This is a genomic window from Streptomyces sp. NPDC046203, assembly GCF_040646255.1.
In the GTDB taxonomy this organism is placed as follows: domain Bacteria; phylum Actinomycetota; class Actinomycetes; order Streptomycetales; family Streptomycetaceae; genus Streptomyces.
Map to the genome: position 1 here is coordinate 229,263 of NZ_JBEYZX010000003.1, position 48,734 is coordinate 277,996.

Annotated in this window: 41 protein-coding genes, 1 pseudogene and 1 riboswitch (1 of these 43 only partly in view); of the genes and pseudogenes, 14 read left to right on the forward strand and 28 right to left on the reverse strand. The window is 71.4% G+C overall.

Annotation, left to right across the window (positions count from 1 at the left end):
• The 10 genes from ABZ990_RS04285 to ABZ990_RS04330 form a co-directional block, all read right to left on the reverse strand.
• Nucleotides 1–69: the 5' end (the start) of a thioesterase family protein gene (locus ABZ990_RS04285; RefSeq protein ID WP_361224956.1), read on the reverse strand. Its footprint begins 819 nt before the window's first position; the window shows 69 of its 888 coding nt (coding positions 1–69); its start codon is at nucleotides 67–69; its stop codon lies off the left edge, out of view.
• Nucleotides 70–93: 24 nt separating this feature from the next.
• A complete protein-coding gene (locus ABZ990_RS04290; RefSeq protein ID WP_361224959.1) occupies nucleotides 94–768 on the reverse strand; it encodes a trimeric intracellular cation channel family protein in 675 nt (224 codons plus the stop codon).
• Nucleotides 769–862: 94 nt separating this feature from the next.
• Entirely contained in the window at nucleotides 863–2,092 is a 1,230-nt protein-coding gene (locus ABZ990_RS04295) for a dipeptide ABC transporter ATP-binding protein (RefSeq protein WP_361225106.1), read from the reverse strand.
• Nucleotides 2,093–2,154: 62 nt separating this feature from the next.
• Nucleotides 2,155–3,267 (reverse strand): ABC transporter ATP-binding protein, encoded by a 1,113-nt coding sequence (locus ABZ990_RS04300; protein ID WP_361224962.1) that lies wholly within the window; start codon nucleotides 3,265–3,267, stop codon nucleotides 2,155–2,157.
• Entirely contained in the window at nucleotides 3,264–4,262 is a 999-nt protein-coding gene (locus ABZ990_RS04305) for an ABC transporter permease (RefSeq protein WP_361224965.1), read from the reverse strand. The genes ABZ990_RS04300 and ABZ990_RS04305 overlap by 4 nt, the downstream gene beginning before the upstream one ends.
• Before the next feature lie 114 nt (nucleotides 4,263–4,376).
• A complete protein-coding gene (locus ABZ990_RS04310; RefSeq protein WP_361225108.1) occupies nucleotides 4,377–6,140 on the reverse strand; it encodes an ABC transporter substrate-binding protein in 1,764 nt (587 codons plus the stop codon).
• A gap of 121 nt (nucleotides 6,141–6,261) precedes the next feature.
• Nucleotides 6,262–7,263 carry an ABC transporter permease gene (locus ABZ990_RS04315; protein WP_361224968.1) on the reverse strand — a complete coding sequence of 334 codons (1,002 nt, stop codon included), beginning with the start codon at nucleotides 7,261–7,263 and terminating at the stop codon, nucleotides 6,262–6,264.
• A gap of 367 nt (nucleotides 7,264–7,630) precedes the next feature.
• A complete protein-coding gene (locus ABZ990_RS04320; protein ID WP_361224971.1) occupies nucleotides 7,631–8,446 on the reverse strand; it encodes an enhanced serine sensitivity protein SseB C-terminal domain-containing protein in 816 nt (271 codons plus the stop codon).
• A gap of 259 nt (nucleotides 8,447–8,705) precedes the next feature.
• Entirely contained in the window at nucleotides 8,706–9,446 is a 741-nt protein-coding gene (locus ABZ990_RS04325) for an enhanced serine sensitivity protein SseB (RefSeq protein WP_361224974.1), read from the reverse strand.
• 309 nt (nucleotides 9,447–9,755) lie between these two features.
• On the reverse strand, nucleotides 9,756–10,385 hold the full coding sequence (locus ABZ990_RS04330; RefSeq protein ID WP_361225110.1) for an AAA family ATPase: 630 nt from the start codon (nucleotides 10,383–10,385) through the stop codon (nucleotides 9,756–9,758).
• Between the two features lie 420 nt (nucleotides 10,386–10,805).
• Nucleotides 10,806–10,912: riboswitch (glycine riboswitch) on the forward strand.
• Nucleotides 10,913–11,069: 157 nt separating this feature from the next.
• On the opposite strand from ABZ990_RS04330, the gene gcvT reads away from it, so the two are divergent.
• From gcvT to ABZ990_RS04370, 8 genes are all read left to right on the forward strand, one after another.
• Nucleotides 11,070–12,203, forward strand: coding sequence for a glycine cleavage system aminomethyltransferase GcvT (gene gcvT / locus ABZ990_RS04335; protein ID WP_361224977.1), 1,134 nt, complete (start codon nucleotides 11,070–11,072; stop codon nucleotides 12,201–12,203).
• Nucleotides 12,204–12,348: 145 nt separating this feature from the next.
• A complete protein-coding gene (gene gcvH, locus ABZ990_RS04340) occupies nucleotides 12,349–12,726 on the forward strand; it encodes a glycine cleavage system protein GcvH (RefSeq protein ID WP_361224979.1) in 378 nt (125 codons plus the stop codon).
• A 10-nt stretch (nucleotides 12,727–12,736) separates the two neighbouring features.
• Nucleotides 12,737–13,993 (forward strand): serine hydroxymethyltransferase, encoded by a 1,257-nt coding sequence (gene glyA, locus ABZ990_RS04345; RefSeq protein ID WP_361224982.1) that lies wholly within the window; start codon nucleotides 12,737–12,739, stop codon nucleotides 13,991–13,993.
• A 396-nt stretch (nucleotides 13,994–14,389) separates the two neighbouring features.
• Nucleotides 14,390–15,775, forward strand: a complete 1,386-nt coding sequence (locus tag ABZ990_RS04350; RefSeq protein ID WP_361224985.1) for an L-serine ammonia-lyase — start codon at nucleotides 14,390–14,392, stop codon at nucleotides 15,773–15,775.
• Nucleotides 15,776–15,932: 157 nt separating this feature from the next.
• On the forward strand, nucleotides 15,933–16,172 hold the full coding sequence (locus tag ABZ990_RS04355) for a hypothetical protein (protein WP_361224988.1): 240 nt from the start codon (nucleotides 15,933–15,935) through the stop codon (nucleotides 16,170–16,172).
• Between the two features lie 116 nt (nucleotides 16,173–16,288).
• A complete protein-coding gene (locus ABZ990_RS04360; RefSeq protein WP_361224991.1) occupies nucleotides 16,289–16,954 on the forward strand; it encodes a TetR/AcrR family transcriptional regulator in 666 nt (221 codons plus the stop codon).
• A gap of 181 nt (nucleotides 16,955–17,135) precedes the next feature.
• On the forward strand, nucleotides 17,136–18,365 hold the full coding sequence (locus ABZ990_RS04365; RefSeq protein WP_361225113.1) for an aromatic ring-hydroxylating dioxygenase subunit alpha: 1,230 nt from the start codon (nucleotides 17,136–17,138) through the stop codon (nucleotides 18,363–18,365).
• Nucleotides 18,362–18,787 (forward strand): PaaI family thioesterase, encoded by a 426-nt coding sequence (locus ABZ990_RS04370; RefSeq protein WP_361224994.1) that lies wholly within the window; start codon nucleotides 18,362–18,364, stop codon nucleotides 18,785–18,787. Before ABZ990_RS04365 ends, ABZ990_RS04370 begins: the two co-directional genes overlap by 4 nt.
• 242 nt (nucleotides 18,788–19,029) lie before the next feature.
• Here ABZ990_RS04370 and ABZ990_RS04375 read toward each other — a convergent pair whose 3' ends face one another.
• The 5 genes from ABZ990_RS04375 to ABZ990_RS04395 form a co-directional block, all read right to left on the reverse strand.
• Nucleotides 19,030–19,791 carry a hypothetical protein gene (locus ABZ990_RS04375; RefSeq protein WP_361224996.1) on the reverse strand — a complete coding sequence of 254 codons (762 nt, stop codon included), beginning with the start codon at nucleotides 19,789–19,791 and terminating at the stop codon, nucleotides 19,030–19,032.
• Nucleotides 19,792–19,982: 191 nt separating this feature from the next.
• Nucleotides 19,983–21,491, reverse strand: a complete 1,509-nt coding sequence (locus tag ABZ990_RS04380) for an AMP-binding protein (protein ID WP_361225115.1) — start codon at nucleotides 21,489–21,491, stop codon at nucleotides 19,983–19,985.
• Between the two features lie 213 nt (nucleotides 21,492–21,704).
• A complete protein-coding gene (locus tag ABZ990_RS04385) occupies nucleotides 21,705–22,487 on the reverse strand; it encodes an SAM-dependent methyltransferase (RefSeq protein ID WP_361224999.1) in 783 nt (260 codons plus the stop codon).
• Between the two features lie 207 nt (nucleotides 22,488–22,694).
• On the reverse strand, nucleotides 22,695–23,627 hold the full coding sequence (locus tag ABZ990_RS04390) for a CopD family protein (RefSeq protein ID WP_361225001.1): 933 nt from the start codon (nucleotides 23,625–23,627) through the stop codon (nucleotides 22,695–22,697).
• 109 nt (nucleotides 23,628–23,736) lie between these two features.
• A complete protein-coding gene (locus ABZ990_RS04395; RefSeq protein ID WP_361225003.1) occupies nucleotides 23,737–23,952 on the reverse strand; it encodes an EF-hand domain-containing protein in 216 nt (71 codons plus the stop codon).
• 73 nt (nucleotides 23,953–24,025) lie between these two features.
• Here ABZ990_RS04395 and ABZ990_RS04400 point away from each other — a divergent pair, with 73 nt between their 5' ends.
• On the forward strand, nucleotides 24,026–24,664 hold the full coding sequence (locus ABZ990_RS04400; protein ID WP_361225005.1) for a GNAT family N-acetyltransferase: 639 nt from the start codon (nucleotides 24,026–24,028) through the stop codon (nucleotides 24,662–24,664).
• Between the two features lie 121 nt (nucleotides 24,665–24,785).
• Here ABZ990_RS04400 and ABZ990_RS04405 read toward each other — a convergent pair whose 3' ends face one another.
• The 13 genes from ABZ990_RS04405 to ABZ990_RS04465 all read right to left on the reverse strand — a co-directional run bounded on the left by ABZ990_RS04405 (nucleotide 24,786) and on the right by ABZ990_RS04465 (nucleotide 38,693).
• Nucleotides 24,786–26,042: a YncE family protein gene (locus tag ABZ990_RS04405; RefSeq protein ID WP_361225008.1), complete on the reverse strand. Its 1,257-nt coding sequence runs from the start codon at nucleotides 26,040–26,042 to the stop codon at nucleotides 24,786–24,788.
• A complete protein-coding gene (locus ABZ990_RS04410; RefSeq protein ID WP_361225011.1) occupies nucleotides 26,042–26,818 on the reverse strand; it encodes a polysaccharide deacetylase family protein in 777 nt (258 codons plus the stop codon). The genes ABZ990_RS04405 and ABZ990_RS04410 overlap by 1 nt, the downstream gene beginning before the upstream one ends.
• Nucleotides 26,819–27,264: 446 nt before the next feature.
• Nucleotides 27,265–27,789, reverse strand: a complete 525-nt coding sequence (locus tag ABZ990_RS04415; protein WP_361225014.1) for an ATP-binding protein — start codon at nucleotides 27,787–27,789, stop codon at nucleotides 27,265–27,267.
• Nucleotides 27,790–28,117: 328 nt separating this feature from the next.
• The gene (locus tag ABZ990_RS04420) at nucleotides 28,118–28,885 is read right to left on the reverse strand and encodes an enoyl-CoA hydratase-related protein (RefSeq protein WP_361225016.1); all 768 of its coding nucleotides are present in this window, start codon (nucleotides 28,883–28,885) and stop codon (nucleotides 28,118–28,120) included.
• Between the two features lie 118 nt (nucleotides 28,886–29,003).
• Nucleotides 29,004–30,242 (reverse strand): Ig-like domain-containing protein, encoded by a 1,239-nt coding sequence (locus ABZ990_RS04425; RefSeq protein ID WP_361225019.1) that lies wholly within the window; start codon nucleotides 30,240–30,242, stop codon nucleotides 29,004–29,006.
• Nucleotides 30,243–30,697: 455 nt separating this feature from the next.
• On the reverse strand, nucleotides 30,698–31,933 hold the full coding sequence (locus ABZ990_RS04430) for an Ig-like domain-containing protein (RefSeq protein WP_361225021.1): 1,236 nt from the start codon (nucleotides 31,931–31,933) through the stop codon (nucleotides 30,698–30,700).
• 137 nt (nucleotides 31,934–32,070) lie between these two features.
• Nucleotides 32,071–33,336 (reverse strand): hypothetical protein, encoded by a 1,266-nt coding sequence (locus ABZ990_RS04435; protein ID WP_361225024.1) that lies wholly within the window; start codon nucleotides 33,334–33,336, stop codon nucleotides 32,071–32,073.
• Between the two features lie 101 nt (nucleotides 33,337–33,437).
• A complete protein-coding gene (locus ABZ990_RS04440) occupies nucleotides 33,438–33,650 on the reverse strand; it encodes a DUF397 domain-containing protein (protein WP_361225026.1) in 213 nt (70 codons plus the stop codon).
• Complete coding sequence (locus ABZ990_RS04445; protein ID WP_361225029.1) at nucleotides 33,632–34,477, reverse strand: helix-turn-helix transcriptional regulator; 846 nt, start codon at nucleotides 34,475–34,477, stop codon at nucleotides 33,632–33,634. The genes ABZ990_RS04440 and ABZ990_RS04445 overlap by 19 nt, the downstream gene beginning before the upstream one ends.
• A gap of 126 nt (nucleotides 34,478–34,603) precedes the next feature.
• Complete coding sequence (locus tag ABZ990_RS04450; protein WP_361225031.1) at nucleotides 34,604–35,275, reverse strand: response regulator transcription factor; 672 nt, start codon at nucleotides 35,273–35,275, stop codon at nucleotides 34,604–34,606.
• Nucleotides 35,265–36,899, reverse strand: coding sequence for a sensor histidine kinase (locus tag ABZ990_RS04455; protein WP_361225034.1), 1,635 nt, complete (start codon nucleotides 36,897–36,899; stop codon nucleotides 35,265–35,267). The genes ABZ990_RS04450 and ABZ990_RS04455 overlap by 11 nt, the downstream gene beginning before the upstream one ends.
• A gap of 64 nt (nucleotides 36,900–36,963) precedes the next feature.
• Nucleotides 36,964–37,683: an ABC transporter permease gene (locus tag ABZ990_RS04460; RefSeq protein ID WP_361225118.1), complete on the reverse strand. Its 720-nt coding sequence runs from the start codon at nucleotides 37,681–37,683 to the stop codon at nucleotides 36,964–36,966.
• A gap of 107 nt (nucleotides 37,684–37,790) precedes the next feature.
• A complete protein-coding gene (locus ABZ990_RS04465) occupies nucleotides 37,791–38,693 on the reverse strand; it encodes an ABC transporter ATP-binding protein (RefSeq protein ID WP_361225037.1) in 903 nt (300 codons plus the stop codon).
• Nucleotides 38,694–39,036: 343 nt separating this feature from the next.
• Here ABZ990_RS04465 and ABZ990_RS04470 point away from each other — a divergent pair.
• From ABZ990_RS04470 to ABZ990_RS04490, 5 genes and pseudogenes are all read left to right on the forward strand, one after another.
• Nucleotides 39,037–42,788, forward strand: a pseudogene (locus ABZ990_RS04470) (ABC transporter ATP-binding protein); the annotation flags it as partial.
• 252 nt (nucleotides 42,789–43,040) lie between these two features.
• Nucleotides 43,041–43,190 (forward strand): hypothetical protein, encoded by a 150-nt coding sequence (locus tag ABZ990_RS04475; protein WP_361225040.1) that lies wholly within the window; start codon nucleotides 43,041–43,043, stop codon nucleotides 43,188–43,190.
• A gap of 109 nt (nucleotides 43,191–43,299) precedes the next feature.
• Nucleotides 43,300–45,810, forward strand: coding sequence for a radical SAM protein (locus tag ABZ990_RS04480; protein ID WP_361225043.1), 2,511 nt, complete (start codon nucleotides 43,300–43,302; stop codon nucleotides 45,808–45,810).
• Between the two features lie 72 nt (nucleotides 45,811–45,882).
• Nucleotides 45,883–47,301, forward strand: coding sequence for a hypothetical protein (locus ABZ990_RS04485; protein WP_361225046.1), 1,419 nt, complete (start codon nucleotides 45,883–45,885; stop codon nucleotides 47,299–47,301).
• Nucleotides 47,298–48,734: MFS transporter (locus ABZ990_RS04490; protein WP_361225049.1), on the forward strand; the 1,437-nt coding region annotated here is incomplete at its 3' end. The genes ABZ990_RS04485 and ABZ990_RS04490, both read left to right, overlap by 4 nt.

Consider the following 48,734-nt stretch of genomic DNA (forward strand, 5'->3'; position numbering starts at 1 on the left):
CACCCCACCGGAGGGCGTGGCCTGGGCCGGGTCCGGGGTCGGGGTCGTCTCGGTGCTGCTCATGCTCATGGGCGCGACGGTACAGGGCCGACCCTACTGAGCGGTAGCTTTTTCGGACTCACGTGTGGACGAACGCCTGTTCCAGGCGCGCGGCGCCCGCCAGTGGTAGCGCATCGCGAGCAGCCGCAGCAGGAAGGCGGCGAGCACGGCGGCGGTGCTGGTGTACGCGTTGAGCACGTCGAACCGGATGGACAGCACCACGATCGTCGCGCCCACGATGGCCGGCACGGCGTACAGGTCCCGGTCCCAGCGCAGCAGCGACGGCGCCTCGATCGCCAGTATGTCGCGCAGCACACCGCCGCCGACGCCGGTGGCCATGCCGAGCACGGCCGAGGACGTCAGGCCGAGTCCGTAGTCGTACGCCTTCGTCGTACCGGTCACACAGAACAGACCGAGTCCGGCCGCGTCGAAGACGTTGACGGCCGTCTGGGTCCGTTCGACCTCCGGATGCAGGAAGAAGACGAGGACGGTCGCGACCAGCGGCATCAGGAAGTAGCCGAGATCGGTGAAGGCGGCCGGGGGGACGGCGCCGATGACGAGGTCCCGGAAGAGTCCGCCGCCCAGCGCCGTGACCTCGGCGAGTACGGCCATGCCGAAGACGTCGAAGTTCTTGCGGACGGCGAGCAGCGCGCCCGAGATCGCGAAGACGAAGATGCCGACGAGATCGAGCGCGTGTTGGACGGACGGATTGAACAAATCGTGGAGCACCGCCCAATTGTGCAGTCTCCGACCCGGTCCCCCGACGTCATGAGGCTCCCGCCACAAGAGTGACGGGAGCCTCACACGCGTACCGCTCGCGAACTCAGTCCTCCGAAGGCTTGTCCGCCGACTTCTCAGCCGACTTCTCAGCCGCCTTCTCGGCCGACTTCCCGGCAGCCTTCTCAGCGGATTCCTCAGCGGACCCCTCGGCAGCCTCAGCCTCGGCCTCCGGCTTCCCAGCCTCCGCCTCCGCCTTCGCCTCGGCGTCCTTCTCCGCCTTCGCCGGCTCCGCCGGTCCCCCCGCCGTCACCTCCACCGTCACCGTCTCCCGCGCCGACGGGATCGTGATCCCCTCCGCGTTCTCCGGGTGGTGGCAGGCGACCCGCTGGCCGGGCCGCAGCTCAAGAAGCGGCGGCTCCTGCGTCTTGCAGACCTCGGTCGCCTTCCAGCAGCGGGTGTGGAAGCGGCAGCCGGGCGGCGGCGCGATCGGCGACGGGACGTCGCCGGTGAGCAGGATGCGCTCGCTCTTCTGGCCCCGGCGGCGCGGGTCCGGGATCGGCACGGCCGACATCAGCGCGCGCGTGTACGGGTGCATCGGCGCCTGGTACAGGGACGTGCGGTCGGCGAGTTCGACGACCTTGCCCAGGTACATGACGGCGATGCGGTCGGACACGTGCCGGATGACCGACAGGTCGTGCGCGATGATCACGTACGTGAGGCCGAGCTCGTCCTGGAGGTCGTCGAGGAGGTTGACGACCTGGGCCTGGATGGAGACGTCCAGGGCGGAGACGGGCTCGTCCGCGATCACGAGCTTCGGCTTGAGCGCGAGCGCGCGGGCGATGCCGATGCGCTGGCGCTGGCCGCCGGAGAACTCGTGCGGGTAGCGGTTGTAGTGCTCGGGGTTGAGGCCGACGAGTCCGAGCAGCCGCTGGACCTCCTTCTTCAGGCCGCCCTCGGGCTCGACGCCCTGGAGCTTGAAGGGGGCCGAGATGATCGCGCCGACCGTGTGGCGCGGGTTCAGGGAGCCGTACGGGTCCTGGAAGATCATCTGGATGTCGCGGCGCAGCGGCCGCATCTTCGCCACCCCGAGGTGGGAGATGTCGGTGCCCTCGAACTCGATGGTGCCGCCGGTCGGTTCGAGGAGCCGGGTGATGAGCCGGCCCATCGTCGACTTGCCGCAGCCGGACTCGCCGACGACGCCGAGGGTTTCGCCGGGGTAGACCTCGAAGTCGATCCCGTCGACGGCCTTGACCGCACCGCTCTGGCGCTGCAGCAGCCCCTTGCGGATGGGGAAGTGCTTCTGCAGGCCCGTGACCTTGAGCAAGGGCTCCATGGTGTCACTCACCGCCTTGGGATGGCTCGCGGCCTTGGTGTCGCCCACGGCCTTGGTGTCGCTCACAGCTTCGGCGCAATCTCTTCGGTCCAGATCCGGTTCCGCTCGCCCTGCGGGAGGTGGCAGGCCGCGAAGTGGCGGTCACCGGCCTCCGTCAGCTTCAGCTCGGGGCGATCGGTCCGGCATATGCCGCCCTTGGGTACGTCCGCGTACGGGCAGCGCGGGTTGAAGGCGCAGCCGCTCGGGACGTTGATGAGGCTGGGCGGGTTGCCCTTGACCGGGATGAGACGCTCGGTCTGCTCGCGGTCGATGCGGGGCATGGAGCCGAGCAGACCCCAGGTGTACGGGTGCTGGGGCTGGTAGAAGAGCTCCTCGGCCGTGCCGCGCTCCACGCACCGCCCGCCGTACATCACGAGGATGTCGTCGGCGATCTCGGCGACGACGCCGAGGTCGTGGGTGATGATGACGACCGCGGAGCCGAACTCCTTCTGCAGGTCCCGGATCAGGTCGAGGATCTGGGCCTGGACGGTCACGTCGAGCGCGGTGGTCGGCTCGTCCGCGATGAGCAGTTCGGGGTTGTTGACCAGCGCCATCGCGATCATCGCGCGCTGGCGCATACCGCCGGAGAACTCGTGCGGGTAGTTGTCGAACCGCTTCGCGGGCTCGGGGATGCCGACCCGGTCGAGGAGTTCGACGGCGCGGGCGCGGGCGGTCTTCTTGTCGACCTTGTGGTGGACGCGGTACGCCTCCACGATCTGGTGCCCGACCGTGTAGTACGGGTGCATCGCGGACAGCGGGTCCTGGAAGATCATCGCCATCTCGCGGCCGCGCATCCGGCGCACCCGGTCGGGGTCGGCGGAGAGGATCTCCTCGCCGTTCAGCCAGATCTCGCCGGAGATCCGGGCCTTCTGCCGGCCGTACTGGCCGACGGTGTGCAGGCCCATGATGCCGAGCGAGGTGACCGACTTGCCGGAGCCGGACTCGCCCACGATGCCGAGGGTCTTGCCCTTCTCCAGCTGGAAGGTGAGGCCGTCGACGGACTTGACCAGGCCGTCGTCGGTCGGGAAGTGGATCTTGAGGTCGCGTACGTCGAGGAAGGCGTCCGACGGTGCGTCCTTGGACGCGGCGACCGGTTCGCCGAGCGCGGCGCCGGTCTTGGCGAGCTTGTCGGTCATGCGAGCCTCACTCGGGGGTCGATCACCGCGTACAGCAGGTCCACCAGGAGGTTGGCGAAGACCACGCACCCGGCGGTGATGAGGGTGACCGCCATGATGATCGGCAGGTCGCGCTCGCTGACCGCCGAGAAGGCGGCGTTGCCGAGACCCGGGAGGTTGAACGCGGTCTCCGTCAGGACCGCGCCGCCGACGAGGGCGCCGAAGTCCATGCCGAAGATGGTCAGGATGGGGGTCATCGTGGAGCGCATGGCGTGCTTGCCGAGCACGACGGGCTCCGTGAGGCCCTTGGCGCGGGCGGTACGGATGTAGTCCTCGCCCAGCACTTCCAGCATGGTGGCGCGGGTGAGCCGCGCGTACATCGCCGCGTAGAGGAAGGCGAGGGTCACCCAGGGCAGCAGCAGACCCATGAACCAGCTGCCCGGGTTCTCGGTGATCGGCACGTACCGGGCGTCGAGCCAGCCCAGCTGGGTGCGGAAGACGAGCATCGCCAGCATGGCGGTGAAGTAGATGGGGAGCGAGACGCCGGCGAGGGCGGTGACCATCGCGGCGCGGTCGATCACGGTGCCCCGCTTGAGCGCGGAGAGCACGCCGGTGGAGACACCCAGGATCAGCCAGATGATCGCCGCGCCGACGACCATGGAGAGGGTGACCGGGACCCGGTCGACCAGGATGCTCCAGACGTCCTGCTCGGTCTTGAACGAGTAGCCGAAGCACGGGGCCGCGCAGTGGATGGACGAGCCGCCGCCCACGTAGTCGCGGCCGACGAAGATGCCCGAGACGAAGTGCCAGAACTGCACGAGGAGCGGATCGCCGAGGCCGAGCTTCTGCCGGATGCCCTCGATGGTGGCCGGATCCGCCTGCTTGCCGACGAACATCGCGGCAGGGTCGCTGCCGGTCAGCTTGGGTATGAGGAAGAAGATGCTGAGCGTCACGAGCGTGACGACCATCAGCATCAGCGCGACGGCGATCAGCCGTCGGATGATGTATGCAAGCATGCGGTCGGCCGGACGGCGGCCGGGCCCCCTTCACGGGGTGCCCGGCCGCCGCGCGCGGCCATCACCTGCCCTTCGGACCTGGCGGCGGGTGGTGCGCCGTTGAAGCGGGTCGGTTTACTTGACGACGCCGAGCGACGCGTAGTCGTAGCGGCCGTTGTAGGCGTCGGCCGTGTAGACGTTGGTCAGTCGAGAGCTGCGCCAGATGATGTTCTTCTCGTGGGTGAACGGCAGGTAGATCGCCTTCTCGGAGACCTTGGTGTTGATCTCCTTGTAGATCTCGCCGGCCTTGACCGGGTCGGTCTCCTTCAGCGCCTTGTCGAACAGCGCGTCGATGGCCGGGTCCTTGGTCTCGGAGTAGTTGTTGTTACCCGAGTCGAGGAGGAAGCGGCTGTCGACCAGCGGCTGCAGGAAGCCCTGACCGGTCGGGAAGTCGGCGCCCCAGCCCATGATGACGATGCCGTAGCCCTTGTCCTTGACCACCTTCGGCGAACCGATGATGCCGGAGGTCTGGGCGCCGTCGTACTGGTCGATCTGGGCGTCGATGTTGACGGCCTTCAGCGACTGCTGGAGCGACTCGGCGGTCGCGACCTCGATCGGCTTGTTGTTGCGGACCGCGATCGTGGTCTTGAAGCCGTTCGGCTTGCCGCACTTCTTGAGCGCGTCCTTGGCCTTGGCGATGTCCGGCTTGCCGCTGAGCTTGCCGTACGGGTCGGCCTTCACGTCCGAGCCCTTGACGATGGGCGGCAGCATGTTGGACGCGATGTCGCCACCGGCCTGCGGGCCACCGCGGGCGGTCTGCAGGGACTTGCTGTCGGCCGCGTAGATGATGGCCTTGCGGCACTCGAGGTTCGGGATGACCGACTGCGGGAAGACCGCGTACCGGATGAAGCCGGTCTGCGGGTTGTCCGCGTTCTCCTTGTGCTGCTGGAGCACCTTCTGGCGGGCCGCGGCGCCGACACCGGTCGCGTTGATGTCGATGTCGTACTCGCCCTCGACCAGACGGTTGTCCATGTCGTCGGCGTTCGTGCTGAACGTGACGCTGATCGAGTCCGGGAGCGCCTTGCGGATGGTGTCCGTCTTGGCGTCCCACTTGTCGTTGCGGACCAGCTTGATGGACTTCTTCGGCGTGTACGAGTCCCACTTGTACGGGCCGGAGGAGAACGGCTTCAGGCCGTACTTGGAGGCCGTGTCCTTGTCCTGGCGGACCGGGGAGGCGGCGGGCATCGCCAGCATCTGGAGGAAGTCGCCGTTGGCCTTCGGGAGCTTGAAGACGATGGTCTTCTCGTCCGGCGTCTCGATCGACTTCAGGCCGAGCTTGTCGGCGGACTTGTCCTTGTACGGCCCCTTGTACTCCTTCTTGGGGTCGAGGACGCCCTGGAGGTAGATCGGGCCGCCGGAGATGACGTCCTGCGCCCAGGTGCGCTCGATGCCGTACTTGATGTCCTTGGAGGTGATCGGCTTGCCGTCCTCCCAGGTGACCCCGTCCTTCAGGGTGAAGGTGTAGGTCAGACCGTCGGCCGAGATCTTGCCGGTGTCGGTGGCGAGGTCCGGGACCAGCTCGGTCGACTCGGCGCCGGGGGCGGCCTTGAAGGAGATCAGCTGACGCGTGTAGAAGCGGGCGAAGTCCCACACGAAGCCGTAGTAACCGCGCTGCGGGTCCCACGAGTCGGCCTCCTGCGTGCCGATGAACTTCAGCTCGCCGCCCTTCTTGTCCGAGGCGTTGAGGACCTTGTTCACGGCGCCGTTGAAGGCGAGGCCGGAGGTGCCCTTGCCCTTGTCGTCCGAGCCGTTGCCGCCGCCGCAGGCGGTGGTGGCGACCATCGTGGCCGCGGCGAGCAGCGCGCCCGCGGCGATCCTGCGCCTGGAAGAGGTGTTCATCATGGTTCCGGCAACCTCCGGGTTAGGGGCGGGGCCTTTTTCGGGTCGGTCCGCCGAGGAAGAATTTCCCTGTCGCAACGGCAGGGGCAGGGCTTTTCGTGGTGTCGCGTCGGCGAACGGGTCAGCGCGAACCCTTCGGGTCGAGCGCGTCGCGCACGCCGTCGCCGAAGAGGTTGAACGCCAGGACGGTGATGAAGATCGCGAGGCCGGGGATCACCATGAACAGCGGGTCCGACTCGTAGGTGTTGACGGCCTTGGACAGCATCTGTCCCCAGGAGGCGGTGGGCGGCTTCACGCCCGCGCCGAGGAAGCTCAGCGCCGCTTCGGTGAGGATGTTGGTGGGGATCATCAGCGTCGCGTAGACGGTGATCGGGGCGATCAGGTTGGGCAGCAGCTCGCGGCGCAGGATGTAGAGCCGGCCGGCGCCCAGGCTCTGGGCGGCCTCCACGTACTCACGGTTGCGCAGCGAGAGCGTCTGACCTCGGACGATACGGCCTACGTACGGCCAGCCGAAGAAGCCGATGACCACGACCAGGGCGGCGATGCGGACGCCCGAACCGGTCAGGCCGAGCAGCTCGTTGGGGAGCACGGAGACCAGGGCGATGGTGAACAGCAGCTGCGGGAAGGCCAGCATGACGTCCATGACCCGGCTGAGCGCGGCGTCGATCCAGCCGCCGAAGTAGCCGGCGACGATGCCGAGGATGGTGCCGAGGAAGACCGCGAACACCGCCGCCAGGAAGGCGACGAGCAGCGAGATCTGGGCGCCGTAGACGATGCGGCTGAACACGTCGCGGCCGTTGACCGGCTCGACTCCCAGCAGGAAGTCGGAACTGATGCCGCCCCAGCTGCCGACCGGGGTGCCGAACAGGGCGTCGATCTGGTCCTCGTGGAACTCGTTCGGCGGGTGGCCGAACGCCGCCACGATCCACGGCGCCAGGACCGCGACCAGGATCAGGAAGACGACGACGCAGCCGCCCGCGAGCGCGAGCTTGTCCTTCTTCAGCCGCGTCCACGCGATCTGCCAGAGGGAACGGCCTTCGATGGCCTTGGCCGCCGCGCCGGGGACGGCGTCGACGGCGCCGGCCTGTTCGGCCGCACTCGTCTCCTGCTGTGGTGCCGTCATCTGGTGAGGACCCCTCTCGGCCGCCGGGTCGCCGGCCCTTGACCGCCGCGGGTAGCGGCTTGGTGGAACAACTGCTGGACACCGGCTCGGAAGAAACCGAATGCCAGGTGTTCCGGGGAGTCTTCAATGGCCCGCGATCACCCGCCAGACCTGGTGGGGAATGGTTGCGCAACCGTGATGCGGTTCGTTGTCTTCCGTTATCCGAACGTTCCGGCTGGTTCAGCGGACCATCTCGGACACTATTCGGCCAGAACGGACAACCGCCCCAACCGCGCCGTGACGGGCGCGAATTGGGGCGGCAGGAAGGGTGGAAACGGACGATTCGGCGGACTGGTGACGGACCTATGGCGGACCGACCGACTACTCGTCAGTAGGCGTGCGGGGCGACGGAGGCTCCGAGTCCCGGCGCGGCAGGCGGATAGCCGTAACCGGGCGTGAGGGGCGCGACGGGCGCGACGTGCGCGGCACGGTCGTAGAACGGCCGGGCGTGCGCGTACAGCCACAGGGCGACCGGGTCGTACGGATCGGACATGGCGACCGTGGACACCGGCAGGCCGTCGGGGACGGCGCCGACCGTCTGGCGCATCATCGCGCGCACCGACTCGACCGCGGCGGGCGAGGAGTCGTAGAGGTCCAGACCGATGGCGAGGTACGGGGAGCCGAGCGCGGGCTGCACCCAGGCGCGGCGCAACGAGCGGACGGCCGGGGTGCGATGGGCGTTCTGCGACAAAAGCGCGTAGAAGTGCGGCATCTCCAGCGACGGTTCGGAAAGCCGCAGCGGTCCGGCGGGCATCCGGTCCAGACCGGTGGCGACGCGGCGCAGGTCGGCCCAGGGGATGCCGACGCCGCCGCCGGGGGCGTGCGGGTTGAGCCAGATGCCCCAGCGGTCGGGGAACAGGGCACGGGCGATCTCCAGGCCGCCGATGCGCTCGTGGGCGCGGGTCCAGCCGGAGGCGGCGAGTTCCTGGGCGGAGGTGACGCAGGGGGCGTAGCCGAAGCCGTCGACCTCCATGTTCCCGTACTGGGCGTCGGGGGCGCCGGGTGTGCCCTGCCAGAGCAGCATCCAGACCTCGGAGCCGGCCAGGGAGTACAACAGCCGCTCGTAGGCGTCGTGACGCCCCGGCGTCACCTCGCGCAGCATGTGCTCGACCTGTCCGGCGGCAGCGGTGCCTGACGCGCTCACCCTCGGTCCCGCCCCTCTTGTCCGTGTCGCCGCGGTTGTCGCGGATGTCGTTGTGTCGCTGTATCGCTTCGCTGTCGTACGGCCGGTGGCCCGGCCGCTTGGCCGCTTGGCCGTACGTACGGCTGGTCGCCCGGTCGTACGGATGCGTCCGGGCGAAGCCGGACCGGCCCCTACCGGACCGGGCCCCACCGGGCCGGATCCGCCGCGCCCGGGCCGGATCCGTGCGTCTTGAATGAGTTCAGCTTAAAGCGGGGGTCCGTCACACGGCGGCGCGCTGGAAGAAGGGGCGCACCTTCTCCAGCATCCAGTCGCCGACCGGGTCCTGGGCCACGTCGAGCAGGACGAGGTTGACGGGCCAGGCGACTTCGACCCGGCCGAGGGCGCGGCCGAGGGCGTCCAGCGGGACCGTCAGGTCCGGCTCGGTCCCCTCCACGAGCTGGACGCCGACGAAGAGGGCGGGTTCGGTGCCCTCGACGCTGGCGAGGGCCCGCCGGGCGGTGGCGACGACTCCGGTGGCCTCGAACTCGGCCGACGCGGCGGACAGGAAGTCGACCGGGTCGTCCTGCCAGTCGGGCTCGAACAGACGGACCCGGCCGCCGGCGGCCGGTCCGTCCAACTCGCTGCGGCCGACCCGGCACAGTTCGACGACGGCGGGCGGCGGCAGCGGGACGCCGATGGTGCCGCCGGGGTTCACGGCGATGCCGAGCTGCGGGGGCAGACCCCGGGCGAACTCGCGGGCGGGGGCGACGGTGTACGACATGTGGTCGCCGACGCAGGCGCGGAACTCCCGCTCGGAGCTGAAGACGGGCACATAGGCGGCGCCGTCCAGTTCCAGGGTGGGCAGATCGAGGTCGGGGCTGTCGGGGCCGCCGCCATTGGGCAGCGGGATCCAGACGTTGCTGCGGCCGAGCACCTCGACCAGCCGGCCACCCGCCGCGGGGTTGCCGAGCGAGGCGGCCAGTATCTCCTCGAGTTCATTGCCCGGCCACGTCACGTCCACGCTGCTCTTCGTCCCCTTCGCGCCTTCACGGCTCCACGGCTCCCGGACCTCACGGCCCGGCTTCCCGACTTTCCGGCTGACCCGGTTTCCCGGTCCTCCGGCTTCCCGGTTCTCCGGTGTTCCGGCTTCCCCGGCTTCTCGACCCGCCCGGCGTCCGCCCGGCGCGGCTTCCCGCCCGCCACGGCGTCGGCCCGGCCCCTCGGCCCCGCCGGCCCCTGCCCGCCGGGCCACACGGGTGCGATCAGCACCTTAACGGCGCGCCCCGGCCACGGGGAGCGGGAGGGGGTCGGGTTTCGTCACGCGCGCGCGTCATACGAGCTCCCGGAAGTCGATCCTCCGCAGCGCGTCGGCCGCCTCCCGGTCGAGCAGGGTGACCGAGGCACAGCCGTGCGGCAGGGCGCCGGACGCGGCGGTACGGATCAGCCGGCCGACGGCGCGCCGGTGCCGGGCGAAGGCGTAGCCGGACACCGTACGGCCGCGGGCCCGCTGGCCGTCCAGGGCGGTCGCCGGGTCGACGTCGAGCAGGATCAGATGCAGGGCGCCGCCGCGCCGCCGGACCGCCCGGGCGAGCCAGCCGCGCACCCAGGACTGGGTGCCGCAGTCGTGGACGACCACCCCGGCGCCGGCCGCGAGCGCGCGGCGCAGTCCCGCGTAGTGCGCGATGCGGGCGAGCGGACGGTAGAGGGCGTACGGCAGGAAGCGGGGCAGCCGGGCCTCCCAGCGCTCGCGGGTGTCCTGGGAGTCGACGGCCCGGCCGCCGGCGACCCGGCCCATGAGCGTGGACTTCCCGGCCCCGGGCAGCCCGGAGACCACCACGACGTCCCCGGCGGCGAAGGTGAGGACGCGGGGGCTCTGCCCGCCGCGCTCGCGCAGGTCGCGCAGGAACCGGCCGCGGCGCCGGGTGCGGGCCCGGGCTCTGTCCCGTACCGCCTCGCGCACCCCGTCGCGCGTCCCCTCGCGCCCCACCCCGCGAGCCCGCCGCCCACGGGCGGGGGCGGGGGCGGTGTCGGGGGCGGTGTCCGGGGCGGGCGCGGGGGCGGGGACTCGGCCCGGGGCACGGCCTGGGAGGCGGCCTGGAGTGCGGGCCGGGAGGCGGGGCCCCGCGACCGCTCGCCGCAGCGGTAAGCCGGAGTCCGCCGTATACGCACCGGTGTGCCGGATCGCCATCGCCATCTCCCCCTGTCGGACATGCCGGAACCCCGATCGGGCCCGCCAGGACCCTGCCCACAAAGTGTAAAGAAACGGTAATGGGACACAAGCGATTTGCCGGGCGGACCCGCCGTGCAATGATGAGCGCGCCACTCGCTCGCACGAGCGCGTACCCGCGCCACCAGCGCGTACAACCGCATACCGGCCGCTCGAATCCGCGCGGGAGAGTTCCGGGGCACAGGCATACGCCGTGCGCCGGGCGCCGAAGGAGCAAGTACCTCCCTTGAATCTCTCAGGCCCCGTACCGCGCGGACGAGGCAGATCTGAAAAGCGGGGCGCGCCGTCGCGCCCCCACCCAAGGTGCAAGCCGGGGAACTCCTCGGTGAACCTCTCAGGTTCCATGACAGATGGGGAGGATGTCCTCACCGTCATGCATGTCGTGCCCCCGCACGCCTGGGACCCGGGAGTCACCCCATGAGCACTGCCCCCCGCCTGACCGCCCTCGACGCGCTCCACCGCTCGCTCGGCGCGACCATGACCGACTTCGCCGGCTGGGACATGCCGCTGCGCTACGGCAGCGAGCGCGAGGAGCACACGGCGGTCCGCACCAAGGCCGGTCTGTTCGACCTCTCGCACATGGGCGAGATCACCGTCACCGGTCCGCAGGCGGTCGCGTTCCTGGACTACGCGCTGGTCGGCAACATCTCCACGGTGGGCAACGGCCGCGCCCGCTACACGATGATCTGCCAGGAGGACGGCGGGATCCTCGACGACCTGATCGTCTACCGCCTCGGTGAGACCGAGGCCCCCGAGTACATGGTCGTGGCCAACGCCTCCAACGCGCAGATCGTCCTCGACGCGCTGACCGAGCGCGTCGCCGGCTTCGACGCCGAGGTCCGCGACGACCGTGACGCGTACGCCCTGCTCGCCGTCCAGGGCCCCGAGTCCGCCGGCATCCTGGCCAAGCTCACCAACGCCGACCTGGCCGGTCTGAAGTACTACGCGGGTCTGCCCGGCACCGTCGCGGGCGTGCCCGCGCTGATCGCCCGCACGGGCTACACCGGCGAGGACGGCTTCGAGCTGTTCCTGAAGCCGCAGGACGCCGAGGGCGTGTGGCAGGCGCTGACCGAGGCGGGCGCCGGCGCCGGTCTGGTCCCGTGCGGTCTGTCCTGCCGCGACACGCTGCGCCTGGAGGCGGGCATGCCGCTGTACGGCCACGAGCTGACCACCGCCCTCACCCCCTTCGACGCCGGTCTCGGCCGGGTCGTCAAGTTCGAGAAGACCACGAACGAGGGCCGTTTCGTCGGCCGCGAGGCGCTGGAGAAGGCCGCCGCGGCGGCCGAGACCGCCCCGCCGCGCAAGCTGGTCGGCCTGATCGCCGAGGGCCGCCGGGTGCCCCGCGCGGGCATGTCCGTGGTCGTGGCGGGCGAGGTCGTCGGCGAGGTCACCTCCGGCGCGCCGTCCCCGACGCTCGGCAAGCCGATCGCCATGGCCTACGTGGACGCCGCGTTCGCCGAGGCCGGCACGGCGGGCGTGGGCATCGACGTGCGCGGCACCCACGAGCCGTACGAGGTCGTGGCGCTGCCCTTCTACAAGCGCGAGAAGTAGACCGCGGTCGTACGCCCAGGGGCGCCCGAGTCCGGGCCGGACCGCGCGCCCTGGCGTACGCCGCTGAGGTGATTCGTCTCACCTTCCGTCTCATCCCGTAAGACCCCCGTTCATCCGCACTCCCCCGATCCAGGAGAATCACGCCATGAGCAACCCCCAGGGACTTCGCTACAGCAAGGAGCACGAGTGGCTGTCGGCCGTCGAGGACGGCGTCGCCACGATCGGCATCACGGAGTTCGCGGCGAACGCCCTCGGCGACGTCGTGTACGCGCAGCTGCCGGCGGTGGGTGAGAGCGTGACCGCGGGCGAGACCTGTGGCGAGCTGGAGTCCACCAAGTCCGTCAGCGACCTGTTCTCCCCGGTCACGGGCGAGGTCGTCGAGGCCAACCAGGACGTCGTCGACGACCCGTCGCTGGTGAACTCGGCTCCGTTCGAGGGTGGCTGGCTCTTCAAGGTACGCGTCACCGGGGAGCCGGACGATCTGCTCTCCGCCGACGAGTACACCGAGTTCTCGGGCAACTAAGGATCACTCGATGTCGCTTCTGAACACTCCCCTCCACGAGCTGGACCCGGACGTCGCCGCCGCCGTCGACGCCGAGCTCCGCCGTCAGCAGAACACCCTCGAGATGATCGCCTCGGAGAACTTCGCTCCGGTCGCGGTCATGGAGGCTCAGGGTTCGGTCCTCACCAACAAGTACGCCGAGGGCTACCCGGGCCGCCGCTACTACGGCGGCTGCGAGTACGTCGACGTCGCCGAGCAGATCGCGATCGCCCGGATCAAGGAGCTGTTCGGCGCCGAGTACGCCAATGTGCAGCCGCACTCCGGCGCGTCCGCCAACCAGGCCGCCCTGTTCGCGATCGCCCAGCCGGGCGACACGATCCTCGGTCTGGACCTGGCCCACGGCGGCCACCTGACCCACGGCATGCGCCTGAACTTCTCGGGCAAGCAGTTCAACGTGGTCGCGTACCACGTGGACGACGCGGGCCGGGTCGACATGGCCGAGGTCGAGCGCCTCGCCAAGGAGCACCGCCCCAAGGTGATCATCGCGGGCTGGTCCGCCTACCCGCGTCAGCTGGACTTCGCCGAGTTCCGCCGGATCGCCGACGAGGTCGAGGCGTACCTGTGGGTCGACATGGCCCACTTCGCGGGTCTGGTCGCGGCCGGTCTGCACCCGAACCCGGTCGAGTACGCGGACGTGGTCACCTCGACCACGCACAAGACGCTCGGCGGCCCGCGCGGCGGCATCATCCTGGCGAAGAAGGAGTTCGCGAAGAAGCTGAACTCCTCGGTCTTCCCCGGTTTCCAGGGCGGCCCGCTGGAGCACGTGATCGCGGCCAAGGCCGTCTCCTTCAAGGTCGCGGCCTCGGAGGAGTTCAAGGAGCGCCAGCAGCGCACCCTGGACGGCGCGCGGATCATCGCCGAGCGCCTGGTGGCGGACGACGTCACGGAGCACGGTGTCTCCGTGCTGTCCGGCGGCACCGACGTCCACCTGCTCCTGGTCGACCTGCGGAACTCGGAGCTGGACGGCCAGCAGGCCGAGGACCGGCTGCACGAGGTGGGCATCACGGTCAACCGGAACGCCGTTCCGAACGACCCGCGCCCGCCGATGGTCACCTCCGGTCTGCGCATCGGCACGCCGGCCCTCGCCACCCGCGGCTTCCAGGCCGAGGACTTCCGCGAGGTCGCCGACATCATCGCCGAGACGCTGAAGCCCGGCTTCGACGCCGAGGCGCTGAAGGCCCGGGTGACGGCGCTCGCCGACAAGCACCCGCTGTACCCCGGTCTGTAGTAGTGATCCTGCGGGGCCCGAGGCGATCATGAGCCGGTCGCACGGGCCCCGCTGGTCCGCCGGACCGGCACGATCCACATCGGTCATCGGGATGTTCCGACGAGCCCGACGAGCCCGGCGAGTCCGACGAGTCCGGCGAGCCCAGCGGCCCTGACCAGGCTGAAAGCTCGGAAAGATCAAGAAGATCCTGAAGAAATAATTTCGTACGCTTTTGTTCTCCGGTTCGTCCGTACGAAACCCCCGGGGCACCACGCACACTGGACAGTGAGCCTGCCAGCGCGCGCGGTGCCCCACCCACGTCTGTCCCCGCTGTCCCCGCTGTCCCCGCACATCTTTCACGGCACGTTCTGCACCACCCCGGCAGACAATGGCGTCCAGCCCCCACAAGGAGTTCCCGTGGCCATCTCGGTCTTCGACCTGTTCTCGATCGGTATCGGCCCGTCGAGCTCCCACACGGTGGGCCCCATGCGCGCGGCGCGGATGTTCGCCCGGCGGCTGAAGAACGAGGGGCTGCTCGCCCACGTGGGCTCCATACGCGCGGAGCTGTACGGCTCCCTCGGCGCGACCGGCCACGGCCACGGCACCCCGAAGGCCGTCCTGCTGGGCCTGGAGGGCCACTCGCCGCGCACGGTGGACGTGGAGAGCGCCGACGGCGAGTTCGAGCGGATCAAGTCGAGCGGCCGGATCAACCTGCTCGGCGCGCACGACATCCCGTTCTCGTTCGACGACGACCTGATCCTGCACCGCCGCAAGGCCCTGCCGTACCACGCCAACGGCATGACCGTCCTCGCGTACGACATCGAGGGCGCACCGCTCCTGGAGAAGACGTACTACTCGGTCGGCGGCGGCTTCGTCGTCGACGAGGACGCGGTGGCCGGCGAGAACCCGATCATCCCGGACGACACCGCCCTCACCCACCCCTTCCGCACCGGCGACGAGCTGCTCCGGCTCACCAAGGAGACCGGTCTGTCGATCTCCTCGCTGATGCTGGAGAACGAGAAGGCCTGGCGCACCGAGGCCGAGATCCGCGCGGGGCTCCTGGAGATCTGGCGGGTCATGCAGGCCTGCATCGCGCGCGGCATGTCCCGCGAGGGCATCCTGCCCGGCGGCCTGAAGGTCCGCCGCCGCGCCGCGACCCTCGCCCGCAAGCTGCGCTCCGAGGGCGACCCGGCCGCGCACGCGATGGAGTGGATCACCCTCTACGCGATGGCGGTGAACGAGGAGAACGCGGCGGGCGGCCGGGTGGTCACCGCCCCGACGAACGGCGCGGCCGGCATCATCCCCGCCGTCCTGCACTACTACATGAACTTCGCGGCCGGCGGCGCCTCCGAGGAGGAGAAGGAGGACGGCGTGGTCCGCTTCCTCCTCGCCGCCGGTGCCATCGGCATGCTCTTCAAGGAGAACGCCTCCATCTCCGGCGCCGAGGTCGGCTGCCAGGGCGAGGTCGGCTCGGCCTGCTCGATGGCCGCCGGCGCGCTCGCCGAGGTCCTCGGCGGCTCCCCCGAGCAGGTGGAGAACGCGGCCGAGATCGGCATGGAGCACAACCTGGGCCTGACCTGCGACCCGGTCGGCGGCCTGGTCCAGATCCCGTGCATCGAGCGCAACGGCATGGCGGCGGTCAAGGCCGTCACGGCGGCCCGGATGGCGCTGCGCGGCGACGGCAGCCACATGGTCTCCCTGGACAAGGTCATCAAGACCATGAAGGAGACGGGCGCGGACATGAGCGTGAAGTACAAGGAGACGGCGCGGGGCGGGCTCGCGGTGAACATCATCGAGTGCTGAGTCCTCGCCTGGGGGTACGCCCCTGAGGCTCTGAGGCCCTGACCCGCGCTTGTCTCGTTCGGCGCGGTCGGGGCCTTCGGCGTTCGTACGGGGGCGGCGGCGGGGCCGGGCGGGCGGGTGGGCGTTCCGCCCGACGAGCCTCGGTACGCTCGATCCCATGGCCGCCCCTCCGACGCCCGGCGAAGACGCGCTCCGCGAAGACGTACTCCGCGAAGGCGCCCTCGCCGCGCTCACGGTACGCACGGACGAACAAGGCATGTCCACACCTGCCGACTCCCCTGACCGGCGCAGGCTGGAGCGGGACCGGCTGCGGGAGCTCATCGAGGACGCGGAGCGCGAGCACGGCCCGGTCGATCCGGCGGCCGTCGAGGCCAAGCGCGCGATCCTCAGGCGCTGACCCCGGGGCCGCGCCGCGCCTCCCGCCGAGCCCCGCCCCCGGACCGCCCACCCCACGAGGGTTTCCCTGGTTCACTGTTGCTTCCCTGCAACGACACGGAAGGCCCTGCTCCCGCCATGGTGTACCGGCGTACGGAACGGACGAAGCGGCACGCGCGCACGAAGGAAGAGGCGTTCGTGCGGGCCGCGCACGAACTCGTGGCCCGGGAGGGGTTCGCCGGGGCGAGGGTGGCCGCGGTGGCCGCCGCGTGCGGGGTGAGCGCGGGCTCTCTCTACTCGTACTTCGGCAGCCGGGACGAGCTGCTCGCCCAGGTCTTCCGCCGGGCCGCGGGGCGGGAACTGGCCGCCGTACGCGAGGCGGTGGACGCCGCGCCCGCGCATCCCGGGGCCCGGCTCGAAGCGTTCGCCGACACGTTCACGCGGCGCGCCCTGCGCGGGCGGCGGCTGGCGTGGGCCCTGCTCTTCGAACCGGTCTCGCCGGTGGTGGAGCGGGAACGGCTGGCGTACCGGCGGGAGTACGCGCAGGTGTGCGAGGGCGTCGTCCGCGACGGCGTCGCGGACGGGCTGTTCGCCCCGCAGAACGCGGCCGTCTCCGCCGGCGCCGCCATCGGCGCCATCTCCGAGGCGCTGGTCGGCAGGCTCTCGCCGGAGGTCTCGCAGAAAGCGGAGGTGCCCGACGAGCAACTGGTCGCCGAGATCCGCGCCTTCTGTCTGCGCGCCCTCGGCGGCGCCCCCTCCCGCCCCCTCCCGGCCGGCCCCGCCCGACCGGCCGATCGCGCCTGATCCGTACCGCCGCCCCCTGCCCCGCCGACCCTCGTCCCGCCGACCCCTGCCCCGCCCGGCCGAAATCCCGTACTACGGAAGCTCATTGCCTCACCCCCGCACCCTCCGTACCATGAATTGAACGTGGATTCAGAGCTTGACCTGCGACGGGGGCCCCATGCGGCAAAGTGAGCAAGTGGCGATGATCGAGCGGCTTCTCGCACTGCGCGAGACACGCCGGGACGAGAAGATGCTCGACGAGGTCGTCACGATCCCGGTGACGAAGTACACCGACGAGGCCCTCCTCGACCGGGAGATCGCCTCGGCCTTCTCCCGGTATCCGCTGATCGCGGGGCACGCCTCCGCGCTCGCCGAGCCCGGGGCCTATCTCACCAGCGACTGGGACCAGTTCCCCTTCATCGCGGTCAGGGGCGAGGACGGCCGGGTCCGCGCCTTCTACAACCAGTGCCGCCATCGCGGAGCCCGGCTCGCCGACCAGCCGACGGGCACGGTGAAGAACTTCATCTGCCCCTTCCACGGCTGGATATACGGGCTCGACGGCGCGCTGAAGGGCATCACCCGCGCCCATGACTTCCCCGGCGTCAAGACCTGCGACTACGGGCTGGTGGAACTGCCCGCCGCCGAGTCCGGCGGTCTGATCTGGGTCGGCCGTACGCCGGGCGAGACGCTCGACATACCCGGCTTCCTCGGGACCTTCCACGACGACCTGGTGAACTTCGACGTCGCCTCGCTGGTCCGGTACAAGAAGACCAAGGTGGTCAAGGAAGCCAACTGGAAGCTGCTGATCAAGACGTATCTGGAGGGCTACCACGTCCCGTATCTGCACCGGGACACCCTCGCCTTCGCCTTCAAGAAGGGCGTGATCGCGCACGACGAGGACGGACCGCACATCCGGCTGTCCGCGGCGCGTACCAACATCGTCGAGACGGCGACGAAGCCCCAGGAGGAGTGGCGCATCCTGGACTACGCCTCGGTGTACTACACGCTCTTCCCCAACACCTTCTTCATCCTGCATCCGGACTACGTGTCCATCAACACGTTCTGGCCCCTCGCTCCGGACCGCACCATCTGGACCCATGAAATGCTGTACCGGGACGGCGACTTCCCCGGATCGGCGGGGCAGAGCGCGCTGGCCAAGCGTTTCGAGTTCACGAACGACACGGTCTTCGACCAGGAGGACTTCGCCATCGCCGAGGACGTGCAGCGCACCTTGCTCCACGGCGGCAGCGACCACCACGTCCTGGGCCTCGCGGAGGGTCTGCTCGCGATGTTCCAGGACAACATCGACGAACGGCTCACCGACCCGGACCCCGCCGCCCCGGACACCACCACCCCGGACACCGACTCCTCGGCCGCTCCCGCGAGCCCCACTCCCCCCACCGCCCCCCGAGCGACAGGACAGCACTCATGACCACGGACCTCGACGCTTTCGCGCACGGCATCTTCCAGGCCCAGCCGTTCAGCATGTTCCTGGGCGCCGAACTCACCGCCGTGGGACCCGGCACGGCCGAGATCCGCGTCGTCAACCGGCCCGAGATCCAGCAGCAGCACGGCTTCGTCCACGGCGGGGTCCTCAGCTACCTGGCCGACAACGCGCTGACCTTCGCCGGAGGGCTCGCCCTCGGCGGTGACGCGCTCACCGCCGAATACAAGATCAACTATGTGCGGCCGGCCGTGGGCGAGGTCGTCGTCGCCCGCGCCGAGGCGACCGCCACGACCCGGCGCCAGGCCGTGTGCCAGTGCTCGGTCTACGTCGTCTCGGAGCAGGGCGAGGAGCGCCTGGTCGCGGTGGCGCAGGGGACGATCGTGAGCGCGGGCAAGAAGGAGGGCTGAGCCCCCCTCTTACGGAGGCGCGTCCGCCGCTGGGGAGCGGACGCGCCTCCGTATCCGCTCGACGCTCTCGTCCGGCTCTCGACCGGCGCAGAACGCCGGGAACGCCGGGAAGAAGGGAAGGGGTTCGCGCCGCCTCCGACATCGCGGTCGGCTGCGGTACGACTGCAGCACGAACCCTTTCCGTCGCCGTCCGGCCCTTCAGGCGAGCGCCTCGGGCCGGGCGGCGAGGTGACCTGGGGAGGTCACTTCACCACGACGTAGTCCCCGGCCGAAGTCGAGGCACCGGTCGTGGTGTTGCCGCCGTACATCCAGCGCCACGTACCCGTCTTGGACGCCTTCACGGTCGCCTTGAGGTCACCCTTGCCGTTCGCGTACACCGTCTTCACCGAGGTGTACGAGGTGGCGCCGGCCGGCTTGAACTGCAGGCTCACCTTGCGGCCCTCGTACGAGACGTACTTCCGGGTCTCCCAGTTGGCCCGCGTGACCTTTCCGGTCACCGTCAGCGTGCCACCCTTGGCCACCGGCTTGGGCGAAGCCTTCACGGACAGACGGGAGTTGCGCTTGACGTAGACCGTCTGACCCACGTCGTCGATGTCACCGGTGCCGTCCTTGAAACGCACCTCGCCCGCGACCTTCCAGGCCCCGGCCTCGCTGTTGCGCAGGTCCCACAGGCTCGGGTTGAAGTACATCGTCTCGGTGACGTCACAGGGCGAGAGCACGACACCACAGTCGCTCGTCTCGATGGAGTGCCACAGCCGATTGTGCGTCTTGCCGCGATACAGGAATACGTCCGTCCACTTCACCTTGTAGGGGGTCGTCAGCCTGAAGGAGGTGGGCACTTTGACCCCGTTCGCGACCCCGATCACGACCGGCTTCCCGCCGTTCACCTTGACGCGGGTGAACGCGGCCCCACCCTCGGCCGCACCGGCCGGAAACGCGGCCAGGCCGGTGAACACCGCAGCCGCTCCACCGGCCACGACAGCTCTCCAGAGCTTCTTCCCCATGTGATCCCCACATCCTCTGTACCGAAAAGCGCCGGAGATGGCTTCTCTCGCGCGTATTTTCAGACAGTTGTGATCCACAAAAGGTTGTACGCCGTGTTGATCACGATCGGCGTCGGACGATCTTCGCCCCGCGAGAAGCGCCCCGCGCGGGGCCCGTCACGGACCGGGCAGGTCAGGGGCCGGACGCGACGTCACACGCCGGACCCCACCTCCCGCACCTGCTCGCGCAGGACGTGCTTGCGCACCTTGCCCGAGGGCGTACGCGGCAGCGACGGGACCACCACCAGATCCCGGGGGATCTTGTACTTCGCCAGCCGGCCGGAGAGGAACGCGCGCAGCTCCTCCAGCGTCACCGCCTCGCCGGCCTCCACCACGGCGACGACGGTCTCGCCCCAGTCCCGGTGCGGCCGTCCGACGACGGCGGCGTCCCGGATCGCCGGATGCCCCAGGATCGCCTCCTCCACCTCGGGCGCGTAGACGTTCTCGCCGCCGGTGATGACGACGTCCTTGGCCCGGCCGACGATGAACAGATAGCCGTCCTCGTCCACCCGCGCCAGATCCCCCGACTTGTACCAGTCGCCCTCGAAGGCGCGCTCCGTCGCCTCCGGATCGTCGAGGTAGCCCAGCATCCGGGTCCCCGACCGCAGCCACAGCTCGCCGATCTCGCCGGCCCCGGCGTCCCGGCCGTCCTCCCCGACCACGCGGATGTCCACGCCCGGCATGCCGCCCGCCCCGATCGACCCGGCCTTGACGAGCTGGTCCTGCGGGCGGAGCACGGAGCCCACCGGCCCCATCTCGCTCATCCCGTACACCTGGCAGAAGCGGTCCGCGCCGTACGCCGCCTCCAGCGTCCGCACCGTCTCCGCGCCCAGCGGCGCCCCGCCGTAGGCCCACAGCCGTACGCTCGGCAGCCGGAACTCGGACACGTCGCCCCCGGTCGCGGCGAGGACCTTCAACGGGGCGAGGTAGGCGATGGGGGCGCCGAAGAAGGCCGTGACCCGGTGCCTGCGCACGGCTTCGAGGAAGGCGAGGGGCTCGTACTCCTTCAACAGGACGACGGTGCCGCCCAGATAGATCATGGACAGGAACCAGTTGTTCAGGGGCGAGGCGTGCCAGATCGGCATGGCCAGCAGGAACCGGTCGTCGCGGCGCAGCCCGGCGGCGGCCGCGGTGTGGGCGGGCACGGCGGACAGCCCTCGGTGCGAGTGGAGACAGCCCTTGGGCGCGCCGGTCGTCCCGGAGGTGTACAGCACCTGCGCGACGTCGTCGGGGCCGGCCTCCACGCCCTCCCATTCCGGCGCCCCGGCAACCAGCGTGTCGAACCCTCCGTCGCCGGTGTCGTTCGTCGTGAGCGCGTCGACCTCGGGGGCGCCCTCGCGCATCCGTCCGGCCAGTTCCTCGGCGACGACGGCGACCCGCAGCTTGGAATGCCCCGCGAGGTACGCCAGTTCGGGCGCGGTCAGCTTGTGGTTGATGGGGACGAGCGCCGCCCCGGCCCGCCAGATCCCGAACGCGGCCACGGCGAAGGCGGGGGTGTTGTACGTCATCACCCCCACGCGGTCGCCCGGCCGCACCCCTCGGTCCCGCAGCACGGCGGCGGCCCGCTTGGACGCGGCGAGCAGCTCGGCGTACGTCATCGTCCCCAGATCGGACACGAGGGCCGGTTTCCCGCCACACCCGCGGGCCGACCCTTCCAGCATCCATGTCAGGTTCACCGCAGGGTCCTCCGCTGTTCCATGGGGGCTGCCGCCATGCCGAGGTTCCTCGGCATGGCGGGAATTGAATCATCGTTCCATGCCCCGGGGAAGCTTCAACTGCCGTGTGGCGTGCGGGGGATGCCGAGCGGAGGACGCAGGGGCAGGGGATGCCGGAGCGAGCGCGCCGGGACCCGGCCGCCCGGGGCGTCCGGGCCGCTACTTGCGGCCCACACCGCCGTACATCGCCACCGCCTCGCCCTCGGCCTCCGGGCGCCAGGCCGAGCAGGTCACCACGCCGGGGTCGAGGAGTTCCAGGCCGTCGAAGTAGCGGGCGACGGCGGCCGGGGTGCGCTGGGTGAGCTTCGGGGTGCCGTGCTCGTTCCAGAAGGCCACCGCCTCGTCGACGTCCGGCATGTCGGGGTGGGTGACCGTGTGGGAGAGGACGAGATGGCTGCCGGGGGCGAGCGCGTCCATGAGGCGGCGGACGATGGCGTACGACTCCTCGTCGTCCTCGATGAAGATGACGACTCCGAGCAGCATCAGCGCGACCGGCTGCGAGAAGTCGAGGGTCTTCGCGGCGGCGGCCAGGATCGCGTCGACGTCGCGGAGATCGGCGTCCAGGTAGTCGGTGCGGCCCTCGGGCGTGCCGACCAGGAGCGCGCGGGCGTGCGCGAGGACGAGCGGGTCGTTGTCGACGTACACGACCCGGGACTCGGGGGCGACGCGCTGGGCGACCTCGTGGGTGTTGTCGGCGCTCGGCAGGCCGGTGCCGATGTCGAGGAACTGGCGTATGCCCCGCTCCTCGGCCAGGTGGCGCACCGCCCGTCCGAGGAACAGCCGGTCCGCCTTCGCGTACTCCCCGATCCCGGGGTGCAGCGTCCGGATCCGGTCGCCGGCCTCCCGGTCGACGGGGTAGTTGTCCTTGCCGCCGGTCCAGTAGTTCCAGATCCGGGCGGTGTGCGGGCGGGACGTGTCGATGCGCGATCCGATGTCTGTCACGCGCGTCAACGTATCGCAGCGATCCGCCAACTCCCCTCCGCAGGTGACACATTGCCACCACCCGCTCCCACCAGCGACGACTCTGGGCGGCAGGCAAGACGCCCGGCAGGTCCACGCCATGCGCCACTCCGGGCTGAACGGGACGGAGAGCGGCTGCTACGGACTGCCCCTCTGACGGCGCCCGCCCGGCGGGTGCTACGGCGGGCGCTACGGCAGCAGCCAGTGCGGGTCCGGGACCACCGTGAGCAGCGCCGACACCAGCAGCACGACCGCCAGGACGCCCAGTTCGACGCGGGCCGGGGGCTGGGCGTCGGCGCCCCGGAGCAGCCGGCGGCGGGCGGTCAGCGCGAGCAGCGCGGCGACCCCGAAGAGGGCGAGTTTGACCAGCAGCACCCTGCCGTACGCCGTGGTGAGCACCCCGTCGAGCGGCAGCCGGCGCAGGGTCGAGCAGGTGCCGGTGACGGCGAGGGCGGCGAAGAGCCAGCCGGCCATCCGGGCGTACCGCAGCAGCACGTCCCGCCCGCCGCCGCGCAGCCGCATCACGCGCAGCACGTACAGCAGCGTGCCGAACCACAGCGAGGCGGCGGTCAGATGGATCACCGTGAGGCTCACGCCGAAGACCGGGCTGTACGACTCCGGGTGGGCGCGCAGCGCCTCCGCGCCGACGGCGACGGCGAGCGGCAGCGCGGCGAGTTCCCGGTGCCGGGTGGTCGCGGCGCAGAGCGCGGCGAGGACGAAGGCGTTGGCGGTGATCAGGATGAGCCGGCCCTCGCGCAGCCCGTACACGGTGCCGAGTCTCAGCCCACTGAGCGCGGAGAGCAGGACGAGCAGTCCGGCGGAGGCGGCGCATCCGGTGACGGCGGCCGTGAGGGACCAGCGGCGTGGCAGTGGTCCGTCGCCCGCGATCCGCACGCCGGCGAGTTCGCCGATCTGTACGGCCAGCGCGGTGACGACGAGGAGCCGGAGCACCGTGATGCTTCCGGCGGCGGGGATCTCCAGCTCGCCGGTGCCGAACTGGGCGAGCGAGTCCCCGAGCAGGGCGGTGACGAGGACGGCGAGGACCGCGAGAGCGGCCGCGGCCGTCCGGCGTATCGGAGTGCCGAAGGGCCCGGGAGGTTCGGGAGGTCCGGGAGGCGTCACCGATCGATCGTCGCCGGGGTCCGGACGGGCGGCAACTCGCGTACGGACGCATGGTCTACGCCGTACGGGTGACCCCGAGGGGTCCGCCGCCTGTCCGTACCCGCAGGGATCAGGCCTTGCTGAGGTGCGACCAGAACTCGTCCCAGGAGAGCTTGCCGTCGCCGTTGTCGTCGCGCTGCTTGATGAGCGCCTCCGCGACGGACTCCGTCACGTGGAAGTCGCCCATCTCGGCCATGACGTGCTTGTACTCGGCGGCCGTGATGAAGCCGTCCCCGTCCACGTCGAACTTGTCGAATGCCGTACGCGCCGACTCGATGTCCGCCACTGCTTCCGCCCCTTCTCGGTGCTTCGATGTCGGGGTCAGATTATCGGGCCTGACGGTGGTTCATGATGGGGGCATGAACGTGGGAGTGGCGGGGATTCTGGAGGCGGCGGCCCGGGGCGAATTCCCCGTGCCGGACGGGTCGACGACGGTGCTTCCGCAGCCCAGCGGGCGGGACGCGGGCGTGCTGGCGTTCACCGCGCACACGGTGGTGTTCCTGGACGAGGACCCGGCCTGGATCCGGGCGGAACTGGCCGCGACGGCGGGCGATCCGCTGTCGGCGAGCATGAATCCGCGGTTCCTGACGGCGCTGATGGACCGGACCGGCCGCACCATGAACACCATCGACCTGCTGACGGTCGCGGGCGCGCTGCCCGGCCCGCCGGAGATCGCGCTGCGCGAGATCGCGGACCAGGAACACCCTCGGGTGGCCCGCGCGCTCGCGTTCCGGGACGAGGTACGGGTCTGGGTCACCGACGGCGGTCTGCTCACCCTCGGCCGGGGCGTGGCGGGCCGGATGGAGGCGGCGATCGAGGTCGACGAGGACGTACGCCACCGGGGCCTCGGCCGGGCCCTCGCGCGGGCCGCCCGCCATCTCACCCCGGACCCGGTGATCTGGGCCCAGCAGTCCCCCGGCAACGCCCGCAGCGTCCGCGCCTTCCAGGCGGCGGGCTACCGTCCGGTGTGCAGCGAGGCGTTGCTGCTGAAGGGGTGAGCCGCGCGGGAGGGGGGCGGGGCTGGGGTCGGGGGTCAGGGTCGGGGTCGGGTCCGGGGTCAGGGTCGGACTCAGGGGCAGGGCCAGGGGCGGACTCAGGGGCAGGGCCAGGGGCGGGGACTCAGCGGAACACTCCCGTGTGGCCCAGCGAGTAGCGGCCCGGCTGCGGGTAGACGGCCAGTCCGTGCGGGCCGCTGCCGACGGGGATGCGGGCCAGCTGCTTGCCGCTCGCCGTGTCGATCGCGTACACCTCGGAGTCGTAACGGCCGGACAGCCACAGCACCTTGCCGTCGGCGGAGACCCCGCCCATGTCGGGCGAGCCGCCCTGGGGCAGCTTCCACTTCTTGGTGAGCTTGTCCTGGGTGAAGTCGAAGACGGAGACGGTGCCCTCGCCCCGGTTGGACACGTACATCTCCTTGGAGTCGCGGGAGACGTAGAGCCCGTGGCAGCCCTTGCCGGTGGGCAGCAGGTGCGGGGTGGTGAACTTCTCGCCGTCGAGCACCCACATACCGTGCGCCATCATGTCGGCGACGTAGAAGGTCTTCCCGTCCGGGGAGATCTTCACGTCCTGGGGCATGGCGCCCTTGAACGGCAGTTTCTGCTGGCCGACGACCTTCATCGCGGCGGTGTCGACCTTCAGTAGCTCGCCGGAGAACTCGCAGGAGACGACGAAGTAGCGGCCGTCGGCGGAGAAGTCGGCGTGGTTGACGCCGTAGCAGCTGACGGGGACGCTCTTCTTCCGCTCCATGGAGTGCGCGTCGCGGAAGACGAGTTCGCGGTCGAGCGAGGCCATGACGACGGCGTACTTGCCGTCCGGGGTGAAGTAGAGGTTGTACGGGTCGTGGACGTCGACGGGCTTGCCGGCCTTGCCGGTGGCCGGGTCGATGGGGGTGAGGGTGTTGCCCCGGTCGTTGTTGACCCAGAGGGTCTTCAGGTCCCAGGAGGGGACGACGTGCTGGGGCTGCTTGCCGACCGGGATGGTCTCGATCACCTTGTAGGTGGCCGGGTCGATGACGGAGACGGTGTTGGAGTTGGTGTTGGGGACGTAGACCCGGGAGGGGAAGTCCTTGACGACCGGGGAGAGCGCGCCCGGACGGTCGGCGGCGTAGAGGTCGTGCGGATCGAGCGGCGGGGGCATGCCGGGCAGGAGGGCGGGGTCGACGGCCCGCTTGGGTACGGCGGCGGCCGCGGCGGCCTCCTTGGTGCCGTTGGCGTGCGGGGCCGGGGCGGAGCCGCCGCCGCAGGCGGCGAGGCCGGGGCCGAGGGCGAGGAGCAGGGCGGCGGCCGTCAGCGCGCGGGTCCGGGCGCCGAGGTGGGCGCGGGGGCGGGTGCCGGTGTCTGCGCGGGCGTGGGCGTGGGCTTGGGTGGGGTTCGGCATCAGCTCAGCAGCTCCGTGGTGGTCACCGCGCGCAGGCGGCGGCGGTCGAGGTCGGCGAGGAGGAGGGGCAGCGCGGTGACGGTGTCGGGGTAGCCGAGGTGGAGGCTCACGATCGATCCGGCCCGGACGCGCTCGGTGACGTTGGCGACGACGGCATGCGGGCCGGGCGAGGTGTAGTCGAGGGAGTCGACGTCGTAGGACAGGACGTGCGGGTACCCGGCGCGCTGGGCGGCCTGGCGGACGGTGTCGTTCGCGTGCTGGGTGCGCGAGGGCCGGAACCAGGTGCCGATGGAGCCGGTGAGCCGGCGCAGCCGGCGGGCACAGCCTTCGATCTCGGCATATGCCTCGGCTTCGGTCATGTCGTTGATGCCGATGTGGCGCTGGGTGTGGTTGCCGAGGTCGTGGCCGCCGTCCAGGACGCGCCGGGCCATCTCGGGGTGCCGGTCGAGCCAGTCGCCGACGGCGAGGACGGTGAGCCGGGCGCCGCCGTGTTCGGCCCGTTCCAGTACGGCGCGGGCGAGGGCGGGGTCGCCCTGGCCGTGGAAGGTGAGCGCGACGTGGGGACGGTCGGGCGGGCCGGTGGCGATCTCGGCGGGACGGCCGGGGTAGCGGCGGGGCAGCGGGGCGGCCACGGGCGCGGCGGGGGCGGGGCCCCGGGAGTGGGCGTCGGCGGGCGCGAGTCCGGGGGTGGGGCGGGTACCGCAGGCGGTGGCGATGGCCCCCGCGAGGGCGGTGGCCGCGCCCGCCCGGAGGGCACTGCGGCGGTCGGTCGGCATCACAAGTCCATTTAAGGCCGATTGATCCCGAAAGATAATGATCCGGCCCGTTCGAGCGCGCGTTTGCACCCTTTGCCCCATGTCCAGCATGCGGACGAAGGGAGGAAACAATCAGCAAACCCTATATTTATTCATCGTTTGAAAGGTGGGTGCTGTACATCACCGAGGATTCATCTGCGCCACACCCCTGAATGTCCGCATATGCTCGTTAGGTCCTTTTGGCTACAAGGCCACCTGTCTGAGATAGTCGGTGCCACGACCCCCATTGACCCGGGCCAGGTCGTCAAGCGGCTGTGGATACACCCCCCCGTCCACGGCGCATCTCACGAAAGCCCCCACGCGCCCCACCAACGGCGGACGGGGGCTTTCGTGCGTCCAGGGAGGGGCGGGGGCGGGGCCCCGGGAGCGGGCATCGGCGGGTGGCGACCGACGGCCATCGGGGGACGTCAGCGGTCGAGCACCCGCATCTCGAACCAGACGGTCTTGCCGCGCGGGGCCAGATCGACGCCCCAGCGGTCGGAGAGTTTGTCGACGAGCATGAGACCCCGGCCGCTGGTGTCGAGCTCGTGCACCGGCATCAGACAGGGCAGTCCGCGCGAGGGATCGCGCACCTCGATCCGGATCCGGCCGCGGCGACGGTGCATCCGCAGAGTGAACGCGCGGGCGCCGGTGTGACGCACGGCGTTGCCGACCAGTTCGGAGACGAGCAGGACCGCGTGCTCGGCGATCTGCGGCCCGAGACTCCATTCGCGCAGCACCACCCACTGGGTGAGCCGGCGGGCGAGCGCGGCGGACTGGGGAAGCGACGGCAGCCGTACGTCCTCCTCCGCCGGGTTGCCGTACTCGGCCAGCGCCCGCGTGGTCACCCGGTACGTCTCCGCCGCCTGTTCGTCCTCGGCGCCGGGCCCCCATCGGGCGACGACGCCCGTGCCGCGCTGCCGCGGCTGCTCCATACCCTCCAGGCCCGCCATGCCCACCATCATGGCCGCCCGGGGCCGTTCGCGGGGCCGTTCCCCGGGAATCGTCCCTCCGGAATCGACAATTCCGGGCCAGTGACAATGGCACATGCCGAGAGCGTTCCAGGGGCCATTAGGCCCTATCGCTCCGGAGTCCGGACATGGGACGGCCCGCGGCCGGAGAACCGGACGCGGGCCGTTGGTCACGCGCGGGCGCGCGCGGGGGACTTCGGACGTACGGAGGGCTCGGGTCGTACGGCGTACAAGCCCGGACATACGACGTACGAGTCCAGGCGTACGTCGTACGAGTTCAGGCGGTTCAGGCGACGCGTTCGGGCGGGGCTCAGACGAACTTCGCCTTGCCCGGCCCCTCCTCGACGAAGCTGCGCATGCCGCGCTCGCGGTCCTCCGTAGCGAACAGGCCCGCGAACCAGGTGCGTTCGATGGCGAGACCGGTGTCGATGTCGGCCTCCAGACCCTGGTCCACGGCCTCCTTGGCCGCGCGCAGCGCGATGGCCGGGCCTTGGGCCAGCTTCGCCGCCCAGGCATATGCCTGCTCGTAGACCTCGGCGGCCGGGACGACGCGGTCGACCAGGCCGAGCTGGAGCGCCTCGTCGGCCTTCACCATGCGACCGGTGAAGATGAGGTCCTTCGCGCGGGAGGGGCCGATGAGACGGGACAGGCGCTGGGTGCCGCCGGCGCCGGGGATCAGACCGAGCAGGATCTCGGGCTGGCCCAGCTTGGCGTTGTCGGCGGCGATCCGGTAGTCGGCGCAGAGCGCCAGCTCGCAGCCGCCGCCCAGCGCGTACCCGGTGACGGCCGCGACGACGGGCTTGGGGATGCGGGCGATGGCGGTGAAGGAGTCCTGGAGCGAGCGGGACCGCACGACCATCGCCGCGTGATCCATGACCTGCATCTCCTTGATGTCCGCACCGGCGGCGAACACCTTCTCGCCGCCGTAGAGGATCACGGCGCGCACGTCGTCGCGGCGGGTCGCCTCCTCGGCCAGCTCGCGCAGCCGGTCCTGGGTGGCGATGTCCAGGGCGTTCATCGGGGGACGGTCGAGCCGGATCGTGCCGACGCCTTCGGCGACTTCGAGGTTCACAGTCATGCCCGGAAGGTTAGCCGCCGCGTACGGCACGGGACCCGGTGCCGTTGGTCACAGCACCGGGTCCCGTGTGAGGGTCCGGCAGGCCCGAACGCCGCCGGGCCGTGGGTTGGTCAGGCCGTCAGGCCTTCCACGCCGACCAGGACATGTTCCAGCCGTTGAGGCCGTTGTCCGGCTGGATCTGCTTGTCGCGGGAGTTCTTCACGACGACGACGTCGCCGACGAGCGAGTGGTCGAAGAACCAGGCGGCCGGCATCGAGCTGTCACCGGCGCCCCGTGCGTCGCGCAGGCCCACGCAGCCGTGGCTGGTGTTCGTGGTGCCGAAGATCGAGGGCGAACCCCAGTAGTTGCCGTGGATGAAGGTGCCGGAGTTGGACAGTCGCATGGCGTGCGGGACGTCCTTGATGTCGTACTCGCCACCGAAGCCGACCGTGGCCCCGTTCATCCGGGTGATCTTGAACTTCTCGCTGATGACCATCTCACCGTTGTACGTGGTCGTGGACGGCGCGCCCGCGCTGATCGGGATGGTCTTGATGACCGCTCCGTCGCGCTCGACCTTCATCGTCTTGGCGCTCGCGTCGACCGTGGAGACCTGGCGGCGGCCGATGGCGAAGGAGAAGGTCTTCTTCTGCTTGCCGTACACGCCCGGACGGCCCTCGACACCGTCGAGGTTGAGCTGCACGGTCACCTTGGTGCCGGCGGCCCAGTAGTGCTCGGGACGGAAGTCGAGCCGGTCGTTGCCGAACCAGTGGCCCTCGATGTCCACGGCCGGCTCGGCCGTGACCTTGATGCCGCGCTCGACGGCCTCAGGGTCGGTGATGCCTCGGCTGAACCGGATGGAGACCGGCATGCCGACGCCGACGGTCTGACCGCTCTCCGGCGTGTACTGACCGATGAAGGTGTTCTGCGGGACGAGCGTGGTGAAGCTCGTGTCCTTCGCCGACTCAAGGCCCGCGGAGTCCTTGGCGATGGCGTGCACCTTGTACTTGGTGCTGGCCGAAAGATGTCCGGTCGGCTCCCAGCTGGCGCCGTCGGCGGACATCTTGCCCTCGACCTCGTGGCCCTCGGAGTCGGCGACCGTGACCGTGGTCAGCTTGCCCTTCTCCGCCGTCACCTTCAGCGCGCCGTTGGTGGCGACCGCGTCGGCGCCGTCCTTCGGAGCGATCGCGACGACCGCCTGCGAGGCCGCGGTGTCCCCGCCCGACCCGGAACCCACCGAGCCCGAGGCGCCCTTGTCGTCGCCGCCCCCGCACGCGGTCAGGACGAGAAGCATCGTCCCCGTCGCCAGGGCACCCAGGCCCCGGATGGCCCGGCGACTGCGACGTCCCGCGAAAGCTGCGGATATCGGCTGCCCGTTCACTATCCTGTTCTCCCCTCACATGGCACCGGCCTCGCCGGTTCCCACCCCCGGTGTGCGACTCCTCCCGCACACACAGCGTCAGATAACCACACCGCTGGTCACGAAACTTCCCTTCGAATGTCACCGTTCCGTCGCAGTTCACTCGAACGAGCCCCGAAATCCCCGGAATCTGAGAGTCCGGCAACAGGAAAAGGTGCTAAAGGGGCTACGGACGCCTTGAGGGGGTGGGTGGGCGACGGCGGGAGGGAACGGAGCCGCCGGCGGAGGAAGGCCGGCGGAAGAGATCTGCCGAGGGGCATGGAAAGAGGTCGGCCGAGAGTCGTGGGGGAGTTTCGGCCAGGGCCCTGGTGACCGCCCATACGGCCAAGGGCCCTGGAGCCCTGGAAGCTCTGGAGCCCTGGAGCCCTGGAGCCCTGGAGCCCTGGAGCCCTGGAGCCCTGGAGCCCTGGCAAGGGTCAGTGAAGGGCCGAGCCCGCCTTCCACTGGGTCCAGTCGAGATTCCAGCCGCTCAGCCCGTTGCCGGCGGACACGACCGAGTCGCGGGAGTTCACGACCTCCACCACGTCGCCGATCAGCGTCCGGTCGAAGAACCAGCCCGCCGGGGTGTCCGCGCCGCCGCCCTTCACATCGCGCAGTCCGACACAGCCGTGGCTGACGTTCGTCGCGCCGAAGGTGTCCGCCGGCGCCCAGTAGTTGCCGTGCAGGAAGGTCCCGGAGTCGGTGAGCCGCATCGCGTGCGGCACGTCCTTGATGTCGTACTCGCCGCCGAAGCCGACCGTGGCCCCGTTCATCCGGGTCACGTCGTACAGCTCCGTGACCACCATCTTCCCGTTGTACGTGGTGGTCGACGCCGCCCCGGCGGTGATGGGCAGCGTGGTGAGCAGCTCGCCGTCGCGGCGGATGTCCATGGTGTGCCGCTCGGCGTCGACGCGGGAGAGCTGCGCGCGGCCGACGGTGAAGGCGACCGTCCTGCGCTGGATCCCGTACGTGCCGGGGGCGCCCTCGACGTCGCGCAGGTCGAGGTCGACGGTGACCCGGGTGCCGGGGCGCCAGTACGCGGCGGGGCGGAAGTCCAGCCGGTCCGTGCCGAACCAGTGGCCGGCGACCTCCACCGGCGGATCGGACGTCACCCTGATCGCCCGCTCGACCGCCGCGCGGTTGCGGATCCCCTGGTTGAAGGAGAGGGAGACGATCATCCCGACGCCGACGGTGGAGCGGTTCTCCGGTTTGAAGTAGCCGATGAAGCGGTTCTCGGGCACGACGGTGGTGAAGGTGGTGTGCCGGGCCGAACGGCGGCCGTGGCCGTCCAGCGCGATCGCGTCGACGCTGTACTTGGCGGCGAGCGCGAGCCGGGTGCCGGGGCTCGGCCGCCAGCGCAGCCCGTCCGTGGAGATCTCCCCCGCGACCCGGGTGGACTGGCCGTCCTCGACCTGGACGACCGTCACCCGTTCCAGGCGTCCGCTGGTCACGGACACCTCCAGGGGCCCGTCGGCGGGCGCCCCGCGACTGCCGTCCTCCGGGTTCACCCGGATCACGTCGCCCGGCGCCCGGCCGCCCGGCAGCTTCAGGTCGATCGTCACCGTGCCGCCGCCCAGCTTGCAGCCCGCGAGCCCGGCCATCCCCACGAACAGTCCGGCCCACAGCCCGGCCACCGCGAGCGCGCCGCCCGCCCGCTTCCGCACACTTCTCACGCCCCGCCCAACGACGGACACCGCGCGGGGTGACGTGTGGGGAAGCGCGCGGGGGTACGGGCGGGGTGACGTGTGAGGAAGCGCGCGGGGGTACGTGCGGGCGGGCCGGGCGCAGGCCCCGGCCCGACCCTGAGTGGTCAGCCTCGGTCGGAGACCCGTACGTAGCAGGTGTAGTCGCCCTCGACCTCGGCGTTGTTCGAGCCGATGGAGACGTTGGGCGAGCCGTTGGCGTAGTAGGTGTCCGTCGGGCGGGCGTCACGGACCCAGGCGGACGGCGCCGCGCCGAACTTCCGACCGCAGAGTTCGCTGGACCGCTGCTCGGCGAAGGCGAAGCCGTCGTCGCCCTCGAAAGACTCCTTCAACTTCAGCTGCCCGAAGACCCGCAGATCGGCATCGGCTCCACAGGCGACGGGACGGATCAGCTTGACGTCGTCGAGACCGGTGTCGGTGGAACCACACGCGCCCGGCTTCGTCTCGGCGAGCGGCCGCAGCACCTTCGCGGCCTCCTTGGTCTTTCCGTCCCGGTCCCCGGCCGCGGGCACCTTGGTGGAGCCGTGGTCGGTGAGGACGTACTCGGCCTTGACGGAGGTGATCGCGCGCGGCATCCCCGCCTTCCGCAACACGTCCAGGACCGGGGTGTAGTCGGCGGTCGCCTTCAGGAGCCGCCCCTTGTCGTCGGCCACCACGGTCAGATCGACCGCGCGGCTGTCCTCGCCTTCCACCAGCATGTATCCGATGCTGTTCGGAAGCCCGTAACGGGCGAGGCGCGGAGGCACGTCGAGCTTGTACGTGCGGCTGCCGTCGGCGCCCTTGACCGGCTGTTCCTTCTCGCGGGCGACGCGGACCAGCTCGGCGAGCGTCCCGCCGTACGGTGCCGCGTCCCCGGCGCGCTGGAGCAGACCGTCCATGAGGTCGGTCAGCTCCTTGGGGCCCCGCGAGGAGTAGCGCAGCCAGTCGCCCTGACGGGTGCGGAAGTCGATCTCGCTGCCGTGGATCGCGTACGTCTCGCGCACGGCGGGCCCGCCGGAGCGGCTGCCGAACATGTCGGTGGCCGCCTGTCCGGGGAAGGTGCGCGGGATCTTGAACACGCGCTCCACGCGGGCGGTGTTCGCGGTGTAGTCCTGTGTGCCGGTGGACCGGTCCACGGCGGTGCCGCGGGCGGTGCCGTAACTCAGGGTCGAGATGAAGGCCGCGTTGCCGGCTTCCTTCGTCGCCCTGGTGACGGCCGCCAACTGGCCGCCGAGGCTCACCTCGTAGACCGGTGTCGGTGTCGGCTTCGGCGGCTCGCTCTCGGCCGCCGCCCCGGAGCCGCCCGTCCCGCACCCCGCCACGAGCAGCAGCGGCAGCAGAGCCGCGACGGCGGCACGACGCCGCCCGGCCCGGTGATCGTTTCTGGTCCCCACCCTGAAATTCCTTCGTCCGTTTTGACTGCTTGACCCGGATGGTAAGCGATCAAGGTCGGCGGAAGCATGCGAGAAACCGCAGGTGGGGGCCGGTATACCCCCTAGCGAGCGGTCAGGGCCCCGCTCTTGACTGCCATGACGAAGGACGACCAGTCGGCGGATGGAAAGACCAGAGCCGGGCCGCTCGGAACCTTGCTGTCACGGACCGGGATCACAGCCTGGAAGTGGTCGGCAATTTCGACGCAGGCGCCGCCGTCCGGATTGCTGTAGGAGCTCTTGCGCCAGCGGGCGGCGCTCAGATCGAGGGGTCGCACGGTACTTCCTCCAGCAGTCTCAGAATGAACTTCAGCGACTCAGCCGGGGAGAACGCCAAGTCGCGCACCAAATCGTAGCGACGCTGGAGTCGTTCGACCTCGGCGCTCTGCTCGATCAGTTCACCCGAGTAGGTGTTCTCCGTGTAGGCCGCCATCCGGCCGTCAGGCAGGTGGAGAAGCCAGAGGTCAGTAGCATCCAACGCGTACGGGCCCGCACTGAACGGCAGCACCTGGATGACGATTCCCGGCCGCTCCGACACGGCCAGAAGGTGTTCCAGTTGTGCCCGCCAGACCGCGCTCTCACGCACCACGGTCCGCAGTACCGCCTCCGACAGAATGGTCCGGAACGGCGGAGCGTTCTCCCCTTCCAGCAGCCGCTGCCGCCCGATCCGCACCTCGACCTGCTCGTCCAGCTCCTCGCCCTTGTAGCCGCCCGCCGCCAGCACCGCCCGTGCGTACTCCGGTGTCTGCAGAAGTCCGGGCAGATAGCTGACCGCGAACTGCCGGATGTTCACCGCCTCCGACTCCAGGCCGATGTACCGGCTGTAGCGCTCCTTCGGTTGGGGCAGATCCGCCGCGGCCAGCTCCCATAGCGCGAGCAGCAGCCCCGGCGGCACGTTGTAGAAGGTCTCCAGCGCCCGGACGACCTCCGGGCTGCCGATGGTGTCGCCGCTCTCCATCTTCCCGAAGAGGGAGGGGTCCCAGCCCAGGCGGTCGCCGATCTGCCGCAGCGTTATGCGGTTCGTCGTCCTCAGAGACCGCACTTCCTCCGCGAACCGCTGGCGCGGCTCCTGACTGCGTCCAGTGACGGCACGTCGTGGTGGCATGACACTCCCTCCCGAGGCGACCAACTCGATGACTACATACCGTAGCCACCCTCTCGCACTACAGTCACCACCTTGGAGAAAGACGGGACGGAAAGCACGAAGAGGGGAGATAATGCGCGACTTGGGTCAGCGGGCGCCGCCCAGGATCGCGCGCTGATAGCCGACCGCCACCGCCTCCGCACGGTCCTTGACGCCCAACTTGGCGTAGATGTGGGTGAGATGGGTCTTCACCGTGGCCTCGCTGATGAAGAGCTCGGCGGCGATCTCGCGGTTGGGGGTGCCCTGGGCGACGAGGGCGAGGACCTCGCGTTCGCGGGCGGAGAGAGAAGTGTCGGCGGGGGCCGCGGGGGTGCGGACCCGGGTCACGAGGCGGCCGGCGACCGCCGGGGAGAGGACGGTGCGGCCCTCGGCGGCGGCCCGGACGGCGGCGAACAGTTCCTCGCGCGGTGCGTCCTTGAGGAGATAGCCGGTGGCGCCCGCCTCGATGGCCGGGAGGGTGTCGGTGTCCGTGTCGTACGTGGTGAGGACGAGGACTCTGGAACGGGCGCCGCGCCGGACGAGTTCGGCGATCGCGTCGACACCGCCACCGCCGGGCATGCGCAGGTCCATCAGGACCACGTCGGGGTCGAGGCGCTCGGCGAGTTCGACCCCCTCGACGCCGTTCGGCGCCTCGCCGAGGACCCGGAAGCCGGGGCCGGCCTCGAACATGCCGCGCAGTCCGTCGCGGACCACGGGGTGGTCGTCGACGATGAGCAGGGTGATCTCAGGCCGTGTCTCAGGCCGCGTCTCAGGCCGCATCTCGGTCTCCGTCCGGGTAGGCCAACGGTACGCGGGCGCTGATGGCCGTGCCGTGGCCGGGTTCGGCCTCAACGGTGAGGGCACCCGCGAGGCGTTCGGCGCGCGCCCGCATGCCGCCGAGACCGAAGCCGCCCGCGCCGGTGCGGGCGGGGACGGCGGCGGGGTCGAAGCCCCGGCCGTCGTCGCGTACGTCGAGGGTGATCTCGTCCCCCATATAGGAGAGGGTGACACCGGCGCGGGCGGCGCCGGAGTGGCGTTCGGCGTTGGCGAGGGCTTCCTCGGTGATCCGCAGCAGGGTCGCGGCGATCTCGTCGTGGAGCGGGAGTTCGGTGCCGGTGACGGTGAACCGGGCGCTGATGCCGGTACGTTCGGACCAGGCGGCCACGGTCTGCTCCAACGCGTCGGGCAGCGTGGCGTGTTCGAGAGCGGCCGGGCCGAGGTCATGGACCGAGCGCCGGGCCTCGCCGAGGCTGTGCCGGGCGAGTTCGGCGGCGCGGCGCAGATGGACGCCGGCGACGGCCGGGTCCGAGGTCGCGGTGACGGCCTGGAGCTGGGCGATGACCCCGGTGAGGCCCTGCGCGATCGTGTCGTGGATCTCGGCGGCGAGCCGCCGCCGTTCGTCCGCGATCCCCGCCTCCCGCGCCTGGAGCAGCAACTGCGCCTGGAGCGCGGCGTTCTCGGCGAGCGCCTGTTCCAGGCGGGTGTTGGTCCGGGCCAGCGCGACCGCCTTCTCGGCCTCCTTCGTCCCGAGGTGGGAGAGGCCGATGGCGAGGCTGGCGTTGATCACGAACAGGCCGCCGAACAGCACCCATTGGAGGCCGGAGCGCGGCGGGAGTCCGCCGGACTGCGAGCCGGCGAGGGTGAGCGCGACGGCGAGCAGCCCCGCCCGGGTGAGCGCGGGGCGGGGCGGCAGGAGGTGGGTGGTGTCGAAGTAGCCGATGCAGGCGAAGATCGCGAAGAGCGGGTTGGCCCAGGTGAGCGCGAGCGCGAGGGCGGTGCGGGCGACGAAGTAGCAGACGGAGGCGGCGCCGGGCGCCCCCGGGACGAGGACGGGCGACGCCGGCCGGCGCTCGCTCCCGGCCCCGGGAGCCGCCGCCCCGGGAGCCGCTGCGACCCCGGTGGCGCAGGCCGGGCCGGGGCCCTCCTGCGCCCCGGGTCCCTCCTGCGCCGCCGCACCGCCCCGGCCACCCCGACCGCCCCGGCCGCCCCGGCCGCCCCGGCGCAGTGACCAGCAGACGAGCAGGATCAGCGTCACGGGGACGAGGACGGCCATCGCCCGGGGGTGGGACTGGTCGCCGAACGTGTCGTTCGCGGCGGCGGAGAAGAGGGTGGCGAGCGCGAGCAGCCCGTACGGGCCCCAGCGGAAGAACTGCCGCCAGCGCTCCTCGACGGGGGTGGGCGTGGTGGCACGGGGCCGCGCGGGAAGGAACGACGCGGAGGCGGGCCGCGTGGACCCGCCAGGGTCCGGGGTGGCGGTCGCCGTGGCAGCGGCGGCCGGGGCCGGACGGGCCGGCGTCGGGACCTGCGTCGGGACGGGGGGCGTTCCGGGTGCCGCCTTCTCCGTGGCGGCTCCGCCCGTCCTCGTACGTACCCCGCCCGCCGTACGTGTCGCCCGCGTCGTCACGCCGTACACCCCCATGCCCTCGGCCGTCGTCCCGGCTCGCGTCCCTCGACGCGACCGTATGCCGTCACTCCCAGCGGAACCAGCGGACCGCCGCCCCGGTGAGCAGGACCGTCCACAGCGCCAGGATCCCGAGCGCGGACCAGGCGGGCCAGTCGCCGCGCATGGCCGCGTCGAGGGCCTGGGAGGCGGCGCCGAGCGGGGTGAACTCGACGATCCCGCGCAGCGTATCCGGCATCTGCTGGACCGGCAGCCAGACGCCCGCCGTGAACATGCTGGGGAAGAACACCGCCGAGCCGACCGCCTGGGCCATCTTCGCCGTACGGGAGACCGCGCAGACCGCCGAGCCGAGCGCGAGGCTCGCGGCGATCGCGAGGAGCAGGGCGACGACGTAGCCGGGCAGGTGGCCGGGCAGGGCCACGTCGAAGGCGACCCGGCCGACGGTGATCACGAGCAGCCCGGAGACCAGCGCGGCGCCGCCGTGCAGGACGAGTTGCGCGCCGAGCAGTGCGCCGGGGCGCACCGGGGTGGTGGACAGGCGGCGCAGGATGCCGCGTTCGCGGTAGCCCGCGAGGACCGGGGGCAGGGCCTGGAGCCCGGACATGATCAGGGCGAAGAGGACCGCGACGGGGACGTAGAGGTCGACGGGTCGGCGGCCGTCGTCGCCGGTGGCCTCGCGGAAGGAGGGGATGGAGCCGAGGATGGCGAGCAGCACCGTCGGCGAGACGATCACCCAGAACAGGGCGGCGGGTTCGCGCAGGAAGAGACGGACCTCGGTGCGCAGCATGGTGAGGGCCGGCCGGGCGGGAGCGGAGCGGGGCGCGGCGGACGGCCGCCCCGATCCGGAGGCGGGAGCAGCGGGAGCGGGTCCGGTGGCGGGAGAGGACGGAGGGGTCACTTGTCGGCTCCGGTCAGGTCGAGGTAGGCGTCGTCGAGGGTCGCGTCGGTGACGCGCAGGCCGCGGACGGTGGCCCCGGTGCGGGCGAGCAGCTGGACGAAGGCGTTCACGGTGGCGTCCGTGCCGGTGACGGTGGTCCGGCCGTCACGGGTCTCGGCGCCGGTGGCGCCGGGCAGGGCGGCCAGTTCGGGGTGGCCGAGGCGCGGGTCGGCCTCAAAGGAGACCGAAGTGGCGGCGGTGGCACGGCCGATGAGCCCGGCGGGGGTGTCGAGGGCGGTGACCCGGCCCCGGTCGATGACGGCGATCCGGTCGCAGAGCCGCTGGGCCTCCTCCATGAAGTGGGTGACGAGGAGGACGGTGACCCCTCGGTCGCGGACGGACTCGACCATGTCCCAGGTGTCGCGGCGGCCACGCGGGTCGAGGCCGGTGGTGAGCTCGTCGAGGATGACGGCGCGCGGGTCGCCGATCAGCGCGAGGGCGATGAACAGCCGTTGCTGCCGGCCTCCCGACAACTTGGCGAACCGGGTGTCGAGTTGGTCGTCGAGGCCGAGCTGTCCGGCGAGTTCGCGCCAGTCGGCGGGGTGCTCGTAGAAGGAGGCGTACAGTTCGAGCGCCTCACGGACGGTGAGCTTGGGCTGGAGCGCGCTCTGCTGGAGCTGGACGCCGAGCAGCCGGGTCACCTCGGTGTGCCGGGTGACGGGGTCGAGACCGCCGACGCGGACGGTGCCGCTGTCGGGGACCCGCAGTCCGGCGACGCATTCGACGGTGGTCGTCTTCCCGGCGCCGTTGGGGCCGAGGATTCCGAAGATCTCCCCCTCCTCGACCGCGAACGTGATGCCGTCGGCGGCTTTGCGCTCGCCGTAGGACTTGTGCAGGTCCTGAACCTCGATCATGGGCATGACTCAAGGTTCGGGCGCGGGGCCCGCCGCCGGTATCGGCCATCGCGCTCGAAGCGCGGTCAACCGATCGGTTGATGCGGCGCTACGACCCGGGGCGCGGCGGCGCGCAGCCAGAGGGAGGGGGCGGGACGAGGTGAAGGCGGGAAGGGAGGGGGCACGGGAGGGGTGACCCGCGAGGGAACGGCGGGCGAGGATGGGGGAAGGCGCGACGGAAGGGCCCGGCGGGAAGGCCACCGAGGGTGACCGAAAACCAGGTGAGCGCGGTCAGCCGTGAACCCTACGCTCGGTCCTGATGCCCGAAATAGATGCCCCCGCCAAGCAAGCGCCGCGCCAACGTTCCACCGTGCGCGTGCTGCTGCGTCTGTGGCCGTACGTACGGCCCGTGCGAGCCCGCCTGTTCACCGCCGCCTCTGTCGCGATCGTCGCCTCGCTGCTCTCGATCGTCATCCCGCTCGTCCTGAAATGGCTGGTCGACGGCCCGGTCACGGACGGCGACGCGACCGGGGTGTGGCTCGGCGCGCTCTTCATCCTGCTGCTCGGACTCGCCGAGGCCGTCCTGTTCGGCGTACGGCGCTGGCTGGTCGCCCGGCCCCTCGCGGGCGTCGAGGCGCGGATGCGGGGCGCGCTCTACGAGCGGCTCCAGCGGCTGCCGGTCGCCTTCCACGACCGTTGGGCTTCGGGGCAGTTGCTGTCGCGGGCGACGACGGACCTGATGCTGGTCCGGATGTTCCTGGCGTTCCCGCTGACGTTCCTGCTGGTCAACGGGGTGACGATCGTGGCCGGTTACGCGGTGCTGCTCGCCCAGGAGTGGACGCTCGGCCTGGTGCTGCTCGCGCCGGCCGCGCCACTGATGATCGCCTGCACGCTTTTCGAGCGGCGGTACGCGGTGGTGGCGCGCAGGGCGCAGGACCAGGTGGGCGATCTGACGACCGTCGTCGAGGAGAGCGTCCTCGGCATCCGGATCGTCAAGGGGTTCGGGCGCCATCGCGCGCAGGCGGACGCGTTCCGCGAGCTGGCCGGGCGGCTGCGCGGTACGGAGCTGGTCAAGGCCCGCCTCCTCGCCGGGATTTGGTCGGTGATCACCCTGCTGCCGGAGCTGGCGGTGGGCGGGGCGCTGGTCCTCGGGACCGTCCAGGTGGCGGACGGGGATCTGTCGGCGGGCACGCTGGTGGCGTTCCTGTCGACGGCGCTCGCGCTGCGCTGGCCGGTGGAGTCGATCGGCTTCCTGTTGGCGATGAGCCAGGAGGCGGGTACGGCGGTGGAACGTTACTTCGAGGTGATGGACGCGTCGGAGGAGACGGACCGGCCGGCCGGTGCGTCTTCTGTGGAGCGGGAGCGGGAGCGGAAGCAGGTCCCGGCGGCGGACGGGGTGCGGTTCGAGAACGTCTCCTTCCGCTACCCGGACGCCCCGGCCGGCGCGCCGCCCGTCCTCGACGGCGTCGATCTGCACATCCGGCCCGGCGAGACCCTGGCGCTCGTCGGCGGGACGGGCTGCGGCAAGACCACGCTCACCGCACTCGTCCCCCGGCTGTACGAGGCCACCGGCGGGCGGATCCTGCTCGACGGCGAGGACATCGCGCTGATGCCGCGCGAGCGGCTGCGGTCGCTGGTGGCGGTGGCGTTCGAGGAGCCGACCCTGTTCTCGGCGAGCGTCGGCGCGAACGTCCTGATGGGTACGGGTCCGGACGCCGGCGAGCCGGAGCTGCGGCGCGCGCTCGCCGTGGCCCAGGCGGACGGCTTCGTGGACCGGCTGCCGGACGGCACCGCGACCGAGGTGGGCGAGCAGGGTCTGAGCCTGTCCGGCGGCCAGCGGCAGCGACTCGCCCTCGCGCGCGCGGTCGTCGGCCGGCCGCGCTTCCTCATCCTGGACGACCCGCTGTCGGCGCTCGACGTCCACACGGAGGCCCGGGTGGAGGCGGCGCTTCGCGAGGTGCTGCGCGAGACGACCGCCCTGGTCGTCGCGCACCGCCCGTCCACGGTGCTGCTCGCCGACCGGGTCGCGCTCCTGTCGGACGGACGGATCACGGCCGTCGGCACCCACCACGAACTGCTGCGCACCAGCGCCGAGTACGCCTGGCTGATGACCGGCGAGAGGGTCGAGACGCGATGACGGACATCAGTACGAACAGGCGCACGGACCGGGGTACGGGTTCCGGCGCGGAGACGGACGCGGGCGCGGGCCCCGGCCCGGCGGACACGGACATACGCACGGCGGACGCGGCCGCCGGCACCGGCCCGCGTACGCCCTCCGCCACCAGCACCGAGAAGGCGCCGGCCGACAAGTCGCCCGCCGCCACCGCCGCCAAGGACCCCTTCGACCAGGACGACCTGCCCTCCGCGCCCGGCTCCACCGGCCGGCTGCTGCGCTCGCTGCTCGCCGGCCATCGCCGCCGGGTCACCCTCGCGGCGCTCGCCCTGCTCGTCCAGCAGGCCGCGCTCCAGGCGGGCCCGCTGCTCGTGGCGTACGCGATCGACCGCGCGGTGCCCGCCTTCCGGGCCGGGGACCACGGGCCGCTGCTGGCGGTCGCGGTCGGCTATCTGCTGTGCGCGGCGGGCGGCGCGCTGCTCCAGTACGCCTTCATCCGGGTCTCGGCGCGGATCAACCAGGACGTCCTGCTCGATCTGCGCGGCCGGATCTTCCGCCACGCGCAGCTGCTCAGCGTCGACTTCCACGAGCGCTACACCTCCGGGCGGCTGATCTCCCGTTCCACCACCGACGTCGAGTCGCTGCGCGAGCTGCTGTCCGAGGGGCTTCAGGAACTGATCGGCGTCGCCCTGTCGTTCGTGTCGATCGCGGCGCTGCTGCTGTGGCTGGACCTCGGGATCGGCGCGGTCGCCGTCGCCTCCTTCGGGCCGCTGTATCTGCTCGTGCGGAGCTACCGGCGGCGCGGGGCACGGGTGTTCGCGGTCCGGTCCACGGCCATCGCCGGGGTGATCGTGAAGTTCGCGGAGACGATGAACGGCATCCGCCCGGTGCGGGCATTCCGCCGGGAGCGGGCCAACGAGGCCGAGTACGCCGCCCTCAACTCCCGCCACGAGCGCAGCAACGGGGACGCGCTGCTCGAGATGGCCCGCTACGTCGTCGGATCGCGGCTGGTCGCCAACACGGCCGTCGCCGGCATGTGCCTGTGGGGCGCGTGGCGGGTCGCCCACGGGTCGCTGGAGCTCGGTGTCCTCGCGGCGGCGGTGCTGTACATACGGCGGCTGTACGACCCGATCGACCGGCTCGGCATGTTCCTCAACTCCTACGAGTCCGCCGCCGCCTCCCTCGCCAAGATCGCCGGACTGCTCGCGCAGGAGCCGGGCGTGCCGGAGACGACCGCTCCCCGTGAACTCCCGGCCCGTACAGGGGCGCCGGGGCGCGCGGTCACCTTCGACGGGGCCCGGTTCGCGTACCGCACGGGCGGCGAGGTGCTGCCGCGCTTCGATCTCACGATCCCGGCCGGCCAGACCGTCGCGGTCGTCGGCGCGACGGGCGCGGGCAAGTCGACGCTCGCGAAGCTGCTGGCCCGCTTCTACGACCCCACCGACGGCCGGGTCCTGCTCGACGGGGTCGATCTGCGCGATCTCGGCACGGCCGAACTGCGGCGCGGTGTGGTGATGGTGACGCAGGAGGCGTTCCTCTTCTCGGGAACGGTCGCCGACAACATCGCGATCGGCCGGCCGGACGCCGGGCGTGCGGAGATCGAGCAGGCGGCGAAGGCGATCGGCGCGCACGACTTCATCATGGGCCTGCCCGACGGCTACGACACGGACGTCCGCAAGCGCGGCGGTCGCATCTCCGCCGGACAGCGCCAACTCGTCGCGTTCGCCCGCGCGTTGCTGGCCGATCCGGCCGTGCTCATCCTCGACGAGGCGACCAGTTCGCTCGACGTACCGGGTGAGCGGGCGGTGCAGCGGGCGATGGACACGGTGCTCGCGGGGCGGACGGCCGTGGTGATCGCGCACCGGCTGTCCACGGTCGAAGTGGCCGACCGGGTCCTGGTGATGGAGGCGGGGCGGATCGTCGAGGATGGTGCGCCGGGCGAGCTGGTGCGGGGCGAGGGGCGGTACGCGGGACTGCACCGGGCCTGGCGGGACAGCCTGGCGGGCTGACCCGCCGGACGGGCCCCGCCCGGCCGCCCCAGGGGTGTGGGATGCCGCCTTCGCGGCACCCCGCACCCCTCTCCTTCAAGCCCCTCCATGGCCAAAAGTAGCTGCCTCACTACTTTCCGCCGCAGGGGATCTTGTCATGGGCTGATCATGAAGATACGTTCCTTTGCGTGCCGAGCGGTTGGGGAGTCGAGTGAAAGCCGCCCAGTCACACCGCGTTTCACGAAGCAACTTCTATCCAAAAAGGAGCACTTCATGAACATCAACGCCGAGATCGCCAACGAGTTCGACGTCGACGCCCTGCTCGCCCTCGCCGAGGTCGACGAGGCCCTCTCCGTCGAGGCCATCGTCCCGAACCGCAGCAACAGCAAGTACGCCCTTCTCCAGGACTCCTCCAACAGCTGACCAGCCCTGAGCTGATCCGCCGTGGGCCTGTGAGGCACACACCGCACGCACGCTGAAACACGGCTGAACTCGACTCCCCTGTCCGGCACGGAATCCCACGGGACCTCATATGCGGCAACCCCGAATTCTCCTCGTCAATCCCCCCATCTGGAACGTCTTCGCCCCGCACCTCGCGGTCCCGCTGCTCGCGGCGACGATGCGCCGGCACGGCTGGCAGGTGACCTCCCTCGACCTGAGCATCGAGCAGACGGACTGGCTGCTCTCGGGTGACGGACTGACGGCGCTGCTGCCGAAAGCCGAACGGCTTCACCGCACGATTCCCACCGAAGAGCGGCATTCCCACGAGCAGGCCCTCGCCGTGTTCGGGGACACCGTTTCCCGTATCGACCAGGCGCGCGCCACGCTGAAATCGCGCTCTGTTCTGACGGATCCGGCCGCATTCACCGACGCGGCGACCGTCGTCCGAAATGGGCTCGCCTGTGTCTCCGCGTCCTTTCCCGGTCTGAACTTCGATTTGCGGGGGAATTTCTCCTGTTTCTCCCACCGGCGCTCGGACTCCGTCCTGGAAGCCGCCGGATCGCCGGACCGGAATGTGTACGGCTGGGCCCTGGAGAACCGTCCGATCCCCGCATTGGACGATTCCGATCTGGCCGTGGTCGGCATTTCCGTATCCGCCGACACCCAGCTCATCGCGGCCCTCACCGTGGCCCGCCACGTCAAGCTGGCCCGCCCCGACGTCCATGTGGTGATGGGCGGAAACCTGACCACCCGCATGGTGGGCCGCTGGCAGGAGGAGCACCCCTTCTTCCAGTACGTGGACTCCTTCGTGTCCTACGAGGGAGAGGACGCCCTGCCCGCGCTGTGCGACCGGATCACCGGCGCCGACGACCGCCCCGTGCCCGGACTGCTGGAACGGGACGGCCGCGGCGGACTGCTGCGCACCCCGGCCGCCATGGTCGACATCTCCGACCTGCCGACACCGGACTTCAGCGACCTTCCCCTGGACCGCTACTTCTCGCCGGGCCCGGTCCTCCCGCTCCAGGCGTCCCGGAGCTGCGCGTGGGACTGCGCCTTCTGCTCGATCCCCTTCGCCAGCAACAAGTTCCGCGTCCGGCGCCCCGAACGGGTCGTCGCCGACATGGCCGCCCTGGCGGAACGGCACGGCACCGACACCTTCATGTTCGTGGACGAGATCATGACGCTCACCTCGCTGCGCGGGGTGTCGCGCGAGCTGAACGACGGCGGGCACGACCTGTTCTGGTACGGGGAGACCCGGTTCAGCAAGGGACTCGACGACGAACTCGCCGCCGCACTGCGGAAGTCGGGCTGCCGACGTCTCGACCTCGGTCTGGAGTCCTACAACCAGCGCGTGCTGGACCTGATGCGCAAGGGCACCAAGGTCGCCGACATCGAGCCCTCGCTCGACGCCCTGCTGGGCAACAAGGTCCCGGTCCACCTGTTCTGCATGACCGGCTTCCCCGGGGAGACGGAGCAAGAGGCCCTGCGGACCCAGGAGTTCGCCGACGAGGCACTGCGCCGCTCGGTCGAGGAGTACGACGTCCCGTACTCCACCGCCGCCAACGGCCCCTTCATCCTCGACGTCCTGTCCCCCGTGGGCGAGCGCCCCGACCTGTTCGGCGTGGAGCTGGTCCCCACCGAGGAGGGCGAGGACCTGGCCTTCGACGTCGACTACACCGTCACCGACGGCCTCACCCAGCAGGACGCGGCCCGGCTCACCTCGGGCGGACCCGGCGGGGGCACGACCGCCGCGGGCGCCGCGTTCCACCGGGGCACCTGGATCGGCGACGCGGAGGAGTGGTCGTTCCTCTGGGCGATGGCCGAGGCCGAACTTCCGGACCGCCGGATCGCCGCTCCCGCACCTCCGAAGACCGAGCTGCGCCCGGGCACCGCGCTCCGGCTCGCGGACGGGGTACGGGTCCGGGTCCCGGCCGGCGGACGGGACCTCCTGGTGCACGTACCGTCGGGCGACGCCCTCCTGTCGGTGCCGCGCTCCTGGGAGCGGCTGCTCGACGGCCGCGCGCGCACCGTGGCCGACCTGCTGACGTACCGCCCGGAGGCGGGGACGGAGCCGGAGCCGGGCGCGGCCCCGGGCACGGCGCCGTCGGCGGCCACGGCCGCCACGACGCTGGTACGGCTCGTCGCGCATCGCGCCCTGACCGCCGAACCGGGCGCGGAGCCGGGCGCGGAGATGGGCGCCGAGCCGGGCGTGGAGATGAGCGCGGAGATGGGCGACGTACCGGCTGCCGGACCCGCCGACGCGTCCGGTGAGCCGCCCGCCCGCTGGTACGCGGCCCAGCCGCACGAGGTGACGGACAGCCGGTCCGACGGCAGTTGCCTGCTGGTCTCGCCCGAGACCGGCAAGCGGGTCCGGGTCTCCGCAGCGGGCCGGCTCGTCTGGCTGCTCGCGGCGGACGGCGCGACCTCGGCGGGGCTCTCGGCCCGGACCCGGCTGTCCGAGCAGCGGCTCGCCCCGCTCCTGGCCGAACTGACCGGACACGGGGTCGTCGCCTCGGCGCTCTTCCACCCCGGGCTGCTCCCCGCCGCCGCGACCGGCGCTCCGGCTCCCGCCCCGGTCGGCGCCGCTCGACGTTCCGGCTGACGATCCGCCACGATGGCCTGCCGTACACACCGAACGCCGCACGCCGCGGCCCGAGTTGCAGGAGTCCTCACCGTGTCCCACCCTCTGCCCGCCGCCGGATCCGAAGAGGACCGGTTCTGGGAGGAGTTCGCCTCCCGGAACTGGGAGCGTGCGCCGCTCTCCCTGCCCTCCTCCCCGGTCCGACTGGGCATCGACGACAAGGAGTTGCTCCGCGCTCTGGTCCTCGCCGCCGACCCGGGGAACCGGCCCGCGGGGTCCGCGCTGCCGAGGGTCGTGGTGACCGTGGACGGCCGGACCCAGCCCGTCGACACCCGGGTCTTCCTCCCACTGCCCGAGGACGGCTGCCTGGACGACTACCTGGCCCGGGTGGACGCGCTCATGAGCGAGCACGAGTGGAGCGTCGCCGTGTCCGGTCTGCACGCGGTCTCGGCACCGCTGTGGGACCGGGCTAAACGGATGTCCGACGACGTCCTGCGGGCCACCGGCACCCGGGTCGCGGGCCGGGTGGACATCGACACCTTCATCGGCCGCTACACCTCCACCAACGTCGGGGTGCACGTCGACCACGCGGGGAACTTCGGCTTCACCCTGCGCGGCCGCAAGACCCTGCTCACCTGGGCCCCGGAACTCTCCGAGAAGGTCCCGCAGCACACCGCCGACTACGCGTCGGCCCGCGAACTGGCCGACGTCCTGACCGGCGTGCCCGGAGCGCTGACGTACTTCCCGTCGCGCCAACTGCACGTCGGCGAGGCCCCCGACGCCGTCGCGGTCAACGTCAACATCGCCTTCTTCACCCGGAGCGATCCGGCCGCCCTCGTCCTGGAGGCCGTGGGCGGGCTGCTGGCCCGGGCCCGCGCGGCGGACACGCCCGACGCCGGGGCGGATCTCGCGGACGGCGCCGGTGCGGACCTCACGGAGAGCGCCGCCAGCGACCCGGACCGGCTGGACGGCATCCCGGCCGCGACCGCCGCGGCCCTCGGCGCGCTGGCCGGCCTGTCGGGCACCGCGATCGAGGACGCCGTATGGGAGCACTGCATGCGTGCGGCGACCTCGGGCGGTCTGGGCGTGGGCCGGCCGCCCGAGTCCCCCGTGCCGGTGCCCCGCGACGCCCGGGTCCGGCTGGCCGACGACGTCGTCCTGAACCAGCGGGCGCTGGCCGACGGCCGCCGCGCGGTCGCCGCGCAGGGACACACCGTGAAGATCGCCGATCACCCCGGCGTCACGGCCGCCCTCACCGTGCTGGCCGCGGGCGACACGCTCGACCTCGGCGCCTGGGAGCGGGACACCGAGCCCGCCGCGGTACCGCTGCTCCACGCCGTCCTGCTCAGGCTGTCGACCTGGCGGGCCGTGCACTGCGAGAGCGCCACCGGCTCCGAGACCGCGGACTCCGAGGCCGCCGGCTCCGAGACCACCGGCTCCGAGGCCGTCCCCGCCGCGTCCGGCGGCTCCGTGTCCGCCACCGCCGCCCGTACCGCCGGGACGGTGCTGTGACACCCGTACGACTGAGCAAGGCGGCGACCCTGCTGGCCGTCATCGCCCTGCTGATCAGCACCATCGGCGACGAGGTGGCCCTGGTGGCCCTCGCGCTGCGCGGCGCCGACCGTACCGGCCTCGCCTCCGTCGTATCGGCGCAGATGCTCGCCGGGCTGGTGCCCGGGATCGCGCTGGGCGGACCGATCGGACGGATCGTCGACCGCTTCCGGCTGGACGTGGTCCTGGGCGTGACGCTGGCGCTCGAATGCGCGATCGCGGCGGCCGCCGCCGCGTTCGCGGACGGCCCGGTCCTGCTCATCTCCACCATGCTGTTCCTCGGGGCGCTGGGAGCCGTCGCCCAGACCTGTGTGATGGCCCTCGTCCCCCGGCTCTTCCCGGCCTCCGACACGCAGTTGAAGGTCAACGGCATCATGGAGTCGACCAGGAACGGGGGGTACATCGTCGGCCCCCTGCTGGTCGGTCTGCTCACCGCGCACGGCGGGACGGGGCTGGCCCTCGCCGTCGACGCGGGCACTTTCGCCTTCGCGCTGCTGTCCATCCCGGTGATCACCCAGTGGCTGGCCCTCCGGTCCTCCGGCCCGCCGGCGGCGGCCGACGCCCCGTCATCGCCTGCCGGGCGACCCGCCGGGGAACCCGCCCAGGAGTCCACTCAGGGGTCCGGCGAGGAGTCCGGCAAGGTGTCCGCCAAGCCCGCCGCCCCGACCAAGTCCGAGGCGGCCGAGGCGGGGGACACGGCCGACGCGGCAGCCTCGGCGGATCCGGCGCGAACCCCGGATACGACAGAGGACACCGCACCCGCCGCACCCCCCGCCCCCGCCCCTGCCAAGGGCGGTCTGCGGTTCGGCCTGGCCCTGCTCTGGACGGGCGCGCAGCGGCGCGCCGTGCTCGGCACGATCGTCCTCACCGTCGCGTCGACCTCCGTCGTCAACGTACTGATGCCCTTCTTCGCCCGCGAGATCCCCGGCGGAACCGCCTCCTACGGCACCCTGCTGGCCACCTGGAGCGTCGGACTGGTGGTGGGGCCGTTCGTGCTGCGCGGCCGGATCGGCGCCCGGCCCACCGCGGTGCTCGCCGTCGGCGCCTCCGCGATCATCGGGCTCTGCCACCTGCTGACGGCGGCGTACCTCTTCCTTCCCGCGATGCTGGCCGCCTCCCTGTGCGGCGGCATGGCCAACGCGGTGCAGAACGTGACGCTGCGGACGCACGTCATGGCCGACTGCCCCCAGGAAGTACGGGGCCGGGTGGGCGCCGCGTACGGCGCGACGCTGCAGAGTTCGGTGGCGGTGGGCTTCGCGCTGGCCGGCTTCGCCCCGGCCCACTGGGCCCGCTGGGGCATCCTCACCGGCGGTGCCGTCGCCTTCGTCGTGGGCACGCTCGGCTGGCTGCGGGCCCGCGCGCTGACCCCCGCCGAGCCGCCGGCCGTCCCCACC

Coding starts and splice junctions, on each gene's coding strand:
- ABZ990_RS04295 (WP_361225106.1), bottom strand. CDS start 2,092: ATGGAGCCCTTGCTCAAGGTCACGGGCCTGCAGAAGCACTTCCCCATC.
- ABZ990_RS04300 (WP_361224962.1), bottom strand. CDS start 3,267: ATGACCGACAAGCTCGCCAAGACCGGCGCCGCGCTCGGCGAACCGGTC.
- ABZ990_RS04305 (WP_361224965.1), bottom strand. CDS start 4,262: ATGCTTGCATACATCATCCGACGGCTGATCGCCGTCGCGCTGATGCTG.
- ABZ990_RS04310 (WP_361225108.1), bottom strand. CDS start 6,140: ATGAACACCTCTTCCAGGCGCAGGATCGCCGCGGGCGCGCTGCTCGCC.
- ABZ990_RS04315 (WP_361224968.1), bottom strand. CDS start 7,263: ATGACGGCACCACAGCAGGAGACGAGTGCGGCCGAACAGGCCGGCGCC.
- gcvT (WP_361224977.1), top strand. CDS start 11,070: ATGAGCACTGCCCCCCGCCTGACCGCCCTCGACGCGCTCCACCGCTCG.
- gcvH (WP_361224979.1), top strand. CDS start 12,349: ATGAGCAACCCCCAGGGACTTCGCTACAGCAAGGAGCACGAGTGGCTG.
- glyA (WP_361224982.1), top strand. CDS start 12,737: ATGTCGCTTCTGAACACTCCCCTCCACGAGCTGGACCCGGACGTCGCC.
- ABZ990_RS04355 (WP_361224988.1), top strand. CDS start 15,933: ATGGCCGCCCCTCCGACGCCCGGCGAAGACGCGCTCCGCGAAGACGTA.
- ABZ990_RS04360 (WP_361224991.1), top strand. CDS start 16,289: ATGGTGTACCGGCGTACGGAACGGACGAAGCGGCACGCGCGCACGAAG.
- ABZ990_RS04365 (WP_361225113.1), top strand. CDS start 17,136: ATGATCGAGCGGCTTCTCGCACTGCGCGAGACACGCCGGGACGAGAAG.
- ABZ990_RS04370 (WP_361224994.1), top strand. CDS start 18,362: ATGACCACGGACCTCGACGCTTTCGCGCACGGCATCTTCCAGGCCCAG.
- ABZ990_RS04375 (WP_361224996.1), bottom strand. CDS start 19,791: ATGGGGAAGAAGCTCTGGAGAGCTGTCGTGGCCGGTGGAGCGGCTGCG.
- ABZ990_RS04380 (WP_361225115.1), bottom strand. CDS start 21,491: ATGCTGGAAGGGTCGGCCCGCGGGTGTGGCGGGAAACCGGCCCTCGTG.
- ABZ990_RS04400 (WP_361225005.1), top strand. CDS start 24,026: ATGAACGTGGGAGTGGCGGGGATTCTGGAGGCGGCGGCCCGGGGCGAA.
- ABZ990_RS04405 (WP_361225008.1), bottom strand. CDS start 26,042: ATGCCGAACCCCACCCAAGCCCACGCCCACGCCCGCGCAGACACCGGC.
- ABZ990_RS04410 (WP_361225011.1), bottom strand. CDS start 26,818: ATGCCGACCGACCGCCGCAGTGCCCTCCGGGCGGGCGCGGCCACCGCC.
- ABZ990_RS04415 (WP_361225014.1), bottom strand. CDS start 27,789: ATGGCGGGCCTGGAGGGTATGGAGCAGCCGCGGCAGCGCGGCACGGGC.
- ABZ990_RS04420 (WP_361225016.1), bottom strand. CDS start 28,885: ATGACTGTGAACCTCGAAGTCGCCGAAGGCGTCGGCACGATCCGGCTC.
- ABZ990_RS04445 (WP_361225029.1), bottom strand. CDS start 34,477: ATGCCACCACGACGTGCCGTCACTGGACGCAGTCAGGAGCCGCGCCAG.
- ABZ990_RS04450 (WP_361225031.1), bottom strand. CDS start 35,275: ATGCGGCCTGAGACGCGGCCTGAGACACGGCCTGAGATCACCCTGCTC.
- ABZ990_RS04460 (WP_361225118.1), bottom strand. CDS start 37,683: ATGCTGCGCACCGAGGTCCGTCTCTTCCTGCGCGAACCCGCCGCCCTG.
- ABZ990_RS04465 (WP_361225037.1), bottom strand. CDS start 38,693: ATGCCCATGATCGAGGTTCAGGACCTGCACAAGTCCTACGGCGAGCGC.
- ABZ990_RS04475 (WP_361225040.1), top strand. CDS start 43,041: ATGAACATCAACGCCGAGATCGCCAACGAGTTCGACGTCGACGCCCTG.
- ABZ990_RS04480 (WP_361225043.1), top strand. CDS start 43,300: ATGCGGCAACCCCGAATTCTCCTCGTCAATCCCCCCATCTGGAACGTC.